This is a genomic window from Alphaproteobacteria bacterium (assembly GCA_018662925.1).
GTDB lineage: Bacteria > Pseudomonadota > Alphaproteobacteria > 16-39-46 > JABJFC01 > JABJFC01.
In genome coordinates this window covers 1-57,671 of record JABJFC010000086.1, presented here as the reverse complement: position 1 = coordinate 57,671, position 57,671 = coordinate 1, and the positions used below count along the sequence as shown (strand labels likewise).

47 protein-coding genes and 4 tRNA genes (1 of these 51 running past the window's edge) are annotated in these 57,671 nt (G+C 41.6%); 23 read left to right on the top strand and 28 right to left on the bottom strand.

All coding sequences use genetic code 11. The features are described 5' to 3' along the window. From HOL16_07810 to HOL16_07800, 3 genes are all read right to left on the bottom strand, one after another. Positions 1 to 2,432: the 5' portion of an NAD-glutamate dehydrogenase gene (locus tag HOL16_07810; protein ID MBT5390583.1), read on the bottom strand. 2,428 nt of this gene lie to the left of the window's left edge; only the first 2,432 of its 4,860 coding nucleotides appear in the window; it begins with the start codon at positions 2,430 to 2,432; its stop codon lies beyond the left edge, outside the window. Between the two features lie 248 nt (positions 2,433 to 2,680). Further along, positions 2,681 to 2,896 carry a hypothetical protein gene (locus HOL16_07805; GenBank protein ID MBT5390582.1) on the bottom strand — a complete coding sequence of 72 codons (216 nt, stop codon included), beginning with the start codon at positions 2,894 to 2,896 and terminating at the stop codon, positions 2,681 to 2,683. A 159-nt stretch (positions 2,897 to 3,055) separates the two neighbouring features. Then, positions 3,056 to 4,042, bottom strand: coding sequence for an RluA family pseudouridine synthase (locus HOL16_07800; GenBank protein MBT5390581.1), 987 nt, complete (start codon positions 4,040 to 4,042; stop codon positions 3,056 to 3,058). A 15-nt stretch (positions 4,043 to 4,057) separates the two neighbouring features. Between HOL16_07800 and HOL16_07795 the strand changes: the two genes are divergently transcribed. The 3 genes from HOL16_07795 to HOL16_07785 all read left to right on the top strand — a co-directional run bounded on the left by HOL16_07795 (position 4,058) and on the right by HOL16_07785 (position 6,667). Then, positions 4,058 to 4,354 carry a hypothetical protein gene (locus HOL16_07795; protein ID MBT5390580.1) on the top strand — a complete coding sequence of 99 codons (297 nt, stop codon included), beginning with the start codon at positions 4,058 to 4,060 and terminating at the stop codon, positions 4,352 to 4,354. A 44-nt stretch (positions 4,355 to 4,398) separates the two neighbouring features. After that, positions 4,399 to 5,289, top strand: coding sequence for an RNA polymerase sigma factor RpoH (gene rpoH, locus HOL16_07790; protein MBT5390579.1), 891 nt, complete (start codon positions 4,399 to 4,401; stop codon positions 5,287 to 5,289). Positions 5,290 to 5,476: 187 nt separating this feature from the next. Further along, entirely contained in the window at positions 5,477 to 6,667 is a 1,191-nt protein-coding gene (locus HOL16_07785; protein MBT5390578.1) for a D-alanyl-D-alanine carboxypeptidase, read from the top strand. Here the strand turns inward: HOL16_07785 and HOL16_07780 are convergent. The 7 genes from HOL16_07780 to HOL16_07750 form a co-directional block, all read right to left on the bottom strand. Further along, the gene (locus HOL16_07780) at positions 6,653 to 8,647 is read right to left on the bottom strand and encodes a hypothetical protein (GenBank protein ID MBT5390577.1); all 1,995 of its coding nucleotides are present in this window, start codon (positions 8,645 to 8,647) and stop codon (positions 6,653 to 6,655) included. The two genes, HOL16_07785 and HOL16_07780, sit on opposite strands and share 15 nt — an antisense overlap. Further along, the gene (gene wecB / locus HOL16_07775; protein ID MBT5390576.1) at positions 8,644 to 9,759 is read right to left on the bottom strand and encodes a UDP-N-acetylglucosamine 2-epimerase (non-hydrolyzing); all 1,116 of its coding nucleotides are present in this window, start codon (positions 9,757 to 9,759) and stop codon (positions 8,644 to 8,646) included. The genes HOL16_07780 and wecB overlap by 4 nt, the downstream gene beginning before the upstream one ends. Positions 9,760 to 9,761: 2 nt before the next feature. Continuing rightward, positions 9,762 to 10,505, bottom strand: a complete 744-nt coding sequence (locus HOL16_07770; protein MBT5390575.1) for a glycosyltransferase family 2 protein — start codon at positions 10,503 to 10,505, stop codon at positions 9,762 to 9,764. Next, entirely contained in the window at positions 10,498 to 11,067 is a 570-nt protein-coding gene (locus HOL16_07765; GenBank protein MBT5390574.1) for a hypothetical protein, read from the bottom strand. The genes HOL16_07770 and HOL16_07765 overlap by 8 nt, the downstream gene beginning before the upstream one ends. Before the next feature lie 129 nt (positions 11,068 to 11,196). Continuing rightward, positions 11,197 to 11,272: transfer RNA gene (locus tag HOL16_07760), tRNA-Thr, on the bottom strand. Positions 11,273 to 11,334: 62 nt separating this feature from the next. After that, positions 11,335 to 13,017, bottom strand: coding sequence for an energy-dependent translational throttle protein EttA (gene ettA, locus HOL16_07755; GenBank protein ID MBT5390573.1), 1,683 nt, complete (start codon positions 13,015 to 13,017; stop codon positions 11,335 to 11,337). A gap of 31 nt (positions 13,018 to 13,048) precedes the next feature. After that, positions 13,049 to 13,125, bottom strand: a tRNA-Ile gene (locus tag HOL16_07750). A gap of 171 nt (positions 13,126 to 13,296) precedes the next feature. Between HOL16_07750 and HOL16_07745 the strand changes: the two genes are divergently transcribed. Next, entirely contained in the window at positions 13,297 to 14,043 is a 747-nt protein-coding gene (locus HOL16_07745) for a class I SAM-dependent methyltransferase (protein ID MBT5390572.1), read from the top strand. A 176-nt stretch (positions 14,044 to 14,219) separates the two neighbouring features. Next, positions 14,220 to 15,401: a transporter substrate-binding domain-containing protein gene (locus HOL16_07740; GenBank protein MBT5390571.1), complete on the top strand. Its 1,182-nt coding sequence runs from the start codon at positions 14,220 to 14,222 to the stop codon at positions 15,399 to 15,401. Positions 15,402 to 15,430: 29 nt separating this feature from the next. On the opposite strand, the gene HOL16_07735 is transcribed toward HOL16_07740, so the two are convergent. Next, positions 15,431 to 16,666, bottom strand: a complete 1,236-nt coding sequence (locus HOL16_07735) for a UbiH/UbiF/VisC/COQ6 family ubiquinone biosynthesis hydroxylase (GenBank protein MBT5390570.1) — start codon at positions 16,664 to 16,666, stop codon at positions 15,431 to 15,433. A 137-nt stretch (positions 16,667 to 16,803) separates the two neighbouring features. Between HOL16_07735 and HOL16_07730 the strand changes: the two genes are divergently transcribed. After that, positions 16,804 to 17,931, top strand: a complete 1,128-nt coding sequence (locus HOL16_07730) for a mechanosensitive ion channel family protein (GenBank protein ID MBT5390569.1) — start codon at positions 16,804 to 16,806, stop codon at positions 17,929 to 17,931. Between the two features lie 7 nt (positions 17,932 to 17,938). Here HOL16_07730 and HOL16_07725 read toward each other — a convergent pair whose 3' ends face one another. Then, positions 17,939 to 18,793, bottom strand: a complete 855-nt coding sequence (locus HOL16_07725) for a transglycosylase SLT domain-containing protein (GenBank protein MBT5390568.1) — start codon at positions 18,791 to 18,793, stop codon at positions 17,939 to 17,941. Between the two features lie 186 nt (positions 18,794 to 18,979). On the opposite strand from HOL16_07725, the gene tolB reads away from it, so the two are divergent. Together tolB and pal are read left to right on the top strand one after the other, a co-directional pair. Next, entirely contained in the window at positions 18,980 to 20,323 is a 1,344-nt protein-coding gene (gene tolB / locus HOL16_07720; protein ID MBT5390567.1) for a Tol-Pal system protein TolB, read from the top strand. Between the two features lie 123 nt (positions 20,324 to 20,446). After that, the gene (gene pal, locus HOL16_07715) at positions 20,447 to 20,929 is read left to right on the top strand and encodes a peptidoglycan-associated lipoprotein Pal (GenBank protein ID MBT5390566.1); all 483 of its coding nucleotides are present in this window, start codon (positions 20,447 to 20,449) and stop codon (positions 20,927 to 20,929) included. 419 nt (positions 20,930 to 21,348) lie between these two features. On the opposite strand, the gene obgE is transcribed toward pal, so the two are convergent. From obgE to HOL16_07695, 4 genes are all read right to left on the bottom strand, one after another. Then, on the bottom strand, positions 21,349 to 22,353 hold the full coding sequence (obgE, locus tag HOL16_07710; GenBank protein ID MBT5390565.1) for a GTPase ObgE: 1,005 nt from the start codon (positions 22,351 to 22,353) through the stop codon (positions 21,349 to 21,351). 100 nt (positions 22,354 to 22,453) lie between these two features. Continuing rightward, a complete protein-coding gene (gene rpmA, locus HOL16_07705) occupies positions 22,454 to 22,711 on the bottom strand; it encodes a 50S ribosomal protein L27 (GenBank protein ID MBT5390564.1) in 258 nt (85 codons plus the stop codon). A 24-nt stretch (positions 22,712 to 22,735) separates the two neighbouring features. After that, positions 22,736 to 23,317, bottom strand: coding sequence for a 50S ribosomal protein L21 (gene rplU, locus HOL16_07700; GenBank protein MBT5390563.1), 582 nt, complete (start codon positions 23,315 to 23,317; stop codon positions 22,736 to 22,738). Between the two features lie 174 nt (positions 23,318 to 23,491). Continuing rightward, on the bottom strand, positions 23,492 to 24,658 hold the full coding sequence (locus HOL16_07695; protein ID MBT5390562.1) for an ATP-binding protein: 1,167 nt from the start codon (positions 24,656 to 24,658) through the stop codon (positions 23,492 to 23,494). 345 nt (positions 24,659 to 25,003) lie between these two features. Between HOL16_07695 and HOL16_07690 the strand changes: the two genes are divergently transcribed. From HOL16_07690 to HOL16_07660, 7 genes are all read left to right on the top strand, one after another. Further along, on the top strand, positions 25,004 to 26,032 hold the full coding sequence (locus HOL16_07690; GenBank protein MBT5390561.1) for an efflux RND transporter periplasmic adaptor subunit: 1,029 nt from the start codon (positions 25,004 to 25,006) through the stop codon (positions 26,030 to 26,032). 3 nt (positions 26,033 to 26,035) lie between these two features. Next, positions 26,036 to 29,053 carry an efflux RND transporter permease subunit gene (locus tag HOL16_07685; protein MBT5390560.1) on the top strand — a complete coding sequence of 1,006 codons (3,018 nt, stop codon included), beginning with the start codon at positions 26,036 to 26,038 and terminating at the stop codon, positions 29,051 to 29,053. A gap of 56 nt (positions 29,054 to 29,109) precedes the next feature. Continuing rightward, positions 29,110 to 29,186: transfer RNA gene (locus tag HOL16_07680), tRNA-Pro, on the top strand. An 87-nt stretch (positions 29,187 to 29,273) separates the two neighbouring features. Continuing rightward, positions 29,274 to 31,595 carry a cell division protein FtsK gene (locus tag HOL16_07675; protein MBT5390559.1) on the top strand — a complete coding sequence of 774 codons (2,322 nt, stop codon included), beginning with the start codon at positions 29,274 to 29,276 and terminating at the stop codon, positions 31,593 to 31,595. Between the two features lie 29 nt (positions 31,596 to 31,624). Beyond that, a complete protein-coding gene (locus tag HOL16_07670) occupies positions 31,625 to 32,323 on the top strand; it encodes an outer membrane lipoprotein carrier protein LolA (GenBank protein ID MBT5390558.1) in 699 nt (232 codons plus the stop codon). A 135-nt stretch (positions 32,324 to 32,458) separates the two neighbouring features. Further along, positions 32,459 to 33,001 carry a hypothetical protein gene (locus tag HOL16_07665; protein MBT5390557.1) on the top strand — a complete coding sequence of 181 codons (543 nt, stop codon included), beginning with the start codon at positions 32,459 to 32,461 and terminating at the stop codon, positions 32,999 to 33,001. Positions 33,002 to 33,359: 358 nt separating this feature from the next. Then, positions 33,360 to 36,005, top strand: coding sequence for a hypothetical protein (locus HOL16_07660; protein MBT5390556.1), 2,646 nt, complete (start codon positions 33,360 to 33,362; stop codon positions 36,003 to 36,005). 182 nt (positions 36,006 to 36,187) lie between these two features. On the opposite strand, the gene uvrA is transcribed toward HOL16_07660, so the two are convergent. Further along, positions 36,188 to 39,028, bottom strand: coding sequence for an excinuclease ABC subunit UvrA (gene uvrA, locus HOL16_07655; protein ID MBT5390555.1), 2,841 nt, complete (start codon positions 39,026 to 39,028; stop codon positions 36,188 to 36,190). Between the two features lie 62 nt (positions 39,029 to 39,090). On the opposite strand from uvrA, the gene HOL16_07650 reads away from it, so the two are divergent. After that, entirely contained in the window at positions 39,091 to 40,398 is a 1,308-nt protein-coding gene (locus HOL16_07650) for an extracellular solute-binding protein (GenBank protein ID MBT5390554.1), read from the top strand. A 135-nt stretch (positions 40,399 to 40,533) separates the two neighbouring features. Then, positions 40,534 to 40,983, top strand: a complete 450-nt coding sequence (locus HOL16_07645; GenBank protein ID MBT5390553.1) for a hypothetical protein — start codon at positions 40,534 to 40,536, stop codon at positions 40,981 to 40,983. Positions 40,984 to 41,009: 26 nt separating this feature from the next. On the opposite strand, the gene HOL16_07640 is transcribed toward HOL16_07645, so the two are convergent. The 3 genes from HOL16_07640 to hslV all read right to left on the bottom strand — a co-directional run bounded on the left by HOL16_07640 (position 41,010) and on the right by hslV (position 43,850). Continuing rightward, entirely contained in the window at positions 41,010 to 41,852 is an 843-nt protein-coding gene (locus HOL16_07640) for a helix-turn-helix transcriptional regulator (protein ID MBT5390552.1), read from the bottom strand. A gap of 121 nt (positions 41,853 to 41,973) precedes the next feature. After that, a complete protein-coding gene (gene hslU, locus HOL16_07635; protein MBT5390551.1) occupies positions 41,974 to 43,284 on the bottom strand; it encodes an ATP-dependent protease ATPase subunit HslU in 1,311 nt (436 codons plus the stop codon). Positions 43,285 to 43,298: 14 nt separating this feature from the next. Beyond that, positions 43,299 to 43,850: an ATP-dependent protease subunit HslV gene (gene hslV / locus HOL16_07630; GenBank protein MBT5390550.1), complete on the bottom strand. Its 552-nt coding sequence runs from the start codon at positions 43,848 to 43,850 to the stop codon at positions 43,299 to 43,301. A gap of 100 nt (positions 43,851 to 43,950) precedes the next feature. Here hslV and HOL16_07625 point away from each other — a divergent pair, with 100 nt between their 5' ends. Beyond that, positions 43,951 to 44,316: a histidine triad nucleotide-binding protein gene (locus tag HOL16_07625; GenBank protein ID MBT5390549.1), complete on the top strand. Its 366-nt coding sequence runs from the start codon at positions 43,951 to 43,953 to the stop codon at positions 44,314 to 44,316. Between the two features lie 2 nt (positions 44,317 to 44,318). Here HOL16_07625 and HOL16_07620 read toward each other — a convergent pair whose 3' ends face one another. Continuing rightward, entirely contained in the window at positions 44,319 to 44,735 is a 417-nt protein-coding gene (locus tag HOL16_07620) for a cytidine deaminase (GenBank protein MBT5390548.1), read from the bottom strand. 215 nt (positions 44,736 to 44,950) lie between these two features. Here HOL16_07620 and HOL16_07615 point away from each other — a divergent pair. Together HOL16_07615 and HOL16_07610 are read left to right on the top strand one after the other, a co-directional pair. Further along, a tRNA-Asn gene (locus HOL16_07615) sits at positions 44,951 to 45,026 on the top strand. A 354-nt stretch (positions 45,027 to 45,380) separates the two neighbouring features. After that, positions 45,381 to 45,578 carry a hypothetical protein gene (locus tag HOL16_07610; GenBank protein MBT5390547.1) on the top strand — a complete coding sequence of 66 codons (198 nt, stop codon included), beginning with the start codon at positions 45,381 to 45,383 and terminating at the stop codon, positions 45,576 to 45,578. Between the two features lie 152 nt (positions 45,579 to 45,730). On the opposite strand, the gene HOL16_07605 is transcribed toward HOL16_07610, so the two are convergent. From HOL16_07605 to HOL16_07595, 3 genes are read right to left on the bottom strand one after another with little or no spacing between them, the layout of a single operon-like run. Continuing rightward, entirely contained in the window at positions 45,731 to 47,044 is a 1,314-nt protein-coding gene (locus HOL16_07605) for a magnesium transporter (GenBank protein ID MBT5390546.1), read from the bottom strand. Between the two features lie 9 nt (positions 47,045 to 47,053). Next, entirely contained in the window at positions 47,054 to 47,902 is an 849-nt protein-coding gene (locus HOL16_07600) for a magnesium transporter (GenBank protein MBT5390545.1), read from the bottom strand. A gap of 24 nt (positions 47,903 to 47,926) precedes the next feature. After that, positions 47,927 to 48,961, bottom strand: coding sequence for a mechanosensitive ion channel (locus HOL16_07595; protein MBT5390544.1), 1,035 nt, complete (start codon positions 48,959 to 48,961; stop codon positions 47,927 to 47,929). A 177-nt stretch (positions 48,962 to 49,138) separates the two neighbouring features. On the opposite strand from HOL16_07595, the gene HOL16_07590 reads away from it, so the two are divergent. The 3 genes from HOL16_07590 to HOL16_07580 all read left to right on the top strand — a co-directional run bounded on the left by HOL16_07590 (position 49,139) and on the right by HOL16_07580 (position 52,689). Next, complete coding sequence (locus HOL16_07590) at positions 49,139 to 50,368, top strand: MFS transporter (protein MBT5390543.1); 1,230 nt, start codon at positions 49,139 to 49,141, stop codon at positions 50,366 to 50,368. 833 nt (positions 50,369 to 51,201) lie between these two features. After that, positions 51,202 to 52,158 carry a mechanosensitive ion channel gene (locus tag HOL16_07585; GenBank protein MBT5390542.1) on the top strand — a complete coding sequence of 319 codons (957 nt, stop codon included), beginning with the start codon at positions 51,202 to 51,204 and terminating at the stop codon, positions 52,156 to 52,158. A gap of 285 nt (positions 52,159 to 52,443) precedes the next feature. After that, positions 52,444 to 52,689 (top strand): DDE-type integrase/transposase/recombinase, encoded by a 246-nt coding sequence (locus HOL16_07580; GenBank protein MBT5390541.1) that lies wholly within the window; start codon positions 52,444 to 52,446, stop codon positions 52,687 to 52,689. 35 nt (positions 52,690 to 52,724) lie between these two features. On the opposite strand, the gene HOL16_07575 is transcribed toward HOL16_07580, so the two are convergent. From HOL16_07575 to HOL16_07560, 4 genes are all read right to left on the bottom strand, one after another. Further along, positions 52,725 to 53,471: an ATP-binding protein gene (locus tag HOL16_07575; protein MBT5390540.1), complete on the bottom strand. Its 747-nt coding sequence runs from the start codon at positions 53,469 to 53,471 to the stop codon at positions 52,725 to 52,727. Further along, positions 53,459 to 54,871, bottom strand: a complete 1,413-nt coding sequence (locus tag HOL16_07570) for an IS21 family transposase (GenBank protein MBT5390539.1) — start codon at positions 54,869 to 54,871, stop codon at positions 53,459 to 53,461. The genes HOL16_07575 and HOL16_07570 overlap by 13 nt, the downstream gene beginning before the upstream one ends. 1,365 nt (positions 54,872 to 56,236) lie before the next feature. Continuing rightward, a complete protein-coding gene (locus HOL16_07565) occupies positions 56,237 to 57,163 on the bottom strand; it encodes a hypothetical protein (GenBank protein ID MBT5390538.1) in 927 nt (308 codons plus the stop codon). 160 nt (positions 57,164 to 57,323) lie between these two features. Continuing rightward, positions 57,324 to 57,500, bottom strand: coding sequence for a hypothetical protein (locus HOL16_07560; GenBank protein ID MBT5390537.1), 177 nt, complete (start codon positions 57,498 to 57,500; stop codon positions 57,324 to 57,326). Positions 57,501 to 57,671 lie beyond the last annotated feature (171 nt).

The following is a 57,671-nucleotide window of genomic DNA, read 5'->3' as shown; positions in this document are numbered from 1 at the left end:
CCTCGGGCAATTTTGCCACCCCGTAAATGGACAGCTTCCATTCGTGGGGAGTACATAAAGATTTCGTATTCTGGGCGTGGTTCTGGCATGTCAAAAATTTTGGCTGCATGAATTTTGAATGAAAGGACATTCTCTTTTTGTTCTTCTATTTTTCGCTGGAAATAATTTGTACGAAGTGTTGATGTAATAAGGTTCAGGTAGCTTCTTAAAATCCGGTCTTCATCAAGACTTTTGACCTCATCGAGCGCTTTCGTTATGGACGAAACAAGATTTTTTTCTTTAGATTCTCTCGTTTTGATCTTCTGCATTTCAGGGTCAAATCGGAGATAAAAGAGATCAACCAGTTTTTTTACGATGTTAGGTTGATGAATAAGCGCTTCTTCAATGTAGCTTTGACTATAAGGAACCCCTAATTGGCGCAAGTATTTGGCATACGCTCGCAAGATGACGATATTATGCCAGGGCGATTCACTTTTAAAAACCAGAGCATTGAACTGGTCATTTTCGACAACTCCTTGATGTATTTTAAGAAAACAGTCTTCAAAAAGGGCACTAACCTTTAGAGTGTCTTTGAGTTCAAGTCTCTCTAGAGAAATTTCAAAGTCGTGAATCCAGACGGGGGATAATCTTTCTTTGGGCAGTATCTTAAAAGAAGTCTCATTCAGAACTTTGAGCCCCATACTCTCAAAAAGAGGTAGGACTGCGGCTAGTGGTAAGGCCTGATCATGATGATATAGCTTAGCATGAAGTTCTGGTTTAGTGGCTTCACTGGGGCTGACTAATTTTATCGAGAGAGGGGCATCTGCAGAGATTTCGTCAATCCGTAAAGCATCTTCTGTAGCAGTTTGTGCTCCATATCTAGATTGATATGGAACTGGAAACGCTTTGGCAAAGTGTCGAAAATATTCACGACCAGTTCCAGCGCTAAATGTTTCAATAAACTGCTCTTTTAGGAGATCTTTCCAGGACAGGGAAGCTTGAAATAGTTTTTGTTCAAGTTCTTTTGTATCGTACTTAGGGAGAGCTCCCGGCGAGAGTGTAATAATGAAGTGTACGCGTGCATAAGGGAGATCTCCCAGTTGGGACTGCCAAAAGCTAATGGGACCTTGGAAAGCCGCCTCGAGAATTTCCTGCATTTTCTCTCTAAGTTCGGAGTTATAGCGGTCTTGAGGGACATAAATGAGACAGGAAATAAAATGCTCAAAGGGGTCTTCTCTCACAAAAAGGGAGAGGCGTTGTCGCTCTTGCAAGTGAAGAATAGCTATGCTTACTTCGTACAAATTCTCGTTGGTCATCTGAAAAAGTTCATCCCGGGGCAAGGATTCCAAGATATGTATTAACGCTTTTCCATCGTGCCATTGGGGGGAGAAACTTGATTTCTTCAGGACTTGACGTACCTTACGTCGCAAGAGCGGAATGTCTCTCGGACTTCTATTGTAAGCTGTTGAGGTAAATAGTCCAACGAACTGGATTTCACCAATAACATTTCCACTTTCATCGAATTTTTTAAGTCGGATAACGTCCATGGGGGCGTTTCGGTGAACGGTAGAACGACAGATGGTTTTAGTAATCATCAAAACATCTGAGAGAGTGCACTTTTTTCCTATTTGGCATTGAGGGCTCAGAAAGTCGCTATTGCCTTTGAAGAGTCTACGATGAGTGTCAGATAAGAAACCCAAACTTGAGATAAGATCTGGATCTGCTTTAGCTTTTGAAAAAGTGTAGTCGCGATAGCCCAGAAACGTAAAATGGTCATTGCTCAGCCAGCGTAGAAATTCGACCACTTCGTCTCTATCCTTATCTGAATTCAGTAGGGCATTCTGTTCAACCATATATTCGGCTTCTAGAACACGAGAGCGCATGGCGGCCCAGTCTCGGACGCTTTTCTGAACATCTTTAAGAACCTTCACAATATTTGATTTAATGTCGTCTAATTTTTTATTGGAAAGAGTTTCGGCCAATACAATAACGATGCAAGATTCGAAATGATCTTTTTCTAAAGCATTTCTGCGATCTAGAATTTTTTGGACTGCTCCCCCAGCGGTTCTCTCGATTTTTATGACGGGGTGGATGGTGAGTCGGATCGTAAGATCATGCCTTTGCAGCTCACTGGTCAAAGAATCTACGAGAAAAGGCATGTCATCATGGACGACTTCAATAACAGTACTGTTAGCTAAATTAGGGAACCTCTTGGCATCAGGAATAAAGGCCTTAACTTTTTCTTCTCCTGCTTTTCGTTGTTGAGCAAAGTGATAAAAATCATCGGCTAACGATGCCAGGGTTTTTGTGCCTAATTGCTCTAAATCACCATGACTGGTATTTTCTAATAACTGGTACATAAAATCCACCAGGGACTTTTGTTTTTTTCCACTTTTCTTGGGAAGCAACAAAGCAACTTCATCTAGCGGTGACTTTTTTACTGTAGAAATCATTTTTTTCCCTGTGAGTTTATGCGCTTTTCTACACTCCAATTTTAGGAGATTTCTGGGAAGATTACTAGTTTAAATGCAACATTTTGTTGTTTAAATTTTGAAGAATTACTCGGACTGCGCAGGATTGGGCAATTTTTTTGCTTTATCTACTGCACGCGTAACTCGCGTTTGTCACGAAATCACACCGTCATGGCCCAATTGGCCACTTACGATCCTAGAATCCTTCCTTAGGAGTCAAGATGGAATTCTCATTCTTCTGCGGAAGATTCAGACGATTCCATTTCCTCTCCTACTTCCATTCCCTCTCCCTTCATTCCCATTCCCATTTCCGCTGCCGATTTTAACATGTATTTATCGAGTGAAGTTAAATCTTCTTTTTTCTCGTAAGCCATAGCTCCACTTGAAGGCCAAAAAGCACCCAAAATCATGAGTGATGCGACTGTTAATAAGCTTTTGTACAACATTTTAATCCCTCCATATAAAATCTATCCTGTAACACTGGCTCTGAGGCCAGTTCCCCAAAATCTCAGTATATCATATGTTGCCGTTATGCTGCCATTTATGTGGCCATTGTTTGTGTCAAATTTTAATGATGACCTACTGAAAAACGTTTACCATAGGGTTTAGCGGCTTTTTTTCTCATCTGAAATGCAGGATAGTTCTTTGAGTAAGTTTTCCATATCTTTGGGCAGAGGACAGGAAAATGCCACTTCTTCTTTGGTTGTTGGATGGATAAACTTAAGGTGCGTGGCATGCAAGGCTTGGCGGTCTTTTGGCCAGTCTATAGCTAGCAGCAATTTAGTGACAGGAGAAGTTTGGGGTCGCTTGCCATAGAGAGGATCGCCAATGATCGGATGACCTATATGGGATAGATGGACACGAATCTGATGGGTGCGGCCTGTTTCCAGTTTACACTCTATTAGACAGGCCAATTGCCCAAGTTTTTTGGTCGTTTTATAATGGGTTATGGCGGATTTACCACTTCGTGTCAGAACGGTCATTTTTTTTCGGTTTCGAGGATGACGCCCAATATTGCCTTCCACGGTCCCTTTGAGGGTTCTTGGGATGCCCCAGGCAAGGGCTTGGTACGTGCGACTAAGTTCTCGGTTGGCAAATTGGGCAGAAAGGAAGTGGTGAGCTTCGTTTGTTTTAGCAACCACCATTAGGCCACTTGTTTCTTTATCCAGTCGATGAACGATACCGGGGCGTTTGACGCCTGAGATGCCTGAGAGAGAGTCGCCACAATGGGCTAGAAGAGCATTGACAAGGGTCCGATTGGGGTTGCCTGGGGCGGGATGAACCACTAAACCAGCGGGTTTGTTTATGACAAGAAGTTGGTCATCTTCAAATATCACATCAAGTTCAATGGCTTCTGGCTTGGGAATAGGATCTTCAGGTGGTGGAATATGAATTTCAAAATGTTCTCTGCATTTGACCCTATGGGATGGGTCCCCTATGATGCCTTTGTCTTTCTGAAGTTGTCCAGCCAGTATGAGGGCCTTTAGGCGTGTGCGAGATAGATCAGGCCAAGCTTTTGCTAAGACTTGATCCAGCCTCTTACCCGCAAACTCTTCGGGAATGATGTAGGTACGAATGTCGGCAGTGGCCATTAAGGAGACTCAATAGTGAAGGCGTTAAAACTTTTAGTCATAGGCATGGGGATCCTTATTCTCTTTGGAACGACTGGTCTTGGGATATTACTCTACAAAAAGTTAGAAGTCTCGACAATTGACACCTCTGAAGCTAAAGAAACAGTTGTGCTTTTGCCCGAAGAAAGCCACATTTTAGAGATGCAGACTTCTGATAAAAAGATTTTCTTGCGGGTGAGCGAGAAAACAGATGGGCAACAATCCATTATAATCATTGATCAAAGTAACTTCTCCGATGTGAAAAGGATCTTTTTGAAAGGCCTTAAGCACTGAAGTTTTCCTATACTTAGAGAATAGTTTTGTATAGAGTTCGGGTCATGGATAAATCGTTTGAAGTTCCCAGTGTAGCCAGTGAAGGCTCGTTATCACATTATCTGCGGGAAATTAAGAAATTCCCCATGTTAGAGCGTGATGAAGAGTATACTCTTGCTAGGCGCTGGATTGAACATCAGGACAAGAAAGCAGCCCACGAGCTTGTCACAAGTCATTTGAGGCTTGTGGCCAAAATTGCTGGAGGTTATCGGGGGTATGGTCTGCCCATGGGAGAAATGATCGCTGAGGGTAATATTGGCTTGATGCATGCCGTCAAACGATTTGCGCCTGAAAAAGGATTCCGCCTCTCAACATATGCCGTATGGTGGATTCGAGCTACTATCCAGGAATATATCCTAAAATCATGGTCTTTGGTCAAAGTAAGCAGTTCAAGCAGTCAAAAACGTCTCTTTTTTAGTCTTAAACGCCTAAAGCGGGAGATCAAAGCGGCAGATGAGGGGGATTTAACGCCTGCAGAAGCTAAGAAAATTGCTAAAAATATGGGTATTAGAGAAGAAGAAGTCTTAGGCATGAATCGACGACTTTTGCAGCCAGACGTGTCTCTAAATGTTCCCATAAAAAGCCATGGAGAAGATGGCACGGAGGAGTGGCAAGATTGGCTCGTAGACGAGAGGGAAAACCAAGAAACAAAATTGCTTCATGAAGATGAGCACCAAAAGCGATATGCCCTTTTAACTCGTGCACTTGAGGGACTAACACCGAGGGAATCTGAGGTGTTAAAGTGTCGACGTCTTAAGGATCCACCAGAAACCTTAGAGATCTTGTCTAAAAAGTTGGGTGTATCTCGAGAACGTGTTCGTCAAATTGAAGTTGGAGCTTTTCATAAGCTTCAGTTGGCCATGAAAAATGACTCTATTTTTGAAGGGTTAGCTTGATTAAACAGTTTTTATGCCAATATCTGGCAATTCGTATTGATTTTTTTGTAGATTTTAGGATATCAGAATAGGTGACTGATTCGTGACAAAATGCTTATTTTTTGGTATCATGTAGGTTAAGGATAATAAGAAATTGACCACTTTATTTGTATATACTCGAAAAACTGACAGGGGTAGGGTGTTTTCGATGGGGGGAAGACTGGTTAAGAATCTTATTTGTTCATTTTTATGTGTTGGTATGCTTTTTGCAGTGCTTCCACAAAATGTCTTGGCGAACCTGCCTTCGGCATCTATTGTCATGGACGCTAGATCAGGACGCGTTATTCATCAGCAGAGATCAGATCTTCAACGCCACCCGGCCTCCATGACTAAGATGATGACTCTCTATCTTGTATTCGATGCCCTTAAAGCTGGAAAATTATCACTAAACACCAAATTAAAAGTGTCTAGATATGCTGCAAATCGTCCACCTTCTAAATTTGGTCTCAGGGTAGGTAGCAGTCTTTCAGTTCGTGATGCCGTCATGGGACTCATTACAAAATCTGCCAATGATGTGGCTGTCGTAATTGCTGAGCATTTGGGGAAAACTGAAGGAAAGTTTGCCATGATGATGAATCATAAGGCTCGGCAACTGGGGATGAATCGAACCAACTACAGGAATGCATCTGGACTTCCCAATTCGCGGCAAAAGTCTACAGCAAGAGATATGGCACGTCTTTCAAAGTCACTGATTCACACTCATCCCAACTATTACAAATGGTTTGCGACCCGTGCCTTCAAGTATAAAGGTACTCATCATAAAAATCACAACAGGCTCTTGGGAAAGATTCAAGGACTAGATGGCATTAAAACAGGTTTTACCAATGCCGCAGGTTTTAATCTTGCTGCATCTGCTTTAAGAGGAGATACGAGGCTTATTGTCGTGGTTATGGGGGAGCACACGAAATCGGCACGGGATAAAAAAATCAGAAATTTGTTTAAGTTAGGATTCAAGAAAAAACCTCACTCTGATCCTTATCGTATAGCCTCTGTACAGAATTTACCGTCTCCACGCTTAAAGCCAAGGGAGGCTTCTTCCTTTAAATTGCCTAGCATCATATCAACGGCCCATGCAGCGGAGAGCACTGGTTCTCGAAATTGGGCTGTACAAGTGGGAGTTTATTCGAAGCATTCTGCTGCCAAAGGTCAGGCAAAAAAAATGTTGAAAAGCTACAATACACATTTGAAAGAGTCCCAAATATATGTGACCACTTTGAAAGGAAAGAAAGGAACATTATATCGAGCGCGATTGGTTGGTCTGCATCAAGAACGCGCAAATAGGGCTTGTAAAATTTTAACCTCGAATCATCACGATTGTTTGGTTTTAAAGACGCGCTGAGACTTTTTTGGACTTTCGGCGCCAGTCAAACCGATGATGAAGCTTCACTTCCTTCACAAACAGAAAAATTCCTAATAACAAAAGTGTCCAATGGAGATAGCTATACCGTCCATTTGTCCGGTAAAAAAAGGTTATGGCAAATTGAGCGAGTCCACTCGCGCTGATAACTTTTGCGTAATAGGGCATACGTTTCCAAAACAAAATATATCCATTTATCAAGAGGGCAAAATAGAGCCAAAAACGGGAGAAGGGAACCTCACTTGTTAGGTGATGCCATATTTTAAACAACTCTTGTCCAGGCCAATGGCCATCCATGAGTACTTTAATGAGGGTTATATAATCTTTGGGCTGTATGGCTAAATTTTCTACCTTCTGTGCGGCAATGGTAAATAGCACGAGTTGATTGCCAAAGACATAATTGTGAATTGGGATCAAGAGAATGGGGCTAAATCCTGCGGCTAGGCTTAAGATATCTGCAACCCTTTGTTTCAAAAGTAAAATTAGTCCCAGAAGAGATATATATACACCGGCACCAACGGCAAGATTGGGGCGAATTCCAACGGAGAAAGCAAAGAGGAGTCCAGTAAAAAACAACGGGGAAAGTATATCTTTTTCTGGGAGCTTTTTTAAGAGGGGAAGGCTCAAAGAGACTGCGCTTAGGAAGAAAAAATAGCTAAGGGGTTCTGAAAATCCACGCATACAGAGTCGAACCATATAGAATTGGGCAAACCCAAAGGATTCGAAAATCGGGGCGATTAGAAAGGCTAAGGTAAGCCAAAAGCTCCATTTGGGGGAGAGTATCTTCTCCAAAAGTCCGAAAATGACAAATGGAAAGAAACAGATAATAAGAAAGTAACCCAAGTGTGTTTCGCCAAATAGGTAAAGATTTAAAGCGTAGAAATAACGATGCCAGGGCATGAGATCATATATGTTTTCGGATCCCTGGAACACTCCCTGCCAATGGAAGGTATAGAGTGACTCTAGGATATAGCGCGCTGCAGTAGAATAGCTAAGTCCGTCATTTCCTCCCTCTAAGAGGAGAAAACCTGTTTGAAAAAGGGGTCGATAGAGAAAGGCTACGCCTATGGAAAGTAGAAAAGAAAGTCCCAAAATGATCGTTTTTCGACGATAATTGGTGTCTGATCGGAGAGAGTGTAGAGGGGTTCCAATTGGTATGAGGATCCCACACAGGACGCAAGTAGCGAGAATGATCAAAGCCAACTCAGCCCAATCCCATATGGCATGGGAGAAGGGCTTTTGAATGTGGAGCGCAAGAGGAGTTTCTGGATCAATATCTACGGCATAGAAGGATGTTATCTGAGGATTGTGAGTCGAAATGCATTTGTTTTCCAAGGACGTCGTTTGTTCAAGGTTTCCATCTTTCGTGGGGAGGTAGAGAATTCCTTTCCAGCAGATTTTTGTACTGGGGCTTTGGGCAAGGTTTTTTGGGAGTTGAATATGCAAGACGTAGGGGAGGAATTCCCGTTTTGGAATCATATCATGGTAGGTATTGTAAATATTCTTATTGAAAGCGCCAAAGCGAAGCTCATGCCGATTGGAAAAATCAATAGATTGAATACGGCGAGACAAGGGCGAATCTTTATGGAATTTTTCAACGAGAAAAGCATCGGTCCATCCATCTGATGAAATGTTGTGTGTTGGGTAGAGCCTCTGAAATTCTTGAGTCGAAAATTCCTCAACTGCTTGGGGAAGTGACTTAGCAAAAGGTGCTTCTGGAATGTAGACGTTGCCTCCTTGATCCAGATAGCTTATGGGAAGAGCCCACTTTCCCATAGTGAGCAACATCAAGATTCCTAATGCGTACAGGATTTTCTTTTGTGATAGATGAAGCCCAAATATCAGGGCTGCGGAAAGGCCCGTGGCAAGGACAGAGAACTTCCACCACGTGTCAATTGGCAAGCCCAAAATGAGCATTAGAACAGTGAGATAAAAGGTAAATGAGAATAATTTTTCAGTCATGATTGTGCGAAGAATTTTGCAATTCGACTAGAGGCATTCCCGTCGCCATAGGGATTTTTACTTTTTGCGAATTGGGTGTAATATTCTTTGTCGTCTAGAAAGCGTTGGATCATTTCCAACACGTTCTGGGTTTCTGTGCCGACAAGAATGCTGCAGCCAGCCTTTATCCCTTCAGGCCGTTCTGTTTTTTCTCGGGCAACGAGGACCGGTTTTTCTAATGAGGGAGCCTCTTCTTGAATGCCTCCCGAATCAGTTAAAATCAAATAGGCGTGCTTCATAAGATATACAAAGGCTTCGTAGTGTGGTGGTTGTATGAGTTTGACAGCTGAAAGCCCACCCAATGTTTCTTCCACTGTTTTTTGAACATTGGGGTTGGGATGCACTGAAAAGATAATTTCCACATCTGGGCGTCGGCACAATTCTTTGAGGGCATTACATACGTTTTCTATGCCACCACTATGGCTTTCCCGACGATGTAAGGTGACTAAGATTGTTCTCTTTTTGGGATTTATGGGAGGCAGCATTTGTTCTAATTTCTGCCGTAGAACAGAATCCATATCTATTTTTTTACTTGTAAAGAGGAGCGCATCTACAACCGTATTTCCGGTTACGAGGACTGTATCTGCTGGGACATTCTCTTTAAGCAGATTTTCACGAGCGGGTTCTGTCGGGGCAAAATGAACTTTTGCTAAGACAGATGTAAGGGCGCGGTTAGCTTCTTCAGGCCAGGGAGAATAGAGGTCTCCTGAGCGAAGTCCGGCTTCTAAATGGGCAACGGGTATTTGTTCATAAAAAGCAGCTAAACTGGTTATAAATACCGTTGTCGTATCTCCTTGGACTAGGATGTAATCAGGCTTTTCTTTTTTTAGAATAGGGGTGAATTTTTCTAAAACCCGTTGGGAAAGTTGAGGGAGAGTCTGATTGGGTTGCATGAGTTGCAAATCGTAATCCAAACGTAGTCCAAAAATCTGAATGACTTGATCTACCATGGTGGTGTGCTGCCCTGTATTGCAAGTCACATTTTGGATGCCAGGGGTTGCTTGAAGCTGATGAATCACTGGTGCGAGTTTAATGGCTTCAGGCCGCGTGCCAAAAACTGTCAAAATTTTCATGGTTAAGCTTTACGCGTCAGAATTTGGAGGGAGGACAAAATGGTTCTTCCCAGTTGCACGTTAGAGGCAGAAAACTTGTTCCCGTATTTGAGAATCATGGGGACCTCCACAATGGTGGGGGCAGCCTTATTTAACTTGGCTAGCAATTCTGTGGTACAGGCAAAACTTTTTTCTTCCAAGTAAGGTGCAGGTGTACATTTATAGAACTTTTTCAGGAGCTCTCCTGAATGAGCACGGAACAGGCAGGTATAGTCCTTCACACCGGGAATTCGCCAAAATATTTTGTACAAAAGTCGGGCTCCCTGGCTGAGGAATATACGGTGTTTGGGAAGACCACTAATGCGCGATTGAGGGCAGTACCGAGATGCAATAGCCATGTCGGCCCCTTGCTCTAGTCTCTCTATCATTTCCCGGACCAAATATGGGTTGTGGGTGTTATCCCCATCCATCGTAATCACCGCTGTATCGTGAGAGACTTGATTTGAAAGATGAGCGAACCCTGAATTTAGGGCGCCTCTAAGTCCTTGATTTTCAGTATGAAAAATTTCTGTAAGGGTGATATTTTTCAAATTATTTTTTGCTTTCTGAATCCATTTTTTGGAATCGTCTTTGCTGCAGTCGTCGATCACGATGCTTTCCACTGAAGGGGAAATGGTTTGAGAAAAAGCATCAATATTAAGGAGCAGGTCATGGATGCTTTTGGATTCATTGTAAACGGGAAGGAGGAAGTAAATTTTTCTAAACATTGAACTTTCTCTTTGCACGTCGTACGAAAAGGAAATGTACAGCAAGGCATACCGTAATGAGAATACCGGAAAGAATCAATCGAGTTTGGTTATATTCTAGAACAAAATTTTGACCGATGGCACCTGCTTGATAGGCAATAATAAAGGCGGGAAGACCTCCAAGATAAATCCCTGTATAGGCTTTCAATCGGTCTTGTTTCATGAGCCCAAGGCTGAGCACCATAAACAAGAAGGGAAAAATCATGGCTGACAGCGCAATGGTAACCGTATCGGGATTTTTAATCATTTTTGGGAGACGATTGATTATTCTCTCTAACCTGGCTTCGACAAACTTAATTTTAGATATTTTCTGAGCCATCTCGTAATAGAGGATAGTGCTAGCAAAATATCCAAGGAAGGCCACTGCCAAGCCAGTCCAAAAGCTAAAAAAGAGAGCTGACAAATACACCAATCCCGTAATGGGCATCCCCATTAGAGGAGCGCCTAAGAAAAGCCCTCCGATGTATGTTCCTTTCAAAAAGGGAGATAGGCCCAGAAGGTAAAGATATAGTGACTTAATCATGGTTCTAACATTTACCAGGATTCCCTAAAAAGGAAAGAAAAAACTTTTCAAAAGCCTGGTGGAAAATGAGTTACCCATGTCTTCGGTATAATCTTTTACCTTTCTCTCCGGTATGGACCCTGGACCGGGTGGTGCCGAAGAGAGGACTCGAACCTCCGACCTACGCATTACGAATGCGTTGCTCTACCAACTGAGCTACTTCGGCAACTGCAAAACTCCTCGATAAAGCTATCGTGAAACACAAGAAAGGACAAGATTGATTTTCCCCTAAGCACGCTTAAGGCGTTTATATTTGCCCTGTCGAAGATCTTCATCAGTGATTCCTAGGCGTCGCTTCTTATCTTCTTCATAGCTTGCAAAGTTGCCTTCGAACCATTCAACGTGGCCGTCACCTTCAAATGCCAATATATGTGTGGCTACACGATCAAGGAAGAACCGATCATGGCTGATAACGACAGCACAACCGGCAAACTTGAGAAGGGCTTCTTCAAGGGCGCGAAGTGTTTCTACGTCCAAGTCATTAGTGGGTTCATCGAATAATAGTAAATTTGCGCCAGACTTAAGAATCTTGGCCAAGTGAACCCGATTGCGCTCCCCCCCTGATAGGGAACCGACTTTTTTCTGCTGGTCGGGTCCTCTGAAGTTAAACCAAGAACAGTAAGCACGACTGGAAACTGACTGTTTTCCCAACTCAATTTCATCTAGGCCATTGGACAGCTCTTCCCAAATGGATTTATCAGCAGACAGGGTATCTCTTGACTGATCCACGTAGCCTAATTGGACTGTGTCTCCCACATCAAAGGATCCCCCATCAGGTTTTTCTTGATCTGTAATCATTTTAAAGAGAGTCGTTTTTCCAGCACCATTGGGGCCTATCACACCCACGATACCGCCTGGGGGAAGGCGAAAGCTAAGGTCATTTATAAGAGATGTTCCGTCAAATCCTTTGGAAATGTTTTTGGCCTCTATGACCATGCTTCCTAAACGAGGTCCTGCCGGGATAACAATTTGGGCTTCTTTCGTCGAAATATTCTTAGATTCTGCCAACAGTGTATCATAGGCAGAAACACGGGCTTTGCTCTTGGTTTGGCGCCCCTTCGGTGATTGGCGGATCCAGTCTAGTTCTCGGTCTAGAGCTTTCTTTTGGGCGGCTTGCTGTTGGTTTTCAACAGAGAGGCGTTTTTGCTTAGCTTCAATCCAGGCAGAATAGTTGCCTTCATAGGGGATACATTCGCCACGGTCTATTTCGAGAATCCATTGGGTAATATTGTCTAAGAAGTAACGATCATGGGTCACCAGAACGACAGTGCCAGTGTATTCCTGTAAGTGACGCTCAAGCCAGGCAATAGATTCTGCATCCAGGTGGTTAGTAGGTTCATCCAAGAGAAGAATATCGGGATGTTGTAACAAGAGTCGACAAAGGGCTACTCTGCGTTTTTCACCACCTGAGAGTTTGGAAATATCCGAATCTCCGGGTGGGCAACGGAGGGCATCACGGGCAATTTCAGCAGTTCGTTCAATTTCCCAGCCATCTACGGCATCAATTTGTTCCTGAAGGGCTGCTTGCTCATCCAAAAGAGCCGTCATCTCATCATCACTTAGCTCTTCTGCAAAGCGCGCGCTGACGGCATTGAATTTATCTAAGATGGCTTGAGTTTCGGCGAGTCCATCCATGATGTTGCCTTTGACGTCCTTGGCCGGATCGAGTTCTGGTTCTTGCGAGAGATAGCCAACGCGCATCCCTTTTGCTGCCCAAGCTTCTCCATTGAATTCCTTATCTATGCCAGCCATGATCCGGAGCAAAGTGGTCTTACCCGATCCATTGATTCCAATGATGCCAATTTTTGCCCCGGGCAAAAAAGAAAGCCAAACATTTTTCATAATCTCACGACCACCAGGAAATACTTTCTGAAGGTCTTTCATCACGTACACATATTGAGGTGCTGACATGGATATCCAATCTTTTCAAAAACATTAATACTGGTGGGCCCGGCAGGACTCGAACCTGCGACAACACCGTTATGAGCGGTGCGTTCTAACCAACTGAACTACAGGCCCCTGGGGCACATTACCCGAATTCACATATAGGTCAAGAATCTTTTGTGGGTAGGGGCAAGGATCTAGCCGCTTTTACGGAATTAGCAGAAATAGGACTGTAATATGTGTTGCAGGGTATGCTACCTGTTTATATATCATTGTTGGGAAGTTGGTTCGAAAGAGTCGTAGGAAATGAAACAGGAAGCTTATCTTATTGAAAATTCAGTGGAAGATTCCCATTGGTGGTTCGTGGGTCGTCGGAATTTATTTAATAATGTTTTGCAAAAGCTTTCCCTCCCACGTTCTTCGAGGGTTTTAGATGTTGGTTCTAGTACGGGAACAAATTTGCGTCTTCTCAAGGATCAGGGCTTCACAAGATTTGAGGGTTTGGCTATGAGCAATGACGCAATTCGTTTTTGTGAAGAGAAGGGACTTGGACCTGTGAGGCTTGGGAATATATGTAAAGCTCCTTATGAGGCAGATGAATTTGAGTTTATTTTTGCGACAGATATTCTCGAGCACATTGAGGATGATACGCGGGCTCTGAGAGAGATCATGAGGATTCTCGTGTCAGGAGGACAGCTTTTATTGACTGTTCCGGCCTTTAATTTTTTATGGGGGAAGCAAGACGATGTTTCATTGCACAAACGTCGTTATCGCTTAAAATCTCTAGTGAAATTATTAGAGCAGGCTGGATTTAAAGTACAAAAGAGTTTCTACTTTAATTATATGCTTTTTTTTCCAATATGGTTTGGGCGTCTTTTGATAAAATGGCTAAACGTGAATATTGAGAGTGAAAATCAAGTCAATTCTCCTCTATTAAATAAGATATTAACTTGTATTTTTTCTGTGGATATATGGTCAGCACAAGTTATAAGGCCCCCTTTTGGAGTGTCGATATTTGTTTTATGTCAAAAACCTGAGCAGTGCGTGAAATGATCACACAATAACTTCCCACTTTCGCTTGTTGTTTTATTTTCATCAACGCGAATCTTGAGGCACTGTATATTAAATTCTTAAACACTCAGACTGAACAACATGGATGAAATGGCTCTGTAATTCTGCTAGAATCACACGTATGGACCTCAAAAAGAAAAGAGACAAAGGGGAAGAGCATGAATATAATTGTGGCTAATCATCGCTCTTTTTATTTTTTACTATTCGCAATTATATTCTTTGTAGCGAGCTTCCAATCATCTTTTGCTGACCAGACAGAGCCAACTTCCACTGTCATTCAGCACGATCAAACAACGGTTGGTTCAGCGTCTTCTGGTGCGGTGCCTAATTCATTGTCGAAATCCACAGTTCTTAAAGTGGGTGTTGTAGAAGGAGCTCCCTTTGCAATGATGTCGGAGCAAGGAGATTGGGAAGGGTTGTCTATTGAGCTGATAGATCACATCAGCAAAGATCTTGGATATGAATATATTCTTGAAAAAACGACCGAATCGGAAGGGTTGAAGGAGGTAGATTCAGGAAAATTTGATATAATAGCGGGTGATACGCCCCTTCGTCAGGAACTTTTGATCTCCGATTATACCATTCCATATTTTGTGACCGGGTTAAGCATCGCCGTTTCTAAGGTGGATGAGAAATTTTATTCAGTTCTTAAGGATCATCTTGTATCTAAAAAGTTCATGGAGCCTTTGGGATTGTTGTTTGTGTTATGTCTTTGTTTTAGTTTGTTGCTATGGGCAGTAGAACGAAAAGCTAATCCGTCATTTCAAGGAGGCAGCCTTAGAGGTATTGGTGAAGGGCTTTGGTGGACATTTGTGACAATGGTTACTATTGGAGACGAAGCTCCCAAAACCATTTATGGACGATTAATAGCAGTTGCATGGATGATTAGTACGGTTGTTATCCTTTCCAGCCTTGTCGGGACTGTTGCCGGGGCTCTTACTACTCATGCTCTTCGTCCAGAAGTTTACGGCCCATCGGACTTATCAAGAGTGGAAGTTGGGACGATAGCGGGAGGTATTGGCGCAAAATATTTAGACAAGAGGCACCTAAATTATCAAACTTTTAAGACCGTACCAGCTGCGCTCGATAGCTTAGAATCTGGAAAGTTAAAAGCCATTGTTTTTTCGGAGCCAGTTTTGAGATACCAAGTGAAGAAAAACTATGCCAAAACCCTCAAGGTTCTTCCTAACTCTTTTACCTCTCAGTATTATGTCCTGATTACATCCAAAAATAGTCTTCTTCGTTTAGCGCTGAACAAGGCTGTTTTCAACATGTCCTATTCTGAAGAGTGGTTAGATATTCTTCACAAGTATATGGGGCATGTTCCTAGTCATCACTAGTTGGGGGGCTGGGTTTGAAAGGAAATAATTCATCCTTTTAAGGATCGGGGCAAATCTCCCATAACACCCATGGCGTGTTTCATGAGCGGCTTTTTGAGAGAAGGCATTTTGTCGATCAACCCGAAACCAAAGCTGCCCAGAGCCTTCAGCAGCTTACTATCATTCGAAAAAAAGCGAACGATGCCATCGGTTGAAGCCGTTAGTGTATGGACATCTACTTTGCGCCATTGTTCGTACTTCTCCAGAAGGAGAGAGCTTCCCAAATCTGTGCCAAGTTTGTGGGCATCAAGAAGGGTTTCTGCCAAAGCAGCCACATCTCGAAGACCCAGATTAAGGCCTTGGCCTGCCACAGGATGCATGGCGTGGGCAGCATCTCCTAACAGCACTAGCCGCTGGGCAATGCTAGATTTGGTCATGCCCATGATGAGGGGATACGACCAACGTTTTCCAGACAGTTGCGCATTTCCGTAATATGATCCCATGCGTTCTTTGAGAAGAGTGGAAAGAGTATTTTCATCTAAGTTCATCAAGGCCTTAATTGTTTCTGGCTGATCTGACCAGACAATAGAGCTACGATGGGAAAACTTGGATTTACTATTTTCTACATCATTCATGGGGAGGGCAGCGAAAGGACCTGTTCCATAAAACTTTTCATAAGCAAGCCCATTGTGTGGGTGCTCATGATGAACGACGCACACTAAGGCGTGTTGATTGTATGGAATTTCTGTGAATTCAATTCCGGCCTTTTCTCGAATCTTAGAATTACGACCATCGGCGGCAATAACCAATGACGTACGGATTGTGTGCCCACTCTTAAGGGTCGCAATTACGCCCGTCGATGATTTCTCAAGGGAGAGAATTTGATCAGGCGCTCGAAATTGGATTGCCTGTTGTGAATTTATGGCTTCCACAATAGCTTTTCGAAGAAGAGGGGCTTCAACCATATAGCCTAACGGTTTGTGTACCAATTGATGATCATAGTGGAGTGTGGGACCCGAGGTGCCCTCACAGACTTTGATATCTGTAATAGGGGTTGCTTTTTCTGATATGCTGTTCCAAATATTTAATGATTTTAGTAAGTTATACGATCCATGTGAAAGAGCATAGACGCGACCATCCGAACTTGCTTTGAGAAAAGTTTCTGGTGCAATGTGATCTACTAAACATACCGAGAGACCTTCTTGGGCCAGAGCACATGCCAGTGTGCCTCCAGTGGGTCCGCTTCCGATAATGAGAACGTCATGTGTTTTGGTTGTGTTCGTCATTTTCCCTCTCAGTAAAGAATATCTAACATGATGTACCATTAGAACACGAGTTTTTTTAATAGCTATGGTGAAAATTTAGATTTTCATATAAATTGTGATGAGAGTTTATGGAATTCGATTTAGTTAGTGGAGTGAGAATGGAAAAGGTTATTCAACACATTGGAGAATGGATGCAGTCTCATTCATTTTATTTTTTTGGAATAGATATTATGGGGATCGTACTTCCGCTCCTTGTATTCTCCTTTTTTATATTACTTAGGAAATTGTTCGCAGTTGTTGTTCTTAAATTGCTTCGTAGAAAAATTCACAAACTGAATCTTGAGGGCGTTGATGATTTGGTTAGAGCTTTAGAAGCACCGTTGAAATTTTTGTTCGTTATTATCGGGTTGTTTTGTTTTCTTGAGCTTATGAAGCTTCAAGGACTTTTTGTGAAACTTGATAATCGAGGCATTGTTACGTTAACGGCCTTTACCTTTTTTTGGGCTTTATTTCGGTTGCCAAAGCCAGTTTTGGATTTATTAGACAAGCACAGCAATCTTTTTGATAAGAGCAGTTTATTCGATTTGAAGTCCCTATTTTTTCATATTTGGAAGAGCTTCATTGTAATTGTAGGTCTTATCCTAATTTTGGATGTTTGGGATTATAACGTAACGGCTTTTGTTGCTTCATTAGGGATTGCTGGTGCAGCCGTTGCCTTGGCTGCTAAAGATACGGTTTCAAACTATTTTGGATCCCTCGTGATCTATTTAGATAGGACTTATAAGAAGGGTGATTGGATAAAGACTTCTGGAACAGAAGGTATTGTCGAGTTTGTTGGTATGAGATCCACGAAAATTAGGACTTTTGATAAAGCATTAGTGACGGTTCCAAATAGTGTAGTTGCAAATGATACCATAACAAATTGGTCTAAGATGCCTTGCCGACGTGTTAATACAACCATTGGAGTGGAGTATGGGACCACCAAAAAGCAAATAGAAACAATCATCAAAAAGATTCGAAAGTATTTGTTTAGTAATCCAGATGTTAGAACAGAGGGGGTGTTGACCATCATCAACTTCCAGGGATTTGCGGCAAGCAGTTTAGACATCCGTATTAGTTTTTTCATAAAAACAGTCAAACGGGCGGAATTCATGCAGGTACAAGAAGATTGCCTGCTTGCCATAAAGGGGATTGTGGAAGGAGACGGGGTTAAATTTGCTTTCCCCAGTCAGTCCATTTATGTGGAGAGTCTGCCAGAGGCCATGTCCAAGAAGCAGGGGAAGTGATATTGGTCTATCGTGCTCCTAGATAGAAGTATGCGGCCTTGTATCCCGTCTTTGTTTCTCCAAAGAGTGTTTTTGCATGGAGGGGCGGCAAAGTTTTTTTCTTAAAGTTGGCTTTTTGTAACTTAGGTTTCGGAGGAACTTCGGAAATAGGACGAACTACGACGTTTCTTAAAGGGTGAGTTGAAATATTAGAGGTGTACATCACAAGTGTTTGAGCATGTGTATTGGTGGCGCGAACCTGGTCAACTCTATTGCCCCGGAAGACGGCTTGCTTGAAGAAGCTTCTATCGAATATTTTATTCTCTTTAGATTGGCGTCGTGTGGACCATATATCATAGACTCTGTTGCGATACTTCTCGTGATGTTTTCTAATGCTAGAGTGATAGTGGGCAACAGCCATTTTCCAGGATTTGAGGTCTGTATGAAGATCTGTCAGAAATGAGGCGGCATAGGCCACGTTTGACTTTGGATCGAAGGCCTCATCCAGATTCTGAAAGGCTGTTGGATGATATTTAAGATTGATTTGCATACATCCCACATCAATGCTTTTGACTCCCTGGGCTTGTAGTGCTTTCACTTTTTTAATGGCTTCGTCCTTGCTAGACAGATAGTACCCCGCTTTCTTTGTACCGATAGTCCAAGGCCAGACAACAACCTTTCCTTTCGTGTACTTGCCTGATTCAGCAATTCCTATGGAGAGAAGGAGTTGGGCAGGGATTCCCGATTGTGACTCCCATTTTGCAATTGGGGTATGGCAAAGTGCCGCCACTTTGGGAGCACTCTGGGCTGTGTGTAGCTGGATCAGTGTAGCATAAACTATGAGGCTTACCCATTTCAGGGCAAGAGATAATCTCCCATACATAAAATTGCCTATTTTTTATCCCTGTTACCTATACTTATAACATACTTTGGCAACTTAGCCCATTGTTTTGAGTGCCTTTTTCCCGCCATGATCCCATAGAGTTAAAAAATGATGAAACGGTCTTGTCTTGGGAGGACTTTCCCCGTACCACTAAATAACAGGTGAGTACATGTATGGGATAAAGGAATGATTCGAAAACTTTTTCAGATTTTAATTTTTGTGGGGCTTCTTTTGGGACAAGGGGAACTCTTGGTCTCTCCTGCAAAGGCCGAGCTTATTGTTGAGGTTACGCAAGGAAATGTAGACCCGCTTCCCATTGCGATTCCCAACTTTCAGGAAGACTCAAACTGGAAAGGCATGGGGAAGGAGATCTCCAAAATTGTATCAGATGATATGGAAAACTCGGGTCTTTTTCATGCTATTGATCATAGATCCTTTATTGAAGATCCTCAGAAAATTAAAGAGATGCCTAGGTTTCCTGATTGGCGTCTTATAAAGGCCCAGGCGCTTGTGACGGGGAGGGTGATTGGAATGGGCCCCGGTAAGATGCGTGTGGAATTCCGACTTTGGGATGTATTTTCCCAACGTCAGATAGAGGGCATTGCCTACACCTCAAGTAAGGACGGATGGCGCCGGATAGCCCACCGGATTTCAGATGCCATATATAAGAGACTTACTGGGGAAGATGGCTATTTTGATACGCAGCTTGTCTATGTTTCTGAAACGGCACCTAACAAGAAAAAGAATACGCGTCGTTTAGCTATTATGGATCAGGATGGCGCGAATCACCAATTTCTTACGCCAGGAGACCATCTTACTTTGACGCCACGTTTTTCAACAACGGATCGGCTGATAACCTATATGTCCTATGCCAAAAATACTCCGCGTGTCTATTTGATGGATCTAAATACCCAACAAAAGAAACTTTTGGGTGATTTTCCTGGGATGACATTTGCCCCTCGATTTTCTCCCGATGGGAAAAAAGTTATCATGAGCCAGTCTCTCAAAGGGCTTTCATCTATCTATACCATTGATTTAAAAACAAATAAGGTCGTGAAACTCACGAACTCTCCGGGAATCGATACGTCGCCTTCGTATTCTCCGGATGGATCCAAAATTGCTTTTAATTCGGACCGAGGTGGGAGATATCACATCTATGTTATGGGTTCAAATGGACGAGGAATTCAGCGAATCAGCAAAGGAGAGGGGCGCTATGCAACGCCTGTCTGGTCTCCTAGAGGTGATTTAATTGCATTCACAAAGATTCATAATAAACAGTTTTATATAGGTGTTATGAAACCTGATGGGAGCGGAGAGCGCTTATTAACGTCAGGATTCATTGTAGAAGGTCCAACATGGGCACCAAATGGGCGCGTTATCGTTTATACCCGTCAGACGCCCTCCGATCGAAGGGGAAGAGGTGGTAATAGTAAGCTGTATTCCATTGATATAACAGGCCGCAATGAAAGGATCATAGCGACACCAACCCATGGATCGGCACCAGCGTGGTCATTTCTAAATAAGGTTTAGTGAAAACCTTGTTGATTCAAAAGGAAATTGGGATTATAGTTAGGGAATGGAGCATCCATTGATCACCAGAATGCTGATGGGGACGGCTCGGAAAAGTAAGGAATTAAGAAAGGGATAAGAAGAATGGATTTAAAGAAAATCGCTTCAGTTTCATTACTAGCAGTAGCTATAGCTGCTTGTGGATCAGATGATGAAGATAGGGGCGAATGGGATGCTCCTTATATGGCTTTTGAGGAAGAAGTTCTTCCAGGGAGTCAGGCGGACTTTGCTATTGAGGCTGGAGATCGCGCATTTTATGCATTTGATATGTATAATTTGAATGCAGAATCTCAGGAAACTATTGAGCGTCAGGCTGAATGGCTTAAGGCATATGATGATGTGGATCTTAGTATCTCGGGTCATTGTGACGAACGCGGCACACAGGAATACAACCTAGCATTAGGACAGCGTCGAGCTGATTCTCACAAGAATTACTTGGTAGCGCTTGGTATCGATCCTAGACGCATAGAAACAATTAGTTATGGTAAGGAGCGCCCCATAGTTGAGGGATCAACTGAGGCTGCTTATGCACAGAATCGTACGACTATCATAACGTTGGATCAATAATCTCTCCGTTATCACATGATGATGGACATGAAAGACCCCCGAGAGTGATCTTGGGGGTTTTTCTATCAGAGATCAGATTTAATGGTTGATACAAGGCGTTTTTCAGTTCTCTGAAATCCGTTCTTTTCCCTCTGATTTTATGGATCCCGCGATGCCAACTCACTCTAGGACTCACCGGCTTAAGACGCCGGTTCGTCTAGAGTTCCTAGGCTCCGGGAAGACGGCGTTTTTATCGTCTTCCCGGCCATTAGAAATATTTGGCAAGCCGGAGGCGCGCCTTAGGATTTCTTATGAGCGCGGGATCCAGGCATCAGCTGGAAGCCAGAACTCAGCCTCATACGTTGCAGTGTGGCCAAGATTAATGCTTCAGGGGATCTGACGCGTGGACTCAATTGTCTGCTTTGTTATGTGAATAATCATCACCCAAGATCTGCGGCATGCTTTCGAACAATCATCAACAATGCTCCCAATATTTCCGGCACACCTTCTTTCGTGACAGCGGATAGGGGGTAAATAGGCGACTTACAAACTTTTTTGAGGTCTTTGAGCTTCTTCTTTAACTCTTTCTCAGATAGGGCATCAATCTTATTTAGCCCTACAATTTCATTCTTTTGTTCAATATCATGGCCGTATTGTGTCACTTCTTCTCGGATGGTCTTATAAGACTGCGCTACGTCTTCTTCGGTCCCATCGATAAGGTGCAAGAGAACGCCACAGCGTTCGATGTGTCCTAAAAAGCGTGTGCCTAGGCCTGTTCCCGTGTGTGCGCCTTCTATAAGTCCGGGGATGTCAGCCATGACGAATTCTTGCTCATTAACGTAAACCACACCCAGTTGGGGGGCGAGGGTTGTGAATGGATAATCGGCGATCTTGGGGCGAGCCCGAGATACAACACTCAGGAAAGTGGATTTTCCAGCATTGGGAAGTCCTAAAAGACCCGTATCAGCAATAAGCTTGAGGCGAAGCCAGATCCATCTTTCTTCTCCAGGGAATCCTGGATCAAATCGTCGGGGCGCCCGGTTTGTTGAGGACTTAAAATGCTCGTTTCCATATCCCCCGTGACCGCCTTTGGCCAGGACAACTTTTTCACCAAGGGTCGTAAGATCGGCAATAAGTGTTTCTTTATCGTCTTCGAAGATTTGTGTCCCTACGGGGAGTTTGACGGTAATAGAAGATCCAGAGGCGCCTGTACGATTTTTTCCCATGCCATGATGTCCACGCCTGGCTTTGAAATGCTGGCTATATCTATAATCGATAAGCGTATTGAGTCCACCGACGGCTTCGGCAATAATGTCGCCACCACGTCCACCATTCCCTCCGTCGGGGCCTCCAAACTCGATATACTTTTCTCGGCGAAAGCTCATACAGCCGGCACCGCCATCACCGCTTTTGACAAAGACTTTTGCTTCATCTAGGAATTTCATCGAGACCGTCCCTTACTATATAAAAAGTAAACTATATGGAGACAAACAAAAGGGGGAACAGCATGCCATTCCCCCTGGGTATTACTTATAAACTTAACCGTTAGTTTGCAGATTCAATGGCAACGTAGGTTCGGCCCTGAGCTTTGTGCAAAAATTTAACCTTACCCTCTGTGAGAGCAAATAAGGTGTGATCTTTCCCCATGCCGACATTCTGTCCTGGGTAGTATTTGGTTCCACGCTGGCGGGCAATAATATTGCCAGCAAGAACGGATTCACCACCGTACTTTTTGATGCCGAGGCGGCGACCTGCTGAATCGCGACCGTTCCTGGAACTACCGCCAGCTTTCTTATGTGCCATCTTTCAAACTCCTTTTCGAATAAACTACTTTTTCTTCGCCGGAGAAGCTTTAGCAGCAGGCTTTTTGGCTGCGGGCTTCTTAGCGGTTGTGGTCTCAGACTTCTTAGTGGGGGCTGCTTTTTTAGCTGGCGCCTTCGTCGTGGCCTTAGTAGGTGCACTCGTTGCCGTTTTGGCTGGTGCTTTTGCGGGTGCCTTTGTTGCAGTGGCTTTCGTCGCTGCTGTTTTTGCCACGCTGGATTCCTTTGATTCAGTCTTGGGCTTTGGAGCGGCTGTCGTCTTTTTCGCAGTTGCTCCGGGAGCCAATACTTCAACAATCCTTAGCACTGTTTGATCCTGGCGGTGCCCTTTTTTCCGGCGATAGTTATGGCGGCGCTTCTTTTTAAAGACAATAATCTTTTTTGCGCGGCCCTGTTCTTCAACAACGGCCTGGACTCTTGCACCTTCAATACGTGGGGTGCCGACAGTGGTCTTTGAGCCATCACCGATCATTAGCACGTGATCTAAGGAAACAGTAGCACCTTGTGTCGCTGATAATTTTTCAACGGTAATCTTATCATTGGCTTGAACTTTGTACTGTTTTCCGCCCGTTCGAATAATTGCAAACATATTTGACTCTCATACTTGGGTTTAAGGCCTTTAAACTCTATTCAAAAGGGTATACCCACCTTTAGCAACTTTTGCAAAGGTTTTATTTAATGCCCCCCTCAGTTTGTGAAAACAATATCGAATTCAAAGAGAAGGGGCAACACTTTCCAGAGGGGGCTATGGTGAAATTGAGTGCTAAGCGTGCAAATTTAGCGTGGAATTTTCTTCTAGATACTGCTTAAGCCCTTTGACATATATTTTGTCGTCCAGCTGATAATCCACGGCTCCAGGATAAATAACCGTCATTTCATCAAGGGCTAAGTCTGCACTAGTAATCCTCATGGACTTGGTCATTTTAGGAGCGTCTGTGTATTTGAACTCAAATCCTTTCTTGTTATTTCCCTCAAAAATCAGCAAGTCGATTTCCGCACCCGTATGAGTGGCCCAAAAGTAACAGTGGTGAGGTTTTACTTGGCGAACCCGAACAACTTCTTCTAAGGCAAATCCTTCCCATGAGGCTCCAAGCTTTGGATTAGTTTGAAGGTCATACTCACTAAAAATATTTAACAACGTATGTAATAATCCGCTATCACGAAAATAAATTTTCGGCGCCTTCACTTGTCGTTTTTTAATGTTTTCTTGCCAGGGCTGCAGCTGCCGAACCATAAAGGTGCCCGTAAGGATGTCGAGATATTTGCGAATAGTGGTATCTGCACTTCCGAAGGAACGTCCAAATTCGGAGGCATTAAATATATTTCCATGATAATGGGCCAACATTGTCCAAAAGCGTCTCAATGATACAGCAGGGATCTGGATTCCTAGATTAGGAATATCTTGTTCCAGAAAAGTTGTTATATAAAATTCTCTCCAATCATTGCTTTCCTCTATATTTGGAGCCAAATAGGATCTAGGGAAGCCACCGCGGAGCCATAACTTATCTAAATTATGTGTTTCCAGGTAGGAAAAGGGCGGTAATTCAATGTAGGCAATTCGTCCGGCTAAGGTCTCGGCTGACTTATTTATAAGCTCTCGTGAAGCGCTTCCTAAAATTAGAAAACGAGCCTTAGAATCTTCACGATCAACAAGAACACGCAGAGTTGCAAATAAACTTGGCATCAATTGAATTTCATCAATGATGACTAATCCTTCTAATTTTTCTAACACCAGCTGAGGTTTTTGCAACCTTTCGTAATCTCGAGCATCCTCCAAATCGAAGTAATTTTCTCTATTTGCTGAATTCTGGATATTTGCATATTTACGTGCAAGGGTCGTTTTCCCACACTGTCTCGGTCCCAAAAGCCCTACTATTTGATGGGATTTAAAATATTTTGATATGCGTTCAATATATTGTTTTCTTTCCATTTATCAAGTTTACATTGAAATCTCGGTGGTGTCCACCGAATTTTCAAGGAAGAATATTTAAAAAAGTGGGATAATTTGTGATTTTAGTTACATAATTTGTTAAAGATGATCACAATTTCAAATATAATCTTTTGATAAATATATAAAATATTGATTACATTGAAATCTCGGTGACGCTAGCCGAGATTTCAATGTAAAAATGAAAGGTTTTCAGATTTACATAACACCGAACTCTCTTCGCATGCTCAACCATATTCCCTCCCACATTCTGCACCACAAATAAAAAACTTTGATCAGCATCCCTTTTCTGTTAGTCTGCGCGGCTAGTATTAGGAAAAGTAGTCGATGTCGAAAATTAAATTAAGATCTATTCTGATTTTATCATGCTTGGGTGTGGCTTTTTGTGCTTTTGTCCTCCCTACTTTTTTTGGCGGGGGAAAGGATACTAAGGAGAAGCCTAAAACCATAGAAGTGGTGAAGGTAAGCTTAGGATCCATCACGCTTACGGGAAGGATGTTAGGGACGATTCAGGCCAAGAAGAGAACGACTCTGAAAGCAAAAAAGGATGGCACTCTATACATGATGTATGCCCAGGAGGGTGAGTCTGTGAAAAAGGGTGCGGTGCTTGGGAGTTTAAGGAATGGTGATCTTTCCAGAAAATATGAGTTAGCCCTGTCGGCAGAAGGTCTCGCGCAAAAGCATTATGACCGGATGCGAACACTGTATGAAGCTGGAAATATTTCTGAGCGCGCGGTGGAAGAGAGAAAGAAGGATTTGCTGCAGGCACAGGTAGCATTGGAAGACTCAAAGGGTGCTTTGAGAAAATCAGAGTTTAGGGCCAGTTTTGATGGCATCTGTGGTGTTTTTAAAGTGGCAGAAGGGGCCTATGTAAAGGAAGGCGATGAGATTGTCACAGTCTATGATCCCAAAGACTGTGTGGTGGAGTTCGAAGCACCAGAATCTATTTTATCTCAACTTTCCGTAGGCCAGAAAGTACATGTTGGTGCTGTTGAAGGGAGTATTGCTTCGTTCCAAATGGTTCTAGATACAAAGACCCATATGGGGGCTGGCAAGGCAAACTTAGTGTCTTTCCCCTCGATTATGGGTGCGGCGACTACTATGGAAGTGGAACTTCAGACAAAGCATGATGTCCTTGTTTTGCCAAAAGAAGCTGTCTTTTTGAATAATGGAACGTCCCATGTGTATTCAGTAAGGGAAGAAAAGGCAGTGCTTCTTCCCGTGAAATTGGGTCTGCAAACGCAAGACTCGGTAGAGGTAATAGAAGGCTTGTCAGAAGGAGAGCAGGTAATTCTTAGAGGCCAGAGAAGCCTCCATGATACCCAGCCTGTAAAGATTTATACCAGCGAAGTGTAACCCATGACGATTTCAGAGTTTTTCATTAAGCGACCAATTTTTGCCATTGTGTTGAATGTGTTATTCATCGTGGTTGGGCTTTTGTCATATCGTAGCCTGACGGTACGTGAATACCCGGAGGTATCTACCCCTTCTTTAACTGTTCGTATCTCTTATCCCAATGCAAGCCCACAGGTCATTGAGTCTGAAGTGACGTTTCTTGTTGAGGATGCCCTTGCTGAAGTCCCGAATCTTTCGTTGATGGCCTCTTCTTCTAAAGAAGGGGAATCGGAAGTTCGTCTCAAATTTAAAGAGGGCACTTCCGTCAACTCTGTCCTTTCTAAAGTCCGTGAATCTCTTGCACAGATAAAGAGTGATTTGCCCAAAGATGTTCAAGATCCAAAGATTCGACAAGAAGCAAATGAGACTCAGGCGCTCATATATGTTTCTCTCACCAGTGATCATCTTGAATCTTCGGACTTAACTCACCTGGCAAACTTGCACCTCAAAAATGCTTTTAGAAGCCTCTCTGGGGTGGCTTCCGTGGATGTCATAGGGCGTCCCTATGTCATGGAAATTGCTTTGGATCGTCTAAAAATGTTCTCTTTCGGCGTAACCCCAAAAGGGATATCCAAAGCCTTGGAAGACCATAACGTGGCACTTCCCTCTGGAAAGCTTGCTGGGGAAATTCCCGTTACAATGGATTTAAAAGCGAAGTCCGATGAGGATTTTGGGTCCATTGTTGTGAAACAAAAGGATGGAGATGTTGTCTTTCTTAGAGATGTTGCTGATATCCGACTTAAAGATGACGATTCTTGGCGAATTCGGGTGAATGGCAACCCGGGTATTTTGTTAGGCATCAAAAGGGCAGGAGACGGGAATCCGCTGGAAATCTCACGGGATGTTCGTGAGATTCTGCCTGGGCTTCAAAAAAATCTTTCTGAAGGTGTCTATGCTGAAATCGTGAAAGATGATGCTGATTTTATCAGAGCCTCTCTGAGCAGCATCAAAAATTCTTTGATTGAAGCCGTTGTTTTGGTGCTGCTTATTATTTTCCTTTTCTTACGGAATCTAAGAGCCTCATTGATTCCTCTTGTGACCATTCCTGTGTCCGTTTTGGGAACATTTGCGATTCTTTCCCTTTTCGGATTCTCCATAAATACCATAACGTTGTTGGCACTTGTTTTGGCAATTGGCCTGGTAGTTGATGATGCCATTGTGGTGTTGGAAAATATATTCCGTCATGTGGAGGCGGGGATGTCTCCACAGGAGGCGGCTAAGAAGGGCAGCAAGGAGATTAGCTTCGCTATCGTGGCTATGACAGGCACTCTAGCAAGTGTATATGCCCCCATTGCGTTCATGCAGGGAGCTATGGGTCAAATTTTTGTTGAGTTCGCTGTGGCGCTGGCCGGAGCTGTTCTAGTTTCTGGAGTGGTTGCACTAACACTGTCTCCTATGATGTGCTCCAACATTCTGAGGGCACATAATGGAGAAGTTCTCCCATCCATCTCCAATTTCATCCAAAGACTGACAGACAACTATAAGAATTTACTTGGCCGTGTGATGTTATATCCCAGGTGGATTATGGGGGGAGCTTGCCTTCTTTTAGCGTTATGCGTCGTCTTTTTTAAGATTCTGCCAGGAGAATTGGCGCCTAAAGAAGATCGTGGGGTTCTGGGAGTCTTTATGGAACCGCTTACGGCAAGTTCTAAAGAAGTTATGGACGAGTACGTTAAAAAGGCTGAAACTCTCGTTAAAGATGTTCCTGAAGCAAAGCAAAATCTAACTTTTATCGGAGATTGGGGTGGGAATGTTGTTCTTCCGTTGAAGAGTTGGTCAGATAGAGGGCGGTCTGCTGGACAGATTACGGAAGATTTGCGAGAAAAAGTTAGGGTCATTCCGACGGTTTCAACACATGTTTGGAATTGGGATAGCGGTCTTCCTGGGCTGGAAGGGATGGGAGAGGATTCAGATATTACTCTCTACGTCTTAACCGTTGGGACCTATGAAGAACTCTTAAATCGTATCGAAAAATTTACGAAAGAATGCCGTGATGATGGTGTTTTTAAAAGCGTATATCATAGATTGAAGCTAGGAGAACCGGGGTACAATTGTGTGATTGATCGTCAGAAAATGGCCAAAGCTGACTTTGAACCAGAAGATATCTCTAAAGCGCTGGAAATTTTTCTTGATCGTGCCAAGTCCACGTCGTTTTACAAAGAAGGTCAGAAATATGATGTTCGACTCACGGGGCAAGATAGCCCTCAAGATTTGAGCGAAGTATATGTTTCTAATAAAGAGGGCGCTCGTGTTTCACTGGCATCATTTGCGACTTTAGAGGAAGTTGGTTTGCCCCAGTCTTTAGAGCATGTGAACCAAATGCGATCCACAACCTTTAGTGCTACGCTTAAGCCCGGCCAAGATTTTGCTGCAGCTGTGGACTATTTGAAAAAGAAAGTCGACTCAACTTTTCCATCTGGGTACTCGGTTGCCTTTACGGGAGCGGCCGAAAAGTATCAGGAGTCTTTTGTTGAAATGATGATCCTTTTCGGGATTGCCCTTATCTTCATCTATTCTATTTTGGCCATACAATTCGAAAGTTTTACCGATCCTCTAATGATAATGTTTACAGTACCGCTGGCGTGTTGTGGCGCTCTCTTAACCTTATGGCTCTTTGGGCAGAGTCTGAACATTTTTACCCAGATTGGATTAATCACTCTTGTGGGGCTTATCACCAAACATGGGATTCTTTTGGTTACCTTTGCGAATCAATTGTGTAACGAAGGAAAACAAGCTTCAGAAGCCATTCGCGAAGCATCCGTACTTCGCTTTCGTCCGATCTTAATGACGACAGGGGCCATGGTCTTTGGAACGATTCCACTCTTAATATCCAGTGGGGCAGGGAGTGAGGCTCGTTTTGCCATAGGTTGCGTCCTCGTAGGTGGGCTGCTCTTGGGGACTGTTTTAACACTCTTCGTCATTCCTGTTATTTACACATCTGTCAAAAACAGCTCTCTGTACTCTCGACTAAAAGTAGCATAATTTTCTGCTTTTCCTTGCACTGTTGACTGGTATAACGCTATAAAATCAATAGTACTCGGAGTGTAGCTCAGCCTGGTAGAGTACTGCCTTCGGGAGGTAGGAGCCGGAGGTGCGAATCCTTTCACTCTGACCAGGAGTTGATTTGTTAAGGGAATTGATTTATCCCAAGAATTAGGTTGTTTCGGGATTTCCGGAAATAAAATTATTAAAGTGATAGAAAATGCCACGAATGCGAAATACTGTTTCAAAGAGAACTCTTTTTCCACCAATCTTTAAATCCTTTTTTAAACTGCGAGCTACAGAAGGTCTGGGTTTTGTTCTCGTTATTTCGGGAATTGTTTTGGGATTGAGCCTTTTGTCTTACGATCGGACCGATCCCTCATGGAATGTTGCCGTGGATGCCCATATTGTGAGGAACTTTGTGGGTCCTTTTGGTGCCGTTTTGGCGGATCTTTTTCAACAACTTATGGGAATAGCAGGCTGGGTTCTTGTTCCGCTTCTCGTTGTTTGGGGGGTGCGTGTTTTATTACATCGTCCCCCAACCTATCCGTGGTTGAAGCTTTTGATATTGCCCAGCGTCCTTGTTCTTTGGGCCATATTTTGGACAGCCTTGCCTCTTCCTAAGGAGTGGGGTTTTTTGGGAGGGAGCTTGGGATATTTAGGACTTGAGCTGCTGAAGACAATCGCTTTGTATTCAACCCTAGCCATTGGAAATCTTCCTCTGGCTCTTATCTCAGGTATTCTCGCGGTGCTTTTGTTCCTTTATATTTTGGGGGTTCCTTGGCGCCTGTGGAAGCAGATTCTGAAGCATACGGGAAAGAGTACAAATCTCATTTTTAAGGGTTTCCTTTTTTTGGTGAGGAAACGTCCGGATGGCCTTCGCATTCAATTAAGAAATGTGGAAGAATCTCCGGAACCACTTCCATTATCCAAATCTGCGGAGCCAACTCTTTCTGAGAAGAAGATGGTATCGCGTAAAACTAAGGAAAAAGTTACTTTAGACAGAACAGATGAAACTGCTTTGTACAAGCCTCTAGAGCTTGTATCTGACGAGAATTATCGTTTGCCACCACATGACTTGTTGGCAAAGCCAAAGAAGGACAAAGGTCTTAAAGAAGAAAGCGACGATATCTTAGAAAAAAAGGCTGCCTCTCTAGAGAACGTACTGAAGGATTTTGGTGTTCGCGGAGAGATTGTTAAAGTTCGCCCAGGGCCTGTGGTAACTCTTTACGAACTTTGTCCAGCGCCAGGATTAAAATCTTCTCGAGTCATTGGATTATCCAGTGATATTGCACGATCTATGAGTGCCGTTTCGGCTCGTGTTTCTGTGGTAGCTGGCCAAAATGTTATTGGCATCGAATTACCCAACCAAAAGCGAGATGTGGTGATGCTCCGGGAACAGTTGGGACATGAGGCCTTTGAACGAACAGCTGGGCGGCTGGCTCTGATTCTTGGGAAAGACATCGGTGGAGAGCCCATTATCGTTGATTTGGCCCGTATGCCCCACTTGTTGGTGGCGGGAACGACTGGCTCTGGTAAATCTGTTTCTGTAAATACAATGATTCTGTCCCTTCTATACAGATTGCCGCCAGATCGATGTAAGTTCATCATGATCGATCCCAAAATGTTGGAATTATCCGTATACGAAGATATTCCTCACTTGCTTACGCCAGTTGTGACGGATCCGAAAAAGGCAGTTGTGGCCCTAAAGTGGGCGGTTAAAGAGATGGAAAACCGTTATCGGGCCATGTCGCGCCTTGGGGTGCGAAATATTGACGGGTACAATTTGCGCCTTAAAGAGGCTAAGGAACGGGAAGAAGTCATCAAACGCAAGGTTCAAACTGGCTTCGATCCAGAAACAGGAAAAGCTATTTACGAAGAACAGCCGCTAGATATGACGCCAATGCCTTACATCGTCATTGTTGTCGATGAGATGGCTGACTTAATGTTGGTGGCGGGAAAGGATATCGAAGTCGTTATTCAGCGCTTGGCGCAAATGGCTCGTGCAGCGGGAATCCACTTAATCATGGCAACACAGAGACCTTCGGTGGATGTAATAACAGGAACTATTAAAGCAAACTTTCCAACGCGCATTAGTTTTCAGGTCACCTCCAAAATTGATAGTCGTACAATTTTAGGAGAGGCAGGAGCAGAGCAGCTTTTGGGGCAAGGAGACATGTTGTACATGGCGGCTGGTGGACGGGTTACGCGCGTCCATGGTCCTTTTGTGTCTGATGAAGAAGTAGATAAAGTGGTGGCGTTCTTGAAAACCCAGGGGTCGCCCACCTATGTGGAAGATGTGACCGAGGAAGATGAAGAAGGGGGCGTGAGTGGTGAATCCAGTCGCGACCATGATCCCCTCTATGATCAAGCCGTCAGTATTGTTTGCCGTGAACAGAAAGCCTCGACAAGTTTTGTTCAGCGGCACTTACAAATCGGTTACAATAGAGCAGCACGCATTGTTGAACAGATGGAGGCAGAGGGCGTTATTTCTGCTGCCAACCATGCTGGCCGGCGTGAGGTGTTGGCCGGAAGTCAATAATGGGAACGAATGAGTGGAGTTAGGATAGGATGCGCAAAATTTTCTTTCTGGTTGTCCTCATGGGAGGACTGTCTGTTTCGGCTTTTGATCCTGCAATGGGAGCGTCCAAAAAAGCGCATCCTGATTCCAATAAACATGTTGTGAAAAGTCAGAAGGCTTCCTATTTGAGAGCAAAAACTCCGAAAAAAACGGTAACGACCAAAGGGGTTTCCAATCCGCAACGTCTCTTAAAGGATGTGGAAGGATATCTCAACGGTCTCAAAACGGTAAAAGCTAATTTTCATCAAAAAGACGCCCAAGGAAATGTGACCCATGGCACTCTTTATTTGTCCCGGCCTGGACGTGTACGCCTTGAATACAATCCGCCGTCTCCTTTACTTATTATCTCCGATGGCAGCTGGGTATCGTACCAGGATAAACAACTGGATGAGATTAGCTATGTGCCGCTTTCCTCGACACCAGCAGAGTTTATCCTTCGAGAGCGTGTAAATTTTAAAAAGGACATTTCCGTTGATCGTGTGGAGCAGCAGAAGAATCATATCTTCATCACCTTAAGCAAAGATGATGATTCAGATTGGGGTCAGCTTGTCCTTGGTTTTCAGGAAAAACCGCTACAGCTAACTCAATGGAAGGTGATAGATGCTCAAGGAAATATTACCCATGTGATCTTGGAGAATTTTATGGTCGGCGGCACTATCCCTGAGAAGCACTTTAAATTATCCGAGTAGGACCTTTTTATTTCCTTGAATTATAAGACTATTCCTGAGATCCATCCAGAAAGTACATAAATTTTATATCATTGAAATGAGGTGCTCGTATGATACACTCAATACTCTAAAGAGCAAAAATAACAAGGTGATATCATGAAAAAGTCAGGTTTTTTGTATAGTGTAGTTTTTCTTGCCTTCGGTTTAGTGGGCTGTTCAGAAGAGCAAAAAGTTTCAGAATACGACTATCATATTCGTGCCGATAATTTTGAAATTTCGGATATTGATACCAATGGCACAATGAAACTAACCTTAAAAGGGATCAAGGATGGAAAATCTATTAATGCATTTCCGACGATTGGTCATAAGGGAGGCGCTCAGCTTGTATCTTTGGAAGAACTGGGCCAGGCTTTAAACAGTTTGCCAAAAAATAAAGACGGTTATATTTCCGAAAAACCCCATAATTTTCTGTCTTTTGTAAATAAAAAAGGCGAGGATGCAATCCTCTTGATTTCCATCAAAGAGGTAGGAGACGTGAATAGCGATAGCATTACCTTTGTCGCGACATTATTGGCTGATGATAATGCACTTATAGAGGGAAATCGTGTTTCCCTACAGGATTTTGCAAAGCAAAAATGTCGAGATCGTGTTGTGTTTTTAGTAGATGGGCTCAAGAGCCACTTAAAGTCTGGAAAATAGGTTTCTGCATTAGGTTCAATAAATCCCAGGTGGCGATGATCAATAAATAGAAAAGCACGTTAGTCCGGGAAGGAGAATAAAGATAGTTGTGCTTCCCGGATTTTTTGGCGGTTTATTTTAAGTATGCATACAATATACTTGTATGTATTGGTGTTTTTTACTATCATCTCTAAAGATTTTTATATTTCAGTATTACTACGAAAGCCTCTGTTTGATGTGTGCTATAAAATATGCCTTCCTACTTTTAGTTTTTGTGTTTTGTACTTCACTAAATTGCGATTGTTCTTTTGCAAAAGGCAAAGATGGAGAGACTTCGGAAGAGTACAGTAGGAATCGTATTCCATCCGTCATAAGGAATATGGATAATTCACTAGCAGAGTACATGGTGCTTCAGCAACCCACTGTAAACTGTTTGGGTGATGACAAATATTCAAGACTAAAGATTCTGGATACCTTGACGCTTAGAGAAGAATTTGACCGTATTATGAACTATATGCAGCAAGTTCGACCAGATGATCGAGATCAGATTTTTCACTACTTTCCGCGCAGAATACTGCCCCATTTGAGGGAGCCTTGGGGAGCGATTGGAGTGATTGTTTCTGCTGGTGGGCATGTTGTAAGAGGTGCTTTATTTGGATATTTTTTATATAGATGGCTTGAAATCCTTAATTTAGATCAAGAGGATACCGTTTCAAAAAATCCTACGGATGTTCTTACGGATGCCATTTCTCTTACTTTTTATCTGCGAAATTCTGTAACCTCTGTTGATGCAGCTAGATTTTTTGAAAGCATGTTGTCCCGTGCTCCAAACCATATGTTTCGTGCCGAGCGACTGAATGATTATATTCATACTATTGGTAGGAGATTACTAGACGTTCCTGCTGCAGTCCTTTCACTGGCGCTTCCTTTGTTTTATCTGAGTATTTCTGAAAATGCTCCCTTGTGGCTTGTAGCAACAGAGATGTTCGGTGGATTTATATTTGAATTTGCAACTCTTACAGAGCGCGTAAGTGCTCTGCAAAGTGATTTACGCTGGACTTTTGCAAAGAGCAGGGAGTTTTTCAGAAAGACGATATTGAGAGAAGAGAAAGAAGGATCCTTTGCAAATACTATGCTTGCGTTACAGCAGAAGAAGCGAGATTATAAGCGTCTTATCCGTGATATGGAGGACCCTCAGGAAATTCTGAGACTATGGCTTACTATAAAGACGGATCCCCAGAGGTTTCATCAAATTTGGAATCTTATTACACGATCTACTTCAGGTAGTAGCAAAGATGCAGGTGTGGAAAATTTTATTGATATCAAAAATTTTATAGCAGTTCTTGAAGGAGAACTTTTAGTAGAAGAAAGCTCTTTGGAGCAAAGTCTACTCCATGATGATACAGAAGAATCTCGAAAAGAGACACTCAACAGATGGCAAAGAATCTTTCGACAGGTAAAGGATCCTGAAATAAATAAACGCTTATTTTCACTGTTGGCGGCTACGGTTGGTTTGCCTGGTCTAACTGTTCTGTCAATGTACGTCTTTCACAGACTTTTGTATGATCCATTTGGCTACTCGTTTAGTACGATTATAGAGGATCCTTTTCGTCTAACGACATTGGGTTTGTTAAGTGCACCTGTCGCAGCCTTTGGCTGGTTTAATAGCTTGTATGCCTGGATGCATTATATTAGAGAGGGAACCCGAGACAATCCTTCAACGGGACGTGTGAGCCGGATTTTGGGGGTAGGACATTGGTTGGATAGTTTGGCGTGGGGAACTCTGCAAACAGTTCCCTTTGCCGTTGTGTACCTGACAGCTATGGGCGTGCCCAGTGTTTATTCTTTAATTACACGAGATCCCCTGAGCATTCTTTATAATGGTTACGTTTTAATTACGACAGCGGGACTGTCTCTCAACTTAACACCATTTGCAGCTGCTCAACTAAAGAGATCTGGCTCAATAATCGCCCTAAGGACTCGCCGTTTATTAACGGGTATCAGGCAAGGTTTCGTGAAGCTTTCAAGAACAGTTTGGGAAGTTAGTGGCCGTATCATCAATGAGGATGATTTACAATCATCACCTGATGAAGAATTACTGTCTCATTGGGGCTGGCGCAGTTTTAGTAATCTACAGGGTATAAAGCCTGTGCTAAAGAAATGTGGATTTGGCGTTGAGGAAGAGTATTCTGTAAACCCCATAGAGACTTGGTCAAGTTGGTTCATCCGTCAGGTCAGGAAAACTTTTTTCAAGTATCCTGATTTCGTTGGATTGCATAAACATGATCTCATGCAGTTTGTGGAAGATATTTTCCAATTCACTGTCAAAAGGGGCACTATGACAGAGGTAGAAGAGGTGCATAAGTTCATTAAAGAAATCAGAGTTCTAGTTAAGAAGGAGAAAAAAACGAAGGAGAAACGCGCAGCAGATGACAGGGAGATGGAGGACTATTCTGGAGGTGGCGAAGGGTTTTCGGGCGGTGGATTGAACGTTGGTAGAGTTGAGGACTTGGACAGCACTAGTGTTCAATATGCACTCCTTGAAGAGGAGGAAGAAGTTGGACTTGATCAACTTGAAGGGAAAAATGCAGATGAAGAAGAAGAGCAGGATAAGGATCTCGTTTTTCATGACGCCTCCGATGGTTCAGACACTGAAGAAGAAAACGTTGATGGGGCTGTTTCAGATTTGCGTCCGCCAAGTGTATTTTTTCCGTCCGCTTCTCAAGTGCCAGTTCAACCTAAGGGGGATTCTGTGGTGGTAGATCTGTCTGAATATATGCAGAAGAAATTAGAAGCTGAAAGTGATGCTTTTCATGCGAATAGGATGCAATATGTATTAAAAACCCTTGCCATGGGTAAAGGTATTATGCCTTCTGCAAACGACAATGGTTTTACGGGCTACGAAAAGAGGGGAAAGGACGAATTTTACGATGCACCCTCTGAACTCCAGCCCTACTTCGATCACGGCAATGGCAATTTCTCAAGTACTGCGATTGGTGTACCTGTTACGGTAATTGGGTATTAGGACTGCTATAGTTAACTGTTGTTTCTGCAAGTGAACGTCACCATTTCTGAACAGAAGAACCTTGGATCAATCGGTATCTTAAGACATTGATCCTTAAAGTGATTTGGGATCCAGGTTATGTAACTCTCAAGAGAAAACTGAATAGTACAATCACATAAAAATATGAACGAAGACGTAGTGTTTTAAGCGGCCTTCTCGTCGTAGCCTTTCAAATGTGGTTTGAGATAATGCCCCGTGTAGCTTTCTTTAACATGAACGATATCTTCAGGCGTGCCTGCGGCCACAATATGTCCGCCACCTGAACCACCCTCGGGGCCCAAATCGATGATCCAGTCGGCTGTTTTAATCACGTCTAGGTTATGTTCTATAACGAGGACAGAGTTGCCCTGGTCTACTAGGGCCTGGAGAACTTCTAAGAGTTTCCGAGTGTCTTCAAAGTGGAGGCCTGTCGTTGGCTCATCCAGAATATATAAAGTCTTTCCTGTGGCGCGTCGGGAGAGTTCCTTGGCTAATTTAACCCGCTGTGCTTCACCTCCTGAAAGGGTAGTGGCAGATTGGCCCAAATGGATATACGAAAGCCCAACCTTGTTTAAAACAGCTAGCTTATCTTTGAGACTGGGATGGGCTTCGAAAAAATCTGCTGCCTCATCGACGGTCATATCAAGAACATCTGCGATGGATTTGCCTTTGTATGTGATTTCCAAAGTTTCTCTGTTATAACGACGACCCTTACATTGATCGCAGGTGACATAAACGTCGGGCAGAAAATGCATTTCAATCTTTATAAGCCCATCTCCTTGACAGGATTCACAGCGCCCCCCTTTGACGTTAAAGGAAAAGCGTCCTGGCTTATAGCCTCTGGCTTTGGCTTCGGGAAGGCCCGCAAACCATTCGCGGATGGGCGTGAAACAGCCTGTATAGGTGGCGGGATTAGACCGCGGGGTCCGTCCAATAGGAGATTGATTGATATCAACAATCTTGTCCAATTCATAAGCACCGCTAATTTTCTTGTGGGTGCCTGGAATGATTCTTGAATTATTAAGGAGGCGGGATAAGCCCTTATAAAGCGTTTCAACAATGAGAGATGATTTTCCGCCACCTGAGACTCCTGTCACACAGGTAAAGGTGCCGAGAGGAATGGTCGCATCTATGTTTTGAAGATTGTTGGCTTGCGCGCCTATAATTTTCAGATCACTTTTTCCTTTGCGCCGCCTTTGAGGTATGGGGATTTCTCGCTTCCCACTCAGGTATTGTCCTGTGAGGCTTTTTTCAGAGGCTAGAATATCTGCTGGCGTTCCTTGCGCAATTATTTCTCCACCGTGAATCCCAGCTCTGGGGCCCATATCAATGACATGATCGGCAGTTCGGATGGCATCTTCATCGTGCTCAACAACGATGACGGAGTTGCCTAGATCTCGCAAACGAACAAGGGTCTCCAAAAGGCGATTGTTATCTCGTTGATGGAGTCCGATAGAGGGTTCATCTAGAACGTAAAGAACACCGGTGAGTCCTGATCCGATTTGAGAGGCCAGTCGAATGCGCTGGCTTTCTCCTCCAGATAGCGTGCCTGAACCTCGGGAGAGGGTGAGGTATCCCAAACCAACGCTGACCAAAAATCCCAAGCGTTCTTGAATTTCCTTAAGAATCCGCCGGCCAATTTCTTGATTTTGCGTGTCCAGTTTTGAGGGCAGATTTTCAAACCAGACAGCGGCCTCTTCGATGGACTTGTTTGTGACTTCAGCAATGTGCAGTTCATCAATTTTAACGCACAGCGCTTCTGGCTTTAACCGAAAAGCTTCACAGCTATCACAGGTATGGACCATTTGGTATTTACCCATTTCTTCGCGGACCCAGCTACTTTCCGTTTCTAGGAAACGGCGTGTCATATTGGGAATGACACCTTCAAATGCTTTGGACACTGTGTAGGTGCGTTTTGCATCCCGATATGTGATATCGATTTTTTCTCGCCCAGAACCATGGAGAATGGTCTCTTGAACTTTTTGAGGTAATATCTCGAAGGGGGCGTTAAGCTTGACTTTGTAATGCCGTGCAATGCCTTCCAGGGTTTGGATATAGTATTCGCTTGAGGAATTTGCCCAGGGCGCAATGGCGCCTTTCAAAAGAGAGAGGGACTTGTTGGGAACAACCAGGTCCTCGTCAAATTCCATTTTAACGCCCAATCCATCACAAGTTGGACAGGCTCCGAAAGGGTTATTAAAGGAAAAGAGGCGAGGTTCTATTTCTTCCAGGGTGAATCCCGAGACGGGACAGGCAAACTTTTCGGAAAAAGTAATGCGTTCTCCCGTATCGGCTAACTCTGCCGCGGCCAAGCCATCTGCGATGGATAGGGCTGTTTCAAGCGTATCTGCGAGGCGCTGTTTCACCGTCTCTTTCACCGCGAGTCGATCGACCACCACATCGATATCGTGTTTTACTTTTTTATTTAGCGCAGGTGCTTCATCGATTTCGTATAGTTCTCCGTCTATTTTCACACGCTGGAATCCTTTGCGCTGGAGCTCTAGCAGTTCTTTCCGATATTCTCCTTTGCGGCCGCGCACGATGGGCGCCAAGAGATAAAGCTTTGTTCCTTCTGGGAGTGCCATAAGACGATCCACCATTTGAGAAACAGATTGGCTTTCGATGGGGAGTCCTGTGGCAGGTGAATAGGGGACACCTATTCGTGCGAACAAAAGCCGCAGGTAATCATAAATTTCCGTAATGGTTCCGACTGTAGATCGAGGATTTTTGGAGGTAGTCTTTTGTTCGATGGCAATGGCCGGTGATAGACCCTCAATGGAATCTATATCGGGTTTTTGCATGAGTTCCAAGAATTGACGGGCATAGGCAGACAGGCTTTCCACATAGCGGCGCTGACCTTCGGCATAGATCGTATCAAATGCTAGGGAGGATTTTCCGGATCCACTGAGGCCCGTAATGACCACAAGTTGGTTCTTGGGGATTTCCACATTGAGATCTTTTAAGTTGTGCTCTCGTGCACCGCGAATAGAAATGGATGAAATCATGTTTTCTTGCCAAACAAATAAAAATATAATAATTTCTCACCCTATATTTAGTGTGAGAAATTATGACCATTAAGCGATTAACTTTAGCAATCCTTTGTACTATTATTGTGCTTCAAATGCAAAGTTTTTCTTGGGCTGCTCAAGAGATTACCCTTTGGCACGCTTTGGGCGGGCCTATTGAGGGTAAGTTAAAAGAATTCGCAGATCGGTTTAATAAAACACAATCTGATTATCAGATTACCCCCATCAATAAATCAGATAGCTATACATCGTGTTTTGAGGAAGGAATAGAGAAGGGGAAGGCGGGGAAGCCACCCCATATATTGCAAGTCTTTGAAGTGGCAACGACTGAGGCCTTAGAACATTTAGACTTATTCGTTTCCCTTTCTGATGTGATGCGCCACCTTGACCATCCTTTTAATCCGAGCGAGTACATTCCAGCGGTAAGAGACTTTTATACGCTTTCAGACGGGAAAATGCTGTCACTTCCTTTGAATGCTTCTACGGGAATTTTATTTTATAATAAGGAAGCGTTTAAGAAAGCTGGTTTAGATCCGGACAAGCCACCTCAGACATGGGAAGAAATGGAGAAAGTTTGTAGTGTGTTGGTCAGGTCAGGGGCTGTGAAGTATGGATTTTCGACGGCTTGGCCAGCAGCGTATACTTTCGAACAATTTGGGGCGTGGCATGGCGAACCTTTTGCGACCCATGGGAATGGGTTCGAATCAACAAGGGCTGAGCTTGTCATTAATGCGCCCCTATATATAAGGCATGTGGAGAATCTTGTCCGGTGGCAAGAAGCGAAGTTATACAAGTATGAAGGCAGATTTAACGATAGTGAGGATCTGTTTAAGAAGGGGGAATGTGGCATATTTTTACAGGGGGCAAATCGGGAGTTTTCCCTAAAAAATGCCCCTTTTGAGGTAGGCGTTGGTTACTTGCCTTTTTATAGTGATGTAAAGACAGCCCCTCAGAATACGATCATTGGAGGGTCTTCTTTGTGGGTTATGGCGGGACATAGTGAAGAGGAATACAAAGTCATTGCCGCTTTTTTGGATTTCTTATCCCGGTCAGATATCCAAGCGGAATGGCATCAGGCAACCAGCTATTTACCTATCACAAAAGCCGCTTTCACAATGACCGAAGAGTCTGGTTTTTACGAAACCCATCCTGCGGCGTATATTGCAGTGCGATCCGTTTTGGATCGTTCCCCAAAACCGCATACCAAGGGCATTCGCCTCACCAATTTCATCAAAGTTCGTGAGCGCATTTTGGATAAATTGGAAGAAGCCCTTTCGGGCAAAAAATCTGTAAAGCAAGCTTTGGATGAAGCAGTATTTGAGGGCAATCAGATGATGTGGCAAAGATAGTTTTGGCTGCATGAGATGGGCCATAGCTCAGTTGGGAGAGCGTGGATGGGCTGTCTCAACCCTGTAGCTTCCTATTCAATTTCATGTTAAAAAGTTTCCAGTATTTCTAAGGGCCATAAACACTAAGGAGAAAACATGCGTCCCTATAAAATTGCTCTTTTAGGTTTTCTTTCACTTACGAGTTGTAAAGAGGAAGAGCCCCCCATATCACCAATATCTACGAAAATTGGGTCTCATTGTGATTTAAGAGTGGCAGGGATTAAATCAATGGAGCCCCTTAAAGCGTTTTTGGCTGACTTGCAAAAAGCACTTTCAAACGATGATATAGAAACTTTGGCAAACATGATAAGTTTTCCACTTAGGCAGCCAATTGGAATTAAAACCAAAGAAGATTTTATACAAAACTATGAAAAAATCTTTACTGCTGAAGTGAAAGAGGTTGTTCAAAAGCAGAAATTTAAGGATCTCTTTTGCAATTATCAGGGCGTCATGATTGGTGATGGGGAGGTATGGATGTCAGCTTTGGCCTATGGTCAAGATGAGGTGACCATCAAAATCATAACTGTGAATGACACAACGGACTAAAAGCACCTCAGAGATTTAAGAGAATATTAAATCCCTGAAGCCTTAAGAAGGCTAGGCCCCACATTTTTAGCAAAAATCGTTGCGAGTTCGGATCGTGATTTATAGCCAATTTTCCGGCGAATATTATTGATATATGATTCAACTGTTCTGTGCGAAATATTCAAGATAATGCCAATTTCTTTCATGGTCTTTCCGCGTGTGAAGTATTGGAGGCATTGGAATTCTTGAGCAGATAAAATGGTTGGTTGGCACTCTACATTAAACGAATACTTCTTTAACTTCGTTTTCTCTAATAATTGGCTATTATTAGGGTTTTTGGGGGCTTGTTTGCCAATGATGCAAGGCTCTCTGTTTTGCACGAGGGCTAACTTACTTTCATCTGAGGCATCGATGAGGGAGTCACAACTGTTTTTGAAATAAACAATGAATCTTTTCAGAACGTCGAGATTATTGAGATAAAAATTCATATTGTCGACGTCTTCTCGGTTAGAGGCAAAGCAGAACTTTTCAACTTCCGACTCGTGGCTGGTGTACAAATTTATAGCGTTCCATATGTCATGTTCGTACATGGCATTTAGAACAGGCTCTTTTATGGATTTTTGATTGCCGATTCGTAAGCTGTAAAATGATTTACCTTCAAAAGCATCCTGGACTTCTTGGTGGACCTTATTGCTGTAATCGAAATTCTTGAAATAGCACTGCAACCATTCTTCGTCAGTCCCTAAGTATAAATACTTGTTATCAGGTAGAAATTTCACATAGGAGAAATAGCTGATGTTGAAGTTTTCGAAAAGAGGTTCGCACACTTCCTCTACGGTTTTCGCAGAATTAACAGTGTATCTGGTGGCTGAATCTTTCCTGTTAGCCATACTACCCCTTCGTGTGATCACAAACTAATCACGTTTCGAATTTATACTCTATAAGGTCAGAATATAATGGAGTTAGGTTGAAATTACATACCGTAATATTTACTGAGATGAGCTCAGATCACTACAAGATAAATTTTGAAAGGTCTGTATCATGGGTGAATCCTTCCAAAGTCTTTTTTACTAGTTTTTCGTCGATCGTATAACTCTTGCCCGGGGTATCAGGAGCTGTGAAACTGATTTCTTCAAGTAATTTTTCCATCATAGTGTGGAGGCGTCTCGCACCAATATTTTCCACATTTTTATTCACTGTAGCGGCAAGGGAGGCAATTTCTTCAACACCACTTTCCAAAAACTTCAATTTGACGCCTTCAGTTTTTAAAAGAGCGCAGTATTGCTTAACAAGGCTAGCTTCTGGTTCTTGAAGTATTCTTACAAAATCCTTTTTAGAAAGGGCAGTTAGTTCGACACGAATTGGGAGGCGTCCCTGTAATTCAGGTAAAAGGTCTGAGGGTTTTACAGTATGAAATGCTCCTGATCCGATAAATAGAATATGGTTCGTTTTTACGGGGCCATGTTTTGTGGCTACTGTTGTCCCTTCAATAAGGGGCAGTAAATCCCGCTGGACTCCTTCACGACTAACCTCACCAGAGGAGCGTTCGCGGCCACAAATCTTGTCAATTTCGTCGATGAAGACGATGCCATTTTGTTCAACAGAATCGATAGCCTCTTTCATAACCATTTCTTGATCGAGTAATTTATCACTTTCTTCGGCGGTGAGAATTTCTAGGGCTTCTGCAATCCTAACGCGGCGCTTTTTAGTGCGTTCTCCTCCCATGGATTTTCCTAAAATATCGCCCAAGTTGAGCATGCCCATTTGGGCGCCGGGCATTCCTGGAACATCAAAAGTGGGGAGCTGTAAGCCAGAAGTATCAGAAACATCTATTTCAATTTCTTTATCATCCATCTCGTTATTTTCAAGCATAAGCCTGAATTTTTGGCGTGTTTCTTCACTGGATTTTTCGCCAACGAGAACATCTAGAATACGATCATGGGCATGGTTTTTTGCTTTTGCTTGGACTTCCTTTCGCAAGCGTTCTCGCGTCGTTGCTATAGAGATTTCAATAAGATCTCGGATGATTTGCTCAACGTCACGACCCACATAGCCCACTTCTGTAAACTTGGTGGCTTCCACCTTTAGAAACGGGGCTTGTGCCAATCGAGCCAGTCGACGGGCAATCTCGGTCTTGCCAACACCCGTAGGTCCGATCATGAGAATGTTTTTTGGAAGGACTTCTTCGCGGAGATCATCGGAGAGTTGAAGGCGGCGCCATCTATTTCTTAACGCAATCGCAACGGCTTTTTTTGCATCGTCTTGACCAACAATAAATCGGTCTAATTCAGAAACAATTTCTCTGGGGGTAAAGGACGTCATTTTGAAATACTCGCTTAAATGCTTTCAATGGTAAAATTTGAATTGGTATAGATGCAAAGCTCTGAGGCGATGGTCATGGCTTTTTTGGCAATATCAATGGATTCCAACTTTTGATCCATTAGAGCGCGGGCTGCTGACAAAGCATAGGCGCCCCCTGATCCTATTCCAATGAGGCCATCGTCGGGTTCCAGGACGTCTCCGGTGCCAGTTAAAATGAGAGAGTTTTTCTTGTCGGCTACTGCCATCATGGCTTCTAGTTTTCTTAAATACCGATCGGTACGCCAATCTTTAGCTAGTTCCACACAGGCTCTTGGCAATTGTCCTGGGTATTGTTCCAGTTTTCCTTCTAAGCGTTCAAACAGTGTCATTGCATCTGCCGTAGCGCCGGCAAATCCTGCAATGACAGAACCATCTCCCAGTCGTCGCACTTTACGGGCAGAATTTTTAATAACGATGGGGCCTTGGGTAACTTGTCCGTCACCAGCAATGACGACTTTATTATTTTTTCGGACCGATAAAATAGTTGTTCCGTGCCATGCAAAGGAATCAGCTTGTTTAGTTGACATTGCGTTTCACCTCAGTCGTTGCAGAAGTTTCAAGAATTATCTATAGTAAGATTCGGAAAAACGAAAGATAAAAATACAGAGAGGCCAATTTATCGTGGACATGGTTTATAATGTCGAGAATGTCTTTGCAAAGATTATCCGAGGAGATATTCCCTGCGAAAAAGTCTATGAGGATGAGTTTACCCTCGCGTTCCACGACATTAACCCTCGGGCTCCGGTTCATGTAGTCGTGATCCCAAAGGGCTCCTACGTTTCATTTGCGGACTTTAGTGCCAACGGGTCTCCTGAAGAGATCTACAATTTTTTCCAATCGGTTGGGAAAATTGCTGAAGAGTTAAATCTCTTAAAGGGTGGTTATCGAATTTTGGCTAATCATGGTCAACATGCGGGCCAAGAAGTCCCTCATTTTCACATGCATATATTTGCGGGGCGCCATCTGGGGCCAATGTTGGTACCAGTGGAATAAGCTTACTCTATGGGCTGATCGAATTCGAATTGACCGGGGAGTAACGCCTCGATTGTGGTTTCTCTGTGACCACCTTTCTGTGGAATAAAAACCTTTATGTCTTTTCCAAATTCAGAAATAACTTGTCGACAGGCGCCACATGGTGACGCTTCTATACGTGGTATTGTGCTTATGGCAATGGCCTTAATTTTAAGGGTTGCGCCTTCTTTTGAGACGCCATGGCAAATGGCGTTTCGTTCACCACATACGGTTAACCCATAGGAAGCATTTTCCACATTGCAGCCAGTGTATATGTTCCCATTTTCTGAAAGGATAGCCGCGCCAACGTGAAACCGTGAATGGGGTGCATAGGCATTCTTTGCAACAGTTTCTGAGGCTTCTATAAGGGATTTTTGTTCAATTTCTGAGAGGGATGTCATTATAATTTCTCCTGATGTTCTCAGGAGGTATTGGTAATTGAAAAAATGGAAATAGGGAAGGGGCAAGATTTAAAATTTAACCCATATAAATTTATGCTCCTATTTTTTTGGAGGATAAGTTCCCATAAATGAAATGAAGAATGTTCATTTCACCCTAGCATTTCTAAAAGAGATTTGCTAAAGCTTCGAGCATAGGGTGCCTTAGTGCACCATGTTCCCCGGTAGCTCAGTTGGTAGAGCAAGTGACTGTTAATCACTGGGTCGGCGGTTCGAGCCCGTCCCGGGGAGCCATATTTGAAGCGACATACAGAGTTTTTGAAAAATCCAGATAAAAAATCCGGAAGCATATCGGAAGCAGTAGAAGAAAATTCGCAAAGCAAATGGGCCCATCTATTAACCTTTAGACATGGCTTAACCATTTGATACAATGGGATAGCTGGTTTCTATAGGAGGTTTTATAAATGGGTTCTGTCGCGTTTGTGGCGCAGAGTCGAGGAGAGGTTAGCAGATTTCTATTTTTCAGATACATTAGGCCATAAGAGTCGTAAAGTTTTGAAAGGCGGATAGCTTGGCATCAAAGCATAAACCTCGTTCTTTTTTTATAAACCGATGATAATACTCAATCATGTTGTTTAGGTGTTTGTTTTGGCGAATTTCTATCTACTGTTCTTTGTTCGATCCATTGTTGATGTATTTCAAAACTGTCATGTCGTTGCTACTCTTGTCTATAGGAACATTTGCTGGAAGCTCGTTATTGTTAATGGATTTCTTGAGAAAAAACGGGCTGTGATATTTATAAAGGCTCAACAAAAATGCAACTATCGCATTGTATCAAATGGTTAAACCATGTAGAGAGGTTAATAGAGGTGCCCTCTATTTGCTAGGTCTAAACAATTTGGTTGCAAGTACATTCTTCTCCCCAAAGTTTTATTTCCTTTCACAATTCAATCACATAACATTCCTTTTTCAAGTAGTTTATCGAAGTGTCCAATTATTTATAAAAGAAACCTATGCAGGCTTGTTGCGATTCCAAGGAAGGACATAAACCCTGCTACATCTGTAATAGTAGTTAGTATGATAGAAGATGATTGAGCTGGATCTTGTCTTAGTTTTTTTAAAACTATAGGAACAAGCGCTCCTGCAACGCTTGCAATAATCATGGAAACTATCATGGAAAGAGTGATTACTAAAGAAAGGCCAATATTTTTACTCCAAATAAAAACTGCAACTGCGCAAGTTAAGGCTATTAATATGCCATTCATAAGGCCAGTATTAAATTCTTTTAGTGCTATTTTGAGCCACTGGTTTGTAGTGATTTCTCTTAAAATAAGACTACGCATAGTAATAGCTAATGCTTGAGCACCCGCATTACCAGACTGCCCTGCTACAACAGGTAAAAGAACAGCTAAGGCCGTATATTTTGCGATCGTTTCTTCAAAAATACCCACTACTGCTGCTGCAAGAAAGGCGGTAAGTAAATTAATCTCCATCCATGGTAATCTTTTCCTAACAGAGAAGAAGCTACTAGATAGAGCGCTTTCCTCTTTATTTGCACCTACCATGGTTTGAATATCAGAAACAATATCTTCTTTTATAGCTTCTATGAGCATGTATGATTGTATAACGCCTATAACCCTATTATTTGCATCTAAAACTGGTACAAAATCTAATTTTGTTTTTTCAAATACTTTTATGACTTTTTCTCTAGAATCAAGTGCAGAAAAAGAAACGCTAACTGGCTCAGAAAGTGAAAATAATTTTAGATTCTTGTCTGCTAATACTAGACGACCGACATTAATTTTTCCCACTAATTCAAGCTGATCATTAAGAAGAAGAATATGATCAACTTTGTCTAATTTTTGTTGTTGGAAAAATAACAAAATATCTTTCACAGAGGCATTCTTATTAAATCCGACGAAGCTCGCTTCCATCATTGCTCCTGCCGTGTTTTGTGGGTATCCTAAAATTTCCTTTATTTCCCGTGAAATGCTTTGATCTAAGTTTCTAAGATAGGCATCTTGCTGTTTTTTATTCAAAAGCCTTAGAAGTATTGCTACATAATTTGGTTCTAAGTGCATTAATAGCTCGCAAGCCATAGTTTTTGGCAAAAGCAGCAGAATTAATTTTCCTATACCAGGAGTAATAAAAGAAAAAACGCAACTAACATCACAGATAGGATGCTTACTAAGGATGTTTGCAGCAGCTGAGGGAGTCATGGTTTCAAATTTTCTAGCTGCTTCAATAGGATAGCTGGTTATAAAAATCTTATTGAGCTTTTCTATAGTTACTTTTAGGTTTGGTTGTGGCATCTAAAACACCTATTTCTTGGAAAATTCATTTTTTTGCTCAAGGAATGAACTCAGTAAATTTATAAAAGAAAACGATATTGAACTATATATCTTCCAAACTGGAGCAATCATGTCCTCGGTAAATATAGCTTCTCTTTGTTCATTAGAAGTTTCTAGAGCTTTTCTGAGGGTTCGGTATGGTAATTCCCCAATAATTTTTTGATCACTGGTTAATACGGGAAGAACATCGAAATACTCCCATCCTGGATGATTAAGGATAGAATCAAGCTTCATAGTTCCGTACAAACAATATTCACTTTCTTTCGTGAGAGCTTCAATTAAAGCATCCGGTGGTGATTGAAGTAATTTATATGTATCCACGAATCCTATAAAGGCTTTATAGCGATTAACGATAAAAATAATATTGGAAGGTATTCTATTTTGTGTGTTTTTAATTAACTGAAGTGCTTCAGCGACAGTGTAATCAAATGGAATGATATTTGGTTGTGGATAAGCCCAAGCACCAACACTATTATCTGAATATCGCAAAAGGATTTTACAGCATAATCTGAGCTTAGAGGGTAAGTGTGCAAGAATGGAACGACGCCTTTCAGGATCTAGATGTCTTAATACTGATATAACTGAGTGAATCTCCATAAGAGTTAGAAATTTAGTTGTTTTTTCAGGTTCTAATATATTGCATATTTCGGCAACTTTCTTTGAAAGCATTTTTTCTATAACTTGAGGGGCTACGGAAATAGGAATACTTTTTAAAAAAGAAGCCACCTTATATGGAGGCATTTTTTCTAACTCCTTTGCCACTATGTCAGGGTGTGATTGTGTAAAAGTAAGAGCAAAATCTTTCTTATTGTTAGGCATATTTAAAGCACTTTAGAAAACATTTTAAATTGTATCTTTTCTATAAAAAGTACTGACATTTTCATGAAAATATTTTGCTGGAACCATTGTTCTACCTTTTTGTGTTTCTAAGATTAAGAAAGTTTGAGTAATTTCTATGAGCTTTCCTTCCACTTCTCCAACTTGCACAAAATCATCTATATCACAGTGCTTATTTATATATTGTGCGGAAATAATATTAGAGACAAAGGTTTTCGCCCCAAGTCCAAAAGCAAGACTTACACCCGCAAAAACTATAGAAATTATTGCAATTATTATCATCGTTAGAAACTGAACATGGAGCCCTATTTGTTCGACTCCTATTATTATTGCGGTGAATAAGACAAGCGCTTGGATTAATTGAGCAATAATTTCACTTTTTGCAAAGCCAGCAGAATATAATAGTTTTTGAGCTGTTGTTCTTACTCCCATACTTAGTAAAAAGCCAACCATAACAATTAGAAAAAAAGTAACTAAATTTGGTAACACCATCATAAAACTATCAACAAGTTTTGTAATAATTTTCCAGCCAAGCACATTAGCACTTGAAGCAATAAAGAAGATTAATACCAACCAGAATACAAATTTACTAATAAGGATTTCATATGAATGCTTGGAGTTTAGTGACTTTAAGCCAAAAAAAAGTGCTAACCTCTTTATAAGAGAGTCAAAACCCTTTAAAAATTTTCTAGTAATTATTCGCAACAAATGTGCGAACATCAAACCAAACAAAAATAAGAAAATTGCAAGAAAAATTTGTGGGATATATTCTAGAACTTGATCATAAAAATCGCCGTAAGTTTTTATTATTACGTTTTGCAATTCTAGAAATTTATTATTTGGCATCAAGATCCCCCTGCTATATTCTTTCTCACATTTGAACAGTGTAGCCTTAAAAATTATAGATGTAAAAGGAAAGAGTGTAGATTTTTTTAAGAACTGAATATTTTTACCATAGGTAGGCTTTGAAAGAAAATTAGTATTGGCATCATCAAACTGTTGAATATTCCAAATGATCACATCTAAAAATGATAGGAGCATGCATTGAAAAATTAAGTGTCTGATATTTTACAATTTAAGTGTATTAGCTGGCCTCAGAATTTAATAAGTATTAACTATTTTAGATCCATGATAAAGGTACGAAACTTATCTGCTCCTTCCTTATGATGAAAGGATTAGAAGAGGATATCAACATTGTATAAAAGTGGAACGTTAATCATGACACCTAAAATATTTTGTTCCGTTATTCCGCCTCTTTTAAGTATGTTTTTTTTAATGAATGGCGTTGGTCTTTTTGGTACGTTTATTCCTATTCGCTTAGAAATGGAAAGCGTTTCTTCTTTGAATATTGGCCTCATCACATCCGCATACTATACGGGTATGGCACTTGGTGCCTTTAAAAATGCAAATTTTATTTTAAGGGTTGGTCATATTCGTGCTTATGCTGCTTTTGCTTCTCTTACAGCTGTTGTTATGCTTTCTCAGGGGCTGTTTTATTCTTTATGGTATTGGATATTATTACGTGCCATTAGTGGGTATTGCCTAGCTGGTCTATATATTGTAGTAGAAAGCTGGCTGTTGGGGCATAGTACAGTAAAGACGCGCGGTCAATTTCTAGCTTTATATATGATTGCGCTTTACGGTGCCTCTGCTTCTGGGCAATTTTTGTTAAATGTTTTTAATATAGATAGTTTAACTCCTTTTTCGATTGCCACAATTTTTGTAATTCTTTCAGTTATACCCCTTGCAATTACCAAAGTTGGGAACCCAACCATTGAAGAACCGTCAGCTTTGACTTTAATTCAACTCTATAAATTATCGCCCACCGGCATTGTATCATGTACATGTTCGGGGCTTTTATTAGGATCAGTGTTAGGGTTGCTTCCTTTATATACTCAAACAATGCTTAATGATGTCTCTGTAACAGCCTTAATTATGTTTTTACTTATTGCTGGTGGCACCGCTTTACAGTATCCAATTGGGCGTTTGTCTGATTTGGTTGATAGAAGAAAAATGTTAATTTTTCTTTGCTTTTTATTATTAGCAATTGAGCTTTTCATTATAACGATATCAAATCAATCTGTACAAAGTATCAATATCCTGATCTTCATTTTTGGCGGCGCCTCTTTTGCTTTATACCCTGTCAGCATAAGCCATACATGTGATGTTCTTGAACATGCTGACATTGTTTCTGCCACGCAAGGGCTCATGTTGGCTTATGGGATAGGGGCAATTTTTGGCCCTATATTTGCTTCTGTATTTATGAGTTTTTTTGGAAGCGGAGGGTTGTTTATATATTTTATCTTTATCTCGGTAGGATTAGCAGCTTATTTAATATACCGAGTCAGTACCCGTATACCATCGGCTGTAGAAGATCATCAAGATTTTGTTGTTCTTCCAGGCACAACACCTATTGCGTCAGAACTTGATCCACGGTCGGATGAATAGCTTTAAAAACTCTTTCTAATGACGCTCCCCTCTTCACCAAAAGATTTGATATACATTTGATGGTTGGAATCAATGTGAATATGGTGTCAGGTAGGTGCATTTTTTCACTCATTGGTATAATCCGCAAGAGCCTCAGAGGTATAATTCTATGTTCACTTGAACCAGGTTTTTCTTCTAGATTGCTTTCAGAAAGTGCTTCGTCAAAATGCTTGGTTGCATAATGAAAGAGAAAGCTGCTCGATCGCTCTTGTGATATGGCACATTGTAATTATCTCTTATAGTATTTATTTAATTTCGAATTTTTATAAGTTGTGCTAATTCCTAGGCTATAAATTTATTAAGCTGGCGGGTCTGTGATTCGGATTTTAGGTTTATTTAATAATAATTTTCTGCTCGAATTCAACTTCGATCAGAGAATCGATTTTGACCCATAATAATTTGGGCCTGTAAGGTGAGACACTCAAGATAAAGCAGGCTTCAAAAGAATATAAGAGTAAGAGGTTTAATCTTGGAGTAAGATACTAAAAATTTAAAAACATCAAACCACGAAGAAATGCAAAAAGAAGAATAATAAATTTCCAACTACCATCAAAGAGACTGAAGCGATCAGCTATTCTTGAATGTTTTCTGAGAAGATACGATGCGTTTCTAAGTTTTCTAAAAGTTCGCGTTCAGTCTCTGAAACAGAATTTTGTTTCTTAATTCATTAAGTGTAAATTGCTCGCTCCTATTTTTCAAGATATTTAGATGAAAAAACTAGTTTTTAACTTTCAAAACCACTTTAGGTAGAGTAAAGGTAAATCATTAAGATTAATAAATGAAAAGCCTTTTTAATGCTCAATAGAAAACAAATCTCTTATGTTTCAAAATTATTTTTAGTTGCACTTGTTTCCGCAGCCTTAATTTTTTTACTTTTTGGCTCTCAGTACTCAGATCTTTTTAATAACCTTCAGAATTTAACTTTTAATGTTGCTGGTGTGAAAATATCTATATGGTTCTTATTAAAGGGCATAATAACGTTTATAACGCTTTTATCTTTGGCGTCCATATTTTTAGAAAAAGTAGAAACAAAAATAAATTCAACGAACTATATAAACAACTCAAAAAAGACCCTCATTATAAAGGGTGTGCAAATCTTAACTTACACCATAGTTTTTATTGTATCTTTAGACATATTAAGTTTGGACCTTGCTACGTTCACTATTTTTAGCGGTGCCATTGGAATTGGAATTGGTTTCGGTCTTCAAAAAGTAGCTTCGAATTTCATTAGCGGCCTAATTTTGCTTTCTGAAAAATCAATTGAAGGTAATGATTTAATAGAGCTTTCAGATGGTACCATGGGATATGTGCGATATACAGGTGCAAGGTATACCTTGCTACGAACAGAGACTGGTATTGAGGTCATTATTCCAAATGATGAGCTTTTAGCCAACCGTGTTATCAACTGGACCTACTCTGATACAAAAGCAGCATTAAATATTGAGATTAAAATAGATTATGAATCTAATACAGAAGACGCTCTTTTATTAATGAAAAACAGCGCTCTTGAGCATCAACTTGTGTTAGAAACACCTTCTCCTTCAGCATATATCAAAAATGTACACTATGATGCTGTTGCTCTTAGCCTAACATTTTGGCTTTCTAATATTACAGAGGGTAGAGATATGATAAAAACTCAACTGTTTTCAAATATAATCTCCCAATTTAAAGATCACAATATCAATGTAGCAAAACTGGATCATTCAAAATATGATCTTCCAGAAAAAGTTGAAATGGTTCGTGCAGTTTAATCGTAAATGGCATTTATTTCATAGAGAGGTCTGAATAAATCAAAGGCAGAATGGAAGAGAAGTTTTTTAAGACTTAGAAGAGTAATTTGAGGGGATAGGCATCGTCAAGTTAATATGGATTTGTGTTATGTTCGAATTTTAATATGAAGGTAATCACCATGTCCTTATTAATAGCATCTCGATGTCATCGTTTTCCAATTTCCATTATCAGTCATGCCGTATGGCTTTACCACCGATTCAATCACAGCTACCGTGATATTCAAGAACAGATGGCATCTTGATGAAGTGACCATCAAACTCAATGATGTTCACTTCATTCTGTGGAGAACGGTCGATTCTGAGGGGCATGAACTGGATATATTTCTCCAAAAACGCCGAAATAAGAAAGCCGAAATTCGTTTTCTAAGCCGTTTATTAGGAGCTTATCCAGAGCCACGTGAAGCTAAAAAATTATACCAAGCCCATACGTTATATGACTCGGAATACGGATCATCGTTCTCATGTCAATGGCCCTGTAAAATCCCCAGGTAAAGTCCCTCAAAAATCCCCCCCCTAGGGAATTATTTTTACGTCATTTCCGCCTCCTTTTTTCTAACAGATTTACTCCGATAACTAGGACCTTTAATAGTAAAAACCATGGAATGATGGACGACCCTATCAAGGATGGCCTCAGCTAAAGTGTTATCTCCAAAGATGTTGCTCCACTGCTCAAAAGGCTTATTAGTTGTAATAATTAAAGAGCCCTTTTCATAACGTTTGGATATTACCTCAAAAAAATCATCTACAGAGTACTGAGGGAATTTCTTAAACCCTAACTCATCAAGAACCAATAAATCAGGGGATAGGTATTCTCCCAACTTTTTGTAATAAGAGTTGTCGGCCTTTGCCACATGCAATTGATACAGCATTTCAGAAACGGTCGTAAACAGAACCTTAAATTCTTTAGATAGGGCCCTTAAGGCAATAGCTGTTGATAAATGCGTTTTTCCTGTGCCAGGATTTCCAACAAAAATTAAATTCCGTTTCTCTTTTATAAACTGGCACGTTAAAGCGTCATTAATTTGCTTTTTAGGCAGAGAAGGTTGGAACGCAAAATCAAAGTCTTCTACTGTTTTATGATTGGGAAGTTTTGCTTTTACGTATCTCTTTTTATAGCTGTTGTCCCGTCGGTTGTTAGCTTCATCTTCACATAAAAGCCCCAAGAACTGTTGATAGGAAAGCTGCTTCTCATTAGCATACACAATCCTTTCCTCCAGAGACATAAGCATTCCTGCCAGCTTAAACTCTCTCAGGGTTTGCTTTATGCTTTCCATGTGACCTCCTGGCCTTTTGAAGACAAGGGCAATCTATAACATCCACTCTCACAGATCCTTTTTATCTTTTTGTACTGGGTGATCCCAAAGGCCATAGCTCTTTTGCTGGCTAAATTGATGACCTCATCGCTGTAGTGCTTTCGGAGACCTAAAATGCCTTTTACAATCCTGTACCAATCCCGGGGATGTTCTTGAACAATGAGAGAGAACAGATCTTCTGTCTCTTTTCCAAGGGAGGTCATTTTGTTCTGATAAAGGGAAAGATACTCGGGGGAGTCAGGAGTGTAATATTTATACCTAGGGTAATGGGATGTTTGGGTCGAGAACCTGCCCTTGCCATTTTGTCGGATATGGAGGGCCACTTGTTTGTCTTCATAAAAAATCTTCACTTCTCTCGAGTCTTCCTGTACTTCAACGACCTTCCCCACATGCTCAAAGGGCACAGAGTAAAAATTATGATCCACAACGACATGACAGTCTTTCTGGACTTTTCTTTGCCCCCTGGTACCCATGTAAAAAGGATTGAGGGGAATCCTCTTCAACACCTCTTGTTCTTTTGTCTCAAATAACACACGAGGCTTTTCTTTTGTCGTTCCATGAACCCTTTCCTGACAATAGTCATCCATCCACTGCCTTAGTTGAGTACAGAGATCCTCAAAGCTCTTAAACGAGCGTCCAGCAAAAAAATTGTTCTTTATGTATTTTATCCCTGATTCAACCTTTCCTTTTTCTTGCGGTTGTCTCACTCGACAGGGCAAGGGATAAAAACCACAATGATCTGCAAACTGCTTGTAGAGCCTTTGGTAGAGGGGCTCATAAAAATGGGCCTCCAGTATCGCTGCCTTAAGATTATCTATTTTGACCACTTTGGGAATACCTCCAAATGACCGAAAAGCATTTTCGTGACACCGAATGAATGTCTCTACCTTTTGATCTAAAACAACTTCATAATAATCAAGTCGGGAATAACTCAAACGCATATTAAAAACCCAGGCTTTCTTCCTTCCAGCACCCCTCTTGGGGTCTGGTATGAGTCCTACGTATCCAAAATCTACCTGGGCTTCTTCTCCTGGTTCACTGTGAAATCTGACACAAATGTTCGAATGAAGCTTTATCTTGGCAACATATTTTTTTACCCCCGAATACCCAATGGGACATCCCAGATCTTGCAGCTTCTCATGGACTCTTACAGCGCTCAATCCTGACTCTAGAAAAGAAATGATCTCTGTATGGTATGCCTGTAGTGCACTGGCTTTTTGCACTATGGCTGGTATTTCTTCTTTCGTGCCTTCGTACTTCTTTATTATCCGTCGAACTGTTTTACGATCTTTGCCTGTGACTCGGGCAATCTCATTCTTACTGTTCCCTTGCTTCCATAAAGTTAATATTGTTGTATGCATCGCTAATCCTATCATTGTCTGTTCCATAATATTTTACATCATGGAACTCAGTATCCTCTCCTACCTCCTCTTTTAGGGGGGGGATTTTTGAGGGACTTTACCTGGGGATTTTACAGGACCATTGACACTCATAAGGGGTTAAATAATCGTGTTGAAAACGCCCATTAGCCTACCCGTAAAAAAGAGAAATGTCTTATTAAATTCAAATCCCCACAAGGAGTACAAAGAACCTTATCTCTCATGGGAAAAGTAAGAAACATTTTCTCAGCAGAGGTAGGCAAATATTCAAAGAAAGCACCATCTCAGAGAGCAAATTTCACAGTTGCCAAATCCATCTGGGATGAGGCAGATTATGGAATTATCTGTGCCTAAAATATAGAGGATATGGGATTTTTATAAGCCTAACCAATTAACTTGACGGTGCCAAATTCACCATTATATACATCCTAATCACACTGCCCGATATTTTTTCAAAAGATGAAGAGTAGTGTGCTTGGGGGGTTAATCGAAAAGGGTTATGATAACTTTTGAGTGAGAAAGTCCTAGGTGAATTATTTTGAAATTACTTCTTTGCATGAACTGAGTCTTAAATTTTGAACTGTTTCTTCTTACATTTCAACCAACTGCCAAAAATAACGAGTGAGGTTGCTCTTTTATATTGAGGCAGAGGTAATCAGCAACACGTAAAAATATCCAATGGACACTGTCCAGTTAATGAGTTTAATATATATTTTACTCTTTACTCTTCCAAAAAATATGAATCCTGGGGTAGATGTGGAAATTTAATATTCATCGGGGAGGGTTTACTAGGAGATTTATCTTTACCAATATTAGTTCCTTTGGATGAATCATTTATCGTGCTGCATAACTCTTTTTCAGACTGTCTAATCTCTGCACCTACAATGCTATAAAATAGGAAAAATAATAACGCCATACTCGTGTTTATTAACATAAGAGTTTTTTTATTGGAATTATGTACTAACTTATGAGTAAAAAAAGGTATGGAAGTAAAAATGAAAGTTATTAAAATTACAGTATTTAATGGAGCTCTGTTATTAGTGGATAAATAACCTAAAATTGAGCCAGAAAAAATAGAAAATAATACAGTACTATATTCGATTAGACCAATCGTTCTAGTTTTTTTAAAGAACCAAAAAATTAGAGAAAAAGTGCCACCAAAAAATAGGATATTACTCCGGCTAGCAAACAGTTAGCTTTCTAAATTAGAATTTCCTTGAGAGATGCTAGTTTCGTCACAAACATTCGACAACTGTTTTACTTCCGGAGTAATAACAATCATCATAATCATAAAGACGTCAAATGTGCATAAGAGATTATTTCTTTCCATTGAAATATACCCATTTATCACCTCAAGATATTCTTAATATCTATGCCTGAATCACGTTTGAAAAATTCGATCAAATACTTAAGGTACTGATTAATTTCATCAGGTTTTTCAGGAATTCTAAGTTCGTGTGCAGAAGGATTTCTTAATGTTTCATAAAAATCTTTAAAAAATGAACTTACTTCTTTAGATTCGCAATATTTATTAAAACGTGCCTTAGTTAACCCTTTATTCTTAAGGCCAAATTTTCTTTGAACTAATAATTCAAAAATACAACGAGCAAATATTGTTGCTTCTATTCTTAGGTCATGATTTTTAAAATAAACTGCTTTCCATAGTTGTGCTAATATATAAAAGAAAGCTTGGTTGTATGGATCTATCTGATTATGTTCTGAAATCGAAGAAAGCATTCCCACACTTTTACTAATTAATTTTTTGCTGAATTTTCGGTTATTATGTGGATTTTGACTGTAGACCGCTTTAGAGGCAATTTTATATGCCTCGCTTGAGAAAATAGCACAGCTATCTAAATAATAAGATAACGGTAATGTTACTTTTGAAATTGAATTAGGTATAAAAAATTGATCAATATCATTCGGGAGTTGTGAACGCGTAACAGAACTAGAGTAATGGATGCTTTTATTGAGTTCTCTGTAGTTTATATACAAGTATGCATTAAATGCATTAATCATTTCTTTTTGCAGATGCAATGTGACGGAGTTCTTAGCATTTTTGAATTCATCAAGATTTTTTAGATCAAGAAAAGGCTTGGCAAAGTCTGCTTCTGAAAAGTCAAAAAAATAATAACAATTATTGAAGAATGAAAACTTTATGCCATAAGGAAGCTCTTTCTCCAAAATACAAGCACGACGATCTAATGAGTTTTCAATGATTATATTTCTAAGATCAAAAAAACCTATTAGCCCGTTTATCGAGAAATAACTCATTAAATCCCTCCACACCCTTCGTCAGCAATTGTAGCAGGATTTGATTTAATCGTCACGTAAATACGGCAGGTGAAAATACTGAATATTATACTTATGTTATATTTTAAAACTCATTAACTGAATACAGAGCTTATTAACGATACTACCCTTTCAACATATTTCAGAAAGCTTTGGATTTTAGATGTCGTTCACCGACTCTTTGCCAATATGCCAGGGAGGATTCATTGAAGGTTTTTGTTTCCATGGAATCACTTAAGAAGCCCAGTAACTTTGCAGCCTTGTGCAAAGACTCATAGGCTTGCAAATCTTCACCTGCCTCAATGACAAATGCATCCATGAGTCCAGATTTTTTAATTAGGCCGCCAAGTTGTTATGCGAAGAAAGTAATTATGCGAAGTAGCGCATAAAATTCTTTTCATTTTCTCAAATTCATTGGATTTTGCTTTGCATAATATCCAAAAATGTTAACAGGGCATTCCGCTCTAATTAACATCTTAGGAGATAAAAT

Coding starts and splice junctions, on each gene's coding strand:
- pal (MBT5390566.1), top strand. CDS start 20,447: ATGGATTTAAAGAAAATCGCTTCAGTTTCATTACTAGCAGTAGCTATA.
- obgE (MBT5390565.1), bottom strand. CDS start 22,353: ATGAAATTCCTAGATGAAGCAAAAGTCTTTGTCAAAAGCGGTGATGGC.
- HOL16_07785 (MBT5390578.1), top strand. CDS start 5,477: ATGGGGGGAAGACTGGTTAAGAATCTTATTTGTTCATTTTTATGTGTT.
- HOL16_07640 (MBT5390552.1), bottom strand. CDS start 41,852: ATGGCTAACAGGAAAGATTCAGCCACCAGATACACTGTTAATTCTGCG.
- HOL16_07765 (MBT5390574.1), bottom strand. CDS start 11,067: ATGATTAAGTCACTATATCTTTACCTTCTGGGCCTATCTCCCTTTTTG.
- HOL16_07800 (MBT5390581.1), bottom strand. CDS start 4,042: ATGGCCACTGCCGACATTCGTACCTACATCATTCCCGAAGAGTTTGCG.
- HOL16_07650 (MBT5390554.1), top strand. CDS start 39,091: ATGACCATTAAGCGATTAACTTTAGCAATCCTTTGTACTATTATTGTG.
- HOL16_07620 (MBT5390548.1), bottom strand. CDS start 44,735: ATGACATCCCTCTCAGAAATTGAACAAAAATCCCTTATAGAAGCCTCA.
- HOL16_07735 (MBT5390570.1), bottom strand. CDS start 16,666: ATGACGAACACAACCAAAACACATGACGTTCTCATTATCGGAAGCGGA.
- uvrA (MBT5390555.1), bottom strand. CDS start 39,028: ATGATTTCATCCATTTCTATTCGCGGTGCACGAGAGCACAACTTAAAA.
- HOL16_07595 (MBT5390544.1), bottom strand. CDS start 48,961: ATGCTCCTATCATTTTTAGATGTGATCATTTGGAATATTCAACAGTTT.
- wecB (MBT5390576.1), bottom strand. CDS start 9,759: ATGAAAATTTTGACAGTTTTTGGCACGCGGCCTGAAGCCATTAAACTC.
- HOL16_07625 (MBT5390549.1), top strand. CDS start 43,951: ATGGTTTATAATGTCGAGAATGTCTTTGCAAAGATTATCCGAGGAGAT.
- hslV (MBT5390550.1), bottom strand. CDS start 43,850: ATGTCAACTAAACAAGCTGATTCCTTTGCATGGCACGGAACAACTATT.
- tolB (MBT5390567.1), top strand. CDS start 18,980: ATGATTCGAAAACTTTTTCAGATTTTAATTTTTGTGGGGCTTCTTTTG.
- rpmA (MBT5390564.1), bottom strand. CDS start 22,711: ATGGCACATAAGAAAGCTGGCGGTAGTTCCAGGAACGGTCGCGATTCA.
- HOL16_07730 (MBT5390569.1), top strand. CDS start 16,804: ATGGAAAAGGTTATTCAACACATTGGAGAATGGATGCAGTCTCATTCA.
- HOL16_07725 (MBT5390568.1), bottom strand. CDS start 18,793: ATGTATGGGAGATTATCTCTTGCCCTGAAATGGGTAAGCCTCATAGTT.
- HOL16_07560 (MBT5390537.1), bottom strand. CDS start 57,500: ATGGATGCATTTGTCATTGAGGCAGGTGAAGATTTGCAAGCCTATGAG.
- HOL16_07675 (MBT5390559.1), top strand. CDS start 29,274: ATGCCACGAATGCGAAATACTGTTTCAAAGAGAACTCTTTTTCCACCA.
- rplU (MBT5390563.1), bottom strand. CDS start 23,317: ATGTTTGCAATTATTCGAACGGGCGGAAAACAGTACAAAGTTCAAGCC.
- HOL16_07690 (MBT5390561.1), top strand. CDS start 25,004: ATGTCGAAAATTAAATTAAGATCTATTCTGATTTTATCATGCTTGGGT.
- hslU (MBT5390551.1), bottom strand. CDS start 43,284: ATGACGTCCTTTACCCCCAGAGAAATTGTTTCTGAATTAGACCGATTT.
- HOL16_07570 (MBT5390539.1), bottom strand. CDS start 54,871: ATGCATACAACAATATTAACTTTATGGAAGCAAGGGAACAGTAAGAAT.
- rpoH (MBT5390579.1), top strand. CDS start 4,399: ATGGATAAATCGTTTGAAGTTCCCAGTGTAGCCAGTGAAGGCTCGTTA.
- HOL16_07665 (MBT5390557.1), top strand. CDS start 32,459: ATGAAAAAGTCAGGTTTTTTGTATAGTGTAGTTTTTCTTGCCTTCGGT.
- HOL16_07605 (MBT5390546.1), bottom strand. CDS start 47,044: ATGCCACAACCAAACCTAAAAGTAACTATAGAAAAGCTCAATAAGATT.
- ettA (MBT5390573.1), bottom strand. CDS start 13,017: ATGTCAGCACCTCAATATGTGTACGTGATGAAAGACCTTCAGAAAGTA.
- HOL16_07660 (MBT5390556.1), top strand. CDS start 33,360: ATGGATAATTCACTAGCAGAGTACATGGTGCTTCAGCAACCCACTGTA.
- HOL16_07740 (MBT5390571.1), top strand. CDS start 14,220: ATGAATATAATTGTGGCTAATCATCGCTCTTTTTATTTTTTACTATTC.
- HOL16_07590 (MBT5390543.1), top strand. CDS start 49,139: ATGACACCTAAAATATTTTGTTCCGTTATTCCGCCTCTTTTAAGTATG.
- HOL16_07805 (MBT5390582.1), bottom strand. CDS start 2,896: ATGTTGTACAAAAGCTTATTAACAGTCGCATCACTCATGATTTTGGGT.
- HOL16_07565 (MBT5390538.1), bottom strand. CDS start 57,163: ATGAGTTATTTCTCGATAAACGGGCTAATAGGTTTTTTTGATCTTAGA.
- HOL16_07780 (MBT5390577.1), bottom strand. CDS start 8,647: ATGACTGAAAAATTATTCTCATTTACCTTTTATCTCACTGTTCTAATG.
- HOL16_07770 (MBT5390575.1), bottom strand. CDS start 10,505: ATGTTTAGAAAAATTTACTTCCTCCTTCCCGTTTACAATGAATCCAAA.
- HOL16_07645 (MBT5390553.1), top strand. CDS start 40,534: ATGCGTCCCTATAAAATTGCTCTTTTAGGTTTTCTTTCACTTACGAGT.
- HOL16_07575 (MBT5390540.1), bottom strand. CDS start 53,471: ATGGAAAGCATAAAGCAAACCCTGAGAGAGTTTAAGCTGGCAGGAATG.
- HOL16_07600 (MBT5390545.1), bottom strand. CDS start 47,902: ATGCCTAACAATAAGAAAGATTTTGCTCTTACTTTTACACAATCACAC.
- HOL16_07745 (MBT5390572.1), top strand. CDS start 13,297: ATGAAACAGGAAGCTTATCTTATTGAAAATTCAGTGGAAGATTCCCAT.
- HOL16_07670 (MBT5390558.1), top strand. CDS start 31,625: ATGCGCAAAATTTTCTTTCTGGTTGTCCTCATGGGAGGACTGTCTGTT.
- HOL16_07585 (MBT5390542.1), top strand. CDS start 51,202: ATGCTCAATAGAAAACAAATCTCTTATGTTTCAAAATTATTTTTAGTT.
- HOL16_07685 (MBT5390560.1), top strand. CDS start 26,036: ATGACGATTTCAGAGTTTTTCATTAAGCGACCAATTTTTGCCATTGTG.
- HOL16_07695 (MBT5390562.1), bottom strand. CDS start 24,658: ATGGAAAGAAAACAATATATTGAACGCATATCAAAATATTTTAAATCC.